Annotated in this window: 51 protein-coding genes and 6 tRNA genes (2 of these 57 only partly in view); 27 read left to right on the forward strand and 30 right to left on the reverse strand. The window is 46.9% G+C overall.

Annotated elements, in window-relative coordinates; genetic code table 11:
- On the forward strand, positions 1 to 374 hold the 3' portion of the coding sequence (locus MHI01_RS11530) for a glutathione peroxidase (protein WP_036610823.1). It extends 106 nt beyond the left edge of the window; 374 of the gene's 480 nt are visible here — the last part of the coding sequence; the start codon falls outside the window, past its left edge; it ends in the stop codon at positions 372 to 374.
- 150 nt (positions 375 to 524) lie between these two features.
- Here MHI01_RS11530 and MHI01_RS11535 read toward each other — a convergent pair.
- Positions 525 to 607: transfer RNA gene (locus MHI01_RS11535), tRNA-Leu, on the reverse strand.
- 427 nt (positions 608 to 1034) lie between these two features.
- Here MHI01_RS11535 and MHI01_RS11540 point away from each other — a divergent pair.
- The 3 genes from MHI01_RS11540 (at position 1035) to MHI01_RS11550 (ending at position 2869) form a co-directional block, all read left to right on the forward strand.
- Positions 1035 to 1736 (forward strand): urease accessory protein UreF, encoded by a 702-nt coding sequence (locus MHI01_RS11540; protein WP_162158974.1) that lies wholly within the window; start codon positions 1035 to 1037, stop codon positions 1734 to 1736.
- Between the two features lie 266 nt (positions 1737 to 2002).
- Positions 2003 to 2206: a hypothetical protein gene (locus MHI01_RS11545; protein ID WP_017690011.1), complete on the forward strand. Its 204-nt coding sequence runs from the start codon at positions 2003 to 2005 to the stop codon at positions 2204 to 2206.
- A 27-nt stretch (positions 2207 to 2233) separates the two neighbouring features.
- A complete protein-coding gene (locus MHI01_RS11550; RefSeq protein WP_253506406.1) occupies positions 2234 to 2869 on the forward strand; it encodes a hypothetical protein in 636 nt (211 codons plus the stop codon).
- A 30-nt stretch (positions 2870 to 2899) separates the two neighbouring features.
- Here MHI01_RS11550 and urtE read toward each other — a convergent pair whose 3' ends face one another.
- From urtE to urtA, 5 genes are all read right to left on the reverse strand, one after another.
- Positions 2900 to 3595, reverse strand: coding sequence for an urea ABC transporter ATP-binding subunit UrtE (urtE, locus tag MHI01_RS11555; RefSeq protein ID WP_340983173.1), 696 nt, complete (start codon positions 3593 to 3595; stop codon positions 2900 to 2902).
- A complete protein-coding gene (gene urtD, locus MHI01_RS11560) occupies positions 3573 to 4382 on the reverse strand; it encodes an urea ABC transporter ATP-binding protein UrtD (RefSeq protein WP_340983174.1) in 810 nt (269 codons plus the stop codon). Before urtD ends, urtE begins: the two co-directional genes overlap by 23 nt.
- Complete coding sequence (urtC, locus tag MHI01_RS11565; RefSeq protein ID WP_076319163.1) at positions 4345 to 5436, reverse strand: urea ABC transporter permease subunit UrtC; 1092 nt, start codon at positions 5434 to 5436, stop codon at positions 4345 to 4347. The genes urtD and urtC overlap by 38 nt, the downstream gene beginning before the upstream one ends.
- Positions 5437 to 5457: 21 nt before the next feature.
- Entirely contained in the window at positions 5458 to 6363 is a 906-nt protein-coding gene (gene urtB, locus MHI01_RS11570) for an urea ABC transporter permease subunit UrtB (protein WP_101314096.1), read from the reverse strand.
- Positions 6364 to 6546: 183 nt separating this feature from the next.
- Positions 6547 to 7797 (reverse strand): urea ABC transporter substrate-binding protein, encoded by a 1251-nt coding sequence (urtA, locus tag MHI01_RS11575; protein ID WP_101314097.1) that lies wholly within the window; start codon positions 7795 to 7797, stop codon positions 6547 to 6549.
- Between the two features lie 261 nt (positions 7798 to 8058).
- Here urtA and MHI01_RS11580 point away from each other — a divergent pair, with 261 nt between their 5' ends.
- The 6 genes from MHI01_RS11580 to MHI01_RS11605 are packed head-to-tail and all read left to right on the forward strand — an operon-like array spanning position 8059 to position 12842.
- Complete coding sequence (locus MHI01_RS11580; protein ID WP_036669066.1) at positions 8059 to 8361, forward strand: urease subunit gamma; 303 nt, start codon at positions 8059 to 8061, stop codon at positions 8359 to 8361.
- A 17-nt stretch (positions 8362 to 8378) separates the two neighbouring features.
- The gene (locus tag MHI01_RS11585; RefSeq protein ID WP_047842024.1) at positions 8379 to 8768 is read left to right on the forward strand and encodes an urease subunit beta; all 390 of its coding nucleotides are present in this window, start codon (positions 8379 to 8381) and stop codon (positions 8766 to 8768) included.
- Positions 8765 to 10483 carry an urease subunit alpha gene (gene ureC / locus MHI01_RS11590; protein ID WP_036610857.1) on the forward strand — a complete coding sequence of 573 codons (1719 nt, stop codon included), beginning with the start codon at positions 8765 to 8767 and terminating at the stop codon, positions 10481 to 10483. The genes MHI01_RS11585 and ureC overlap by 4 nt, the downstream gene beginning before the upstream one ends.
- A 36-nt stretch (positions 10484 to 10519) precedes the next feature.
- Positions 10520 to 11212 (forward strand): urease accessory protein UreF, encoded by a 693-nt coding sequence (locus MHI01_RS11595; protein WP_036669062.1) that lies wholly within the window; start codon positions 10520 to 10522, stop codon positions 11210 to 11212.
- Between the two features lie 33 nt (positions 11213 to 11245).
- Positions 11246 to 11965, forward strand: coding sequence for an urease accessory protein UreG (gene ureG / locus MHI01_RS11600; protein ID WP_017690021.1), 720 nt, complete (start codon positions 11246 to 11248; stop codon positions 11963 to 11965).
- A complete protein-coding gene (locus tag MHI01_RS11605) occupies positions 11883 to 12842 on the forward strand; it encodes an urease accessory protein UreD (RefSeq protein ID WP_340983175.1) in 960 nt (319 codons plus the stop codon). Before ureG ends, MHI01_RS11605 begins: the two co-directional genes overlap by 83 nt.
- Before the next feature lie 108 nt (positions 12843 to 12950).
- Here the strand turns inward: MHI01_RS11605 and MHI01_RS11610 are convergent, their stop codons facing one another.
- The 4 genes from MHI01_RS11610 to MHI01_RS11625 all read right to left on the reverse strand — a co-directional run bounded on the left by MHI01_RS11610 (position 12951) and on the right by MHI01_RS11625 (position 13899).
- Positions 12951 to 13376, reverse strand: coding sequence for a helix-turn-helix domain-containing protein (locus MHI01_RS11610; RefSeq protein ID WP_036610863.1), 426 nt, complete (start codon positions 13374 to 13376; stop codon positions 12951 to 12953).
- A 169-nt stretch (positions 13377 to 13545) separates the two neighbouring features.
- A tRNA-Leu gene (locus MHI01_RS11615) sits at positions 13546 to 13628 on the reverse strand.
- A gap of 17 nt (positions 13629 to 13645) precedes the next feature.
- A tRNA-Lys gene (locus MHI01_RS11620) sits at positions 13646 to 13721 on the reverse strand.
- A 106-nt stretch (positions 13722 to 13827) separates the two neighbouring features.
- Positions 13828 to 13899: transfer RNA gene (locus MHI01_RS11625), tRNA-Glu, on the reverse strand.
- 306 nt (positions 13900 to 14205) lie between these two features.
- On the opposite strand from MHI01_RS11625, the gene MHI01_RS11630 reads away from it, so the two are divergent.
- On the forward strand, positions 14206 to 14982 hold the full coding sequence (locus MHI01_RS11630) for a DeoR/GlpR family DNA-binding transcription regulator (RefSeq protein ID WP_017690024.1): 777 nt from the start codon (positions 14206 to 14208) through the stop codon (positions 14980 to 14982).
- 4 nt (positions 14983 to 14986) lie between these two features.
- Positions 14987 to 15883 carry a Cof-type HAD-IIB family hydrolase gene (locus tag MHI01_RS11635; RefSeq protein ID WP_036610865.1) on the forward strand — a complete coding sequence of 299 codons (897 nt, stop codon included), beginning with the start codon at positions 14987 to 14989 and terminating at the stop codon, positions 15881 to 15883.
- A gap of 64 nt (positions 15884 to 15947) precedes the next feature.
- On the opposite strand, the gene MHI01_RS11640 is transcribed toward MHI01_RS11635, so the two are convergent.
- Positions 15948 to 16619 carry an MgtC/SapB family protein gene (locus MHI01_RS11640; protein WP_017690026.1) on the reverse strand — a complete coding sequence of 224 codons (672 nt, stop codon included), beginning with the start codon at positions 16617 to 16619 and terminating at the stop codon, positions 15948 to 15950.
- 321 nt (positions 16620 to 16940) lie between these two features.
- Positions 16941 to 17600, reverse strand: coding sequence for a flavin reductase family protein (locus MHI01_RS11645; protein WP_282319060.1), 660 nt, complete (start codon positions 17598 to 17600; stop codon positions 16941 to 16943).
- Positions 17601 to 17707: 107 nt separating this feature from the next.
- On the opposite strand from MHI01_RS11645, the gene MHI01_RS11650 reads away from it, so the two are divergent.
- A complete protein-coding gene (locus MHI01_RS11650; RefSeq protein ID WP_282319061.1) occupies positions 17708 to 18406 on the forward strand; it encodes an ArsR/SmtB family transcription factor in 699 nt (232 codons plus the stop codon).
- 222 nt (positions 18407 to 18628) lie between these two features.
- Here MHI01_RS11650 and MHI01_RS11655 read toward each other — a convergent pair.
- From MHI01_RS11655 to MHI01_RS11675, 5 genes are all read right to left on the reverse strand, one after another.
- Positions 18629 to 18717, reverse strand: a tRNA-Ser gene (locus MHI01_RS11655).
- A 6-nt stretch (positions 18718 to 18723) separates the two neighbouring features.
- Positions 18724 to 18799 (reverse strand) — tRNA-Asn (locus MHI01_RS11660).
- 90 nt (positions 18800 to 18889) lie between these two features.
- Positions 18890 to 20506, reverse strand: a complete 1617-nt coding sequence (locus tag MHI01_RS11665) for a sensor histidine kinase (RefSeq protein WP_340983176.1) — start codon at positions 20504 to 20506, stop codon at positions 18890 to 18892.
- Positions 20484 to 21191: a response regulator transcription factor gene (locus tag MHI01_RS11670; protein WP_127551303.1), complete on the reverse strand. Its 708-nt coding sequence runs from the start codon at positions 21189 to 21191 to the stop codon at positions 20484 to 20486. Before MHI01_RS11670 ends, MHI01_RS11665 begins: the two co-directional genes overlap by 23 nt.
- A 137-nt stretch (positions 21192 to 21328) precedes the next feature.
- Entirely contained in the window at positions 21329 to 21790 is a 462-nt protein-coding gene (locus MHI01_RS11675) for a SprT family protein (RefSeq protein WP_017690031.1), read from the reverse strand.
- A gap of 119 nt (positions 21791 to 21909) precedes the next feature.
- On the opposite strand from MHI01_RS11675, the gene MHI01_RS11680 reads away from it, so the two are divergent.
- Together MHI01_RS11680 and cmpA are read left to right on the forward strand one after the other, a co-directional pair.
- Complete coding sequence (locus tag MHI01_RS11680) at positions 21910 to 22266, forward strand: hypothetical protein (RefSeq protein ID WP_047842018.1); 357 nt, start codon at positions 21910 to 21912, stop codon at positions 22264 to 22266.
- Between the two features lie 182 nt (positions 22267 to 22448).
- On the forward strand, positions 22449 to 22592 hold the full coding sequence (gene cmpA, locus MHI01_RS11685) for a cortex morphogenetic protein CmpA (RefSeq protein WP_017690033.1): 144 nt from the start codon (positions 22449 to 22451) through the stop codon (positions 22590 to 22592).
- Positions 22593 to 22772: 180 nt separating this feature from the next.
- Here the strand turns inward: cmpA and MHI01_RS11690 are convergent, their stop codons facing one another.
- The 6 genes from MHI01_RS11690 to MHI01_RS11715 form a co-directional block, all read right to left on the reverse strand.
- Positions 22773 to 24995: a Tex family protein gene (locus MHI01_RS11690; RefSeq protein ID WP_036611182.1), complete on the reverse strand. Its 2223-nt coding sequence runs from the start codon at positions 24993 to 24995 to the stop codon at positions 22773 to 22775.
- A gap of 278 nt (positions 24996 to 25273) precedes the next feature.
- On the reverse strand, positions 25274 to 27463 hold the full coding sequence (locus tag MHI01_RS11695) for an alpha-galactosidase (protein ID WP_282319067.1): 2190 nt from the start codon (positions 27461 to 27463) through the stop codon (positions 25274 to 25276).
- 234 nt (positions 27464 to 27697) lie between these two features.
- A complete protein-coding gene (locus MHI01_RS11700; RefSeq protein ID WP_024630714.1) occupies positions 27698 to 28048 on the reverse strand; it encodes a type II toxin-antitoxin system PemK/MazF family toxin in 351 nt (116 codons plus the stop codon).
- Positions 28049 to 28051: 3 nt separating this feature from the next.
- The gene (locus MHI01_RS11705) at positions 28052 to 28333 is read right to left on the reverse strand and encodes a CopG family ribbon-helix-helix protein (RefSeq protein ID WP_017690037.1); all 282 of its coding nucleotides are present in this window, start codon (positions 28331 to 28333) and stop codon (positions 28052 to 28054) included.
- 260 nt (positions 28334 to 28593) lie between these two features.
- Positions 28594 to 29781 carry an alanine racemase gene (alr, locus tag MHI01_RS11710; protein ID WP_127551307.1) on the reverse strand — a complete coding sequence of 396 codons (1188 nt, stop codon included), beginning with the start codon at positions 29779 to 29781 and terminating at the stop codon, positions 28594 to 28596.
- A 394-nt stretch (positions 29782 to 30175) separates the two neighbouring features.
- Positions 30176 to 31372: an outer membrane lipoprotein-sorting protein gene (locus MHI01_RS11715; RefSeq protein WP_076319104.1), complete on the reverse strand. Its 1197-nt coding sequence runs from the start codon at positions 31370 to 31372 to the stop codon at positions 30176 to 30178.
- Positions 31373 to 31620: 248 nt separating this feature from the next.
- On the opposite strand from MHI01_RS11715, the gene MHI01_RS11720 reads away from it, so the two are divergent.
- Positions 31621 to 33114, forward strand: coding sequence for a serine hydrolase (locus tag MHI01_RS11720; protein ID WP_127551309.1), 1494 nt, complete (start codon positions 31621 to 31623; stop codon positions 33112 to 33114).
- 243 nt (positions 33115 to 33357) lie between these two features.
- Here MHI01_RS11720 and MHI01_RS11725 read toward each other — a convergent pair whose 3' ends face one another.
- Positions 33358 to 35241: an ABC transporter substrate-binding protein gene (locus tag MHI01_RS11725; protein WP_340983177.1), complete on the reverse strand. Its 1884-nt coding sequence runs from the start codon at positions 35239 to 35241 to the stop codon at positions 33358 to 33360.
- Positions 35242 to 35364: 123 nt separating this feature from the next.
- Between MHI01_RS11725 and MHI01_RS11730 the strand changes: the two genes are divergently transcribed.
- The 4 genes from MHI01_RS11730 to MHI01_RS11745 all read left to right on the forward strand — a co-directional run bounded on the left by MHI01_RS11730 (position 35365) and on the right by MHI01_RS11745 (position 40029).
- Positions 35365 to 36615, forward strand: a complete 1251-nt coding sequence (locus tag MHI01_RS11730; protein ID WP_340983178.1) for an MDR family MFS transporter — start codon at positions 35365 to 35367, stop codon at positions 36613 to 36615.
- A 174-nt stretch (positions 36616 to 36789) separates the two neighbouring features.
- Positions 36790 to 36999, forward strand: a complete 210-nt coding sequence (locus tag MHI01_RS11735; RefSeq protein ID WP_017690042.1) for a helix-turn-helix transcriptional regulator — start codon at positions 36790 to 36792, stop codon at positions 36997 to 36999.
- A 1-nt stretch (position 37000) separates the two neighbouring features.
- Positions 37001 to 37771, forward strand: a complete 771-nt coding sequence (locus MHI01_RS11740; RefSeq protein WP_076251515.1) for a DUF3169 family protein — start codon at positions 37001 to 37003, stop codon at positions 37769 to 37771.
- Between the two features lie 50 nt (positions 37772 to 37821).
- Positions 37822 to 40029 (forward strand): serine hydrolase, encoded by a 2208-nt coding sequence (locus tag MHI01_RS11745; protein ID WP_340983179.1) that lies wholly within the window; start codon positions 37822 to 37824, stop codon positions 40027 to 40029.
- Positions 40030 to 40182: 153 nt separating this feature from the next.
- Here the strand turns inward: MHI01_RS11745 and MHI01_RS11750 are convergent, their stop codons facing one another.
- Positions 40183 to 41232 (reverse strand): hypothetical protein, encoded by a 1050-nt coding sequence (locus MHI01_RS11750; protein WP_340983180.1) that lies wholly within the window; start codon positions 41230 to 41232, stop codon positions 40183 to 40185.
- Complete coding sequence (locus MHI01_RS11755) at positions 41232 to 43067, reverse strand: HSP90 family protein (protein ID WP_340983181.1); 1836 nt, start codon at positions 43065 to 43067, stop codon at positions 41232 to 41234. The genes MHI01_RS11750 and MHI01_RS11755 overlap by 1 nt, the downstream gene beginning before the upstream one ends.
- A gap of 445 nt (positions 43068 to 43512) precedes the next feature.
- Here MHI01_RS11755 and MHI01_RS11760 point away from each other — a divergent pair, with 445 nt between their 5' ends.
- The 3 genes from MHI01_RS11760 to MHI01_RS11770 all read left to right on the forward strand — a co-directional run bounded on the left by MHI01_RS11760 (position 43513) and on the right by MHI01_RS11770 (position 46175).
- A complete protein-coding gene (locus MHI01_RS11760) occupies positions 43513 to 44418 on the forward strand; it encodes an ABC transporter ATP-binding protein (protein WP_076319097.1) in 906 nt (301 codons plus the stop codon).
- Entirely contained in the window at positions 44411 to 45244 is an 834-nt protein-coding gene (locus MHI01_RS11765) for an ABC transporter permease subunit (protein WP_047842007.1), read from the forward strand. The genes MHI01_RS11760 and MHI01_RS11765 overlap by 8 nt, the downstream gene beginning before the upstream one ends.
- Positions 45245 to 45380: 136 nt before the next feature.
- A complete protein-coding gene (locus MHI01_RS11770) occupies positions 45381 to 46175 on the forward strand; it encodes a MurR/RpiR family transcriptional regulator (RefSeq protein ID WP_253506362.1) in 795 nt (264 codons plus the stop codon).
- Between the two features lie 3 nt (positions 46176 to 46178).
- Here MHI01_RS11770 and MHI01_RS11775 read toward each other — a convergent pair whose 3' ends face one another.
- A complete protein-coding gene (locus MHI01_RS11775; protein ID WP_340984850.1) occupies positions 46179 to 47165 on the reverse strand; it encodes a Gfo/Idh/MocA family protein in 987 nt (328 codons plus the stop codon).
- A 280-nt stretch (positions 47166 to 47445) separates the two neighbouring features.
- Here MHI01_RS11775 and MHI01_RS11780 point away from each other — a divergent pair, with 280 nt between their 5' ends.
- Both MHI01_RS11780 and MHI01_RS11785 read left to right on the forward strand, forming a co-directional pair.
- On the forward strand, positions 47446 to 48732 hold the full coding sequence (locus MHI01_RS11780; protein ID WP_340983182.1) for a DUF5050 domain-containing protein: 1287 nt from the start codon (positions 47446 to 47448) through the stop codon (positions 48730 to 48732).
- A gap of 187 nt (positions 48733 to 48919) precedes the next feature.
- A complete protein-coding gene (locus MHI01_RS11785) occupies positions 48920 to 50551 on the forward strand; it encodes a helix-turn-helix domain-containing protein (protein ID WP_340983183.1) in 1632 nt (543 codons plus the stop codon).
- Positions 50552 to 50679: 128 nt separating this feature from the next.
- Here MHI01_RS11785 and MHI01_RS11790 read toward each other — a convergent pair whose 3' ends face one another.
- Positions 50680 to 51255 (reverse strand): GbsR/MarR family transcriptional regulator, encoded by a 576-nt coding sequence (locus MHI01_RS11790; RefSeq protein WP_282319080.1) that lies wholly within the window; start codon positions 51253 to 51255, stop codon positions 50680 to 50682.
- 501 nt (positions 51256 to 51756) lie between these two features.
- On the opposite strand from MHI01_RS11790, the gene MHI01_RS11795 reads away from it, so the two are divergent.
- Entirely contained in the window at positions 51757 to 52986 is a 1230-nt protein-coding gene (locus tag MHI01_RS11795; RefSeq protein WP_074093962.1) for a quaternary amine ABC transporter ATP-binding protein, read from the forward strand.
- Positions 52952 to 55540: a glycine betaine ABC transporter substrate-binding protein gene (locus tag MHI01_RS11800; protein WP_340983184.1), complete on the forward strand. Its 2589-nt coding sequence runs from the start codon at positions 52952 to 52954 to the stop codon at positions 55538 to 55540. The genes MHI01_RS11795 and MHI01_RS11800 overlap by 35 nt, the downstream gene beginning before the upstream one ends.
- A 253-nt stretch (positions 55541 to 55793) precedes the next feature.
- Here MHI01_RS11800 and MHI01_RS11805 read toward each other — a convergent pair whose 3' ends face one another.
- Together MHI01_RS11805 and MHI01_RS11810 are read right to left on the reverse strand one after the other, a co-directional pair.
- On the reverse strand, positions 55794 to 56006 hold the full coding sequence (locus MHI01_RS11805; RefSeq protein ID WP_047842001.1) for an immunity 17 family protein: 213 nt from the start codon (positions 56004 to 56006) through the stop codon (positions 55794 to 55796).
- Positions 56007 to 56595: 589 nt separating this feature from the next.
- Positions 56596 to 57671, reverse strand: the 3' portion of a protein-coding gene (locus MHI01_RS11810) for an ABC transporter substrate-binding protein (protein WP_340983185.1). It continues 283 nt past the right edge of the window; 1076 of the gene's 1359 nt are visible here — the last part of the coding sequence; the start codon falls outside the window, past its right edge; its stop codon occupies positions 56596 to 56598.

Consider the following 57671-nt stretch of genomic DNA (forward strand, 5'->3'; position numbering starts at 1 on the left):
GCCTTACCCCTCAATTCAAAGGTCTGCAAGAATTGCAAGACAAGTTTCAAGATGCTCCATTTGAAGTGCTTGGTTTCCCAAGTAACCAGTTTGCACAGGAAAAAGGATCTTCCGACGATATTGCCGAGTTCTGTCAGATGAATTATGGCGTGAGTTTCCCCATGTTTGAGAAAATTGATGTGAACGGCTCAAGCGCTCACCCTCTTTTCCAACACCTTAGCACAGAGGCTCCTGGCCTGCTCGGCTCCAAAGCAATCAAATGGAATTTCACCAAATTCCTCGTGGATCAGAACGGACAGGTCATTAAACGTTATGCTCCCAAAACAACACCGGACAAGATTGAAGAAGATATCAAGAACTTACTTCAAAAATAATACACAGGCCACCCGTAGCCGGAAGGTAGAGCAGCATTGCCCCGGTAATGGGTGGCCTTTTTTCCTCAACTTTGATGTCATACTGTTCGAAAAAGACAAAAAAAAGAAGCTTCCCATTAATGGAAAGCTTCTTTTTAATCGTTCATATGATGCGGTCGAGAGGACTCGAACCTCCACGGGCATACGCCCACTACCCCCTCAAGATAGCGTGTCTGCCATTCCACCACGACCGCATGTCGTAAATAATCGGCAACAGAATTGATTATACCGGGTTCAGAACTAAAAGTAAAGTATTTTTTAATACTTCTTTTTCAGCTAGGCATTTTCATCAAAAATCGCATAATCTCGTCATCTTTACCCATGAACTGCATATGATTAGATTTGATCCCCTCTTTTTCGGTAAGAGCCGATCTTTTTGATTCATTTATATATAGTCCTCCATGAACTTCACCACATAAATAACACAATAAGTTATATAAAATAACACAAATATTAAATTCCAGATTTAATCCATTAATTTTCACGGATACTATTGACAAAAAGCGGACATTTATGGGATGATAACTATCATATAATTCGGATTTTTAAACATAAAGCAAACAAAAAGGAATATAAATGTCACTTTAAGTGACATTTAACGAACACAGGAGGCGAATGATTGTGAACCGTGGGAATAAGCTGCTCGATTATGTCAAACTGCTTGATTCCTCTATTCAGGTTGGAGGGTTCACCCATTCCTTCGGCATGGATATCCATATCAGGGAGGGTACCATTCGTAATGCTGAAGATCTCGAATCATTCATGCGTTGTCAGTTGCATCCGAGCATCGTTCGTCTTGAAGGTATGGCCATCAAAGGTATCTATACTGCAGCAGATCACAAGGATACATGGCGGATAGCTCTTATCGACAAGCTTGTCCATGTTCAGCGAACCCCTGGAGATCTCAGAGAACAAGCTGCCGCCATGGGTAAACGATTGATCAGACTTGCACGAGCTCTGCACCCCTGGATTGAATTCAGCCAGCTCGAACAGATCTTTGCCAAATACGATTCGGTTGGCTGCCTCTCTACTGTTCATGCCTGGATTAACCACCACCTCGACATCCCGGTCGAAGAGGCGGTCCTTGGTTACCTGCATTCAGCCATGAATGCCTGCATAACCGAAGCCTCCAAAGTCATTCCCCTGAACAACGATACAACCAAGGATCTGATGGTCCGCCTGGCCACAGATCTGGAGAATGAATGGAAGACCGTCAGCGCCTCGGCTGCGGATGGACTGGCACAGCCAACCTCGATGTCCATGAAATCGTTTTTCCCCAGTTTCCATATGCTCGGAGCTGGACTTCATGCCTACAGGGCCTAATCCTCTTCCTCCTCATGCCTGCTCCCCTTCATTCAAAAAAACTAAAAAACACGCGGCAACCTCCTTGCCGACGTGTTTTTTGTCATTTTATTTGTTTTATTTACGTATTTACGCCATTTATAATCACAAAATACACTTTTTTCCGTCTTTTTTAATTGTTAGATGACGAATTTACGTATATAATAAAACATACAGCTCGCATTTCTATATATTCTACATGAAGAAAGAGCGGCTGAATACTACATTCTAACCAGGGGTGAACCCTTTTGAACAAGAAAAAACCAGTTACTCCGTTCGGATGGGCCATCAAACGACGGCTAACCGAACTTCAAGTGGACCAGAAGACCTTTTGTGAACAGCATGGCATCCCACCCTATCGTTTATCCAATCTCATTCACGGCACACGCAAAGCAACCCGATTCAGGCACCTGGTCGCTGATATTTTGGATATTCCAGATGAACTGAGATAAGATTTCTGCCAAAGGAGGGTCTCATCCATGAGACATGTTACATCCGATCTGGAGAGGCTGTCGTTCCAGTCCATACGTCACCAGCTCATCATCGTTGATGACAATTGGATTATCCAAAGTTGTAACCGTGCCTGGCAACAGGGACTTGGTCAATGCTCACCAAACCCGGATATACACAGTAGTCATAGACATTACCTGCATCTGACGGAAGCCTGGGCAAAACGAGGCAAGAACGCTAACATGGCACTTGTCGCACAGAATTTGAAAGAACGCGGAATACCCTTTAATCGAAATCATACATATGACATCTGCGTGTATACTGTATACAACGAAAAGAGGTGGTTTCGTGTAGAACTCACCCCTCTATCTTATGCAAATTCAATTCTGGATACCGATCTCGCTTTAATTGCACACATGGATATTACCGAACAAAGAAAGACAGAACACCAATTAAAAAAGGCATTGTCTGAAGTGCGCACATTGCGCGGACTGCTGCCTATTTGCGCCGTCTGCAAACAAATCAAGGACGAAGAGGAACACTGGAACTCCGTTGAGAGTTATCTGGAGAAGCATACCCACGCCGAATTCACCCATGACATCTGTCCGGAATGCATCCGGCGGTTATATCCGAAATACTCGAATATCCTGGACAAGCGTTCCTGAAACCTTTCTCCACTCGCCGACTAACTACAACTATACGGAGAGATGATGTTCAAACTGCGACATATCCAGCTCTTGCGGTGTCCCATGCAGGGTTATGGTTCCTTTGTCCATGATATAGATGTAATCTGCGGCACTTCGTACAAAATCGATACTCTGCTCTACCAGTAGAACCGAGAGGTTCCCCTTTGCCTTGAGGTGCAAAATTACCTGCCGAATGTCCTCCACGATAGAAGGCTGGATTCCTTCTGTCGGCTCATCCAGTAGCAACAACCCAGGACGCGAAGCCAATGCCCGGGCGAATGCCAACTGCTGCTGCTGTCCACCACTCAGATCCCCGCCCTGCCGTCCATACATCGTAGCAAGCACTGGGAACATCGCCAGTACATCCTCCGGGAACGTTTTTACTCCCGGTGCACTTGTCTCCAGACCGAGCAATAAGTTTTCTTTCACCGTAAGCTGCGGGAAAATCTCCCGCCCCTGCGGTACATAACCAATCCCTGCCCGTGCCCGCTTGGCTGAGTCCAAGGTGGATAACTCCTGATTTTGCCACTGAATACTGCCCTTGCGTGATTTGAGCAGCCCCATTAATGTTTTCATCAACGTTGTTTTCCCCACACCGTTACGACCCATCAGACACACCACCTGTCCAGGCTGTACATCCAGGTTCACACCACGAAGCACATTGCTTTCCCCGTAGCCAGATTCAATTCGTTGCAGCGACAGCATGGTCATCCCTCCTTTTGCCCAAATACACTTCCGCCACTTTCGGGTCTGCCTGTACCTCCGCCATCGTACCTTCCTTCAGCAGTTTCCCTTCATGCATCACCGTTACCTTGGCTGCGAACTCTCGCACAAACTCCATATCATGCTCCACCACCACAACCGAGCGCTCACGCGCAATCTCTTGCAGAAGTCGCCCGGTCTTGTGTGTTTCTTCATCCGTCATGCCTGCGGCTGGTTCGTCCAGCAACAACACACGTGGCTCCTGCAGAAGCAACATGCCAATCTCTAGCCACTGCTTCTCCCCATGTGATAACGCTCCTGCACGAGCATCAACGCGGTCTTGCAGACCAATCTGGAGGGTAACATGCTCCATGGCAGCACTCATTTTCCCATATCGACGAATACCGATGGCTTGCAAAGGGGAACGGCGAGTCTCCCCCGCCAGCGTCAGATTCTCCTGTACCGTCAGACCTGCAAAGATCGATGGCGCCTGGAATTTGCGTCCCACACCTTTGCGAACAATCTGGTGCTCCTTCAGTCGTGTTAATTCCGTGCCATCCGCCATCTTCACCGAGCCGGACATGGGTTTTGTTTTGCCACATATCACATCCAGCATCGTTGTTTTCCCAGCACCATTGGGTCCGATTAAAAAATGCAGGTCATGTTCATGCAGCTTCAGATTCATGCCTTTGACAGCAACGAACCCACCAAAGGCCACCGTAATATCCTCGGCTACCAACACCGCTGATTCCTCAGTAGACTTTAGGTTTTTCCCGAGTGACTTGGACATGCGCACTCTCTCCTCTCCGCTTCAGCAAGCGAACGACATGACGATACACACCTACAATACCGTTTGGCATGAACAAAACCACCGTTACAAAGAGCCCACCAATGACAAACAGCCACCCTTCGGGATAAGCCTCACTAATGCCTGTTTTGGCTGCATTCAGCACCACTGCTCCGATGACCGCTCCAATAAGCGTACCGCGACCACCCAATGCAACCCACAGGACCATCTCAATGGAGGGTACAATCCCCATCATCGATGGCGAGATAATACCCACCTGAAGTACAAACAACATGCCCGCGATGCCTGCAAGCGCACCGGAAAAAGCAAAAGCCAGCGTTTTATATCCTGCCGGATCATATCCGAGGAATCGCACCCGATTCTCTCCATCACGCGCAGCTTCGAGCACTTGACCGAACCGACTGTTCACCATTCGACGACAGAGCACATACGCGATCACCAGAACAGCAAGCGTTATATAGTAGAGAGCAATCGTCGTTCCAGCGGAATGAAGTGTAAAACCAAAGATCGAATTATATCCGGTGATGCCATTTGTCCCACCCGTCCATTCCTGTTTACCAACAAAGAGTGTTACCATAATAAGAACCAAAGCTTGAGTCAGGATGGTAAAATAAACACCGGTGATCCGGTTGCGGAACGTAAACCACCCCAGAGCAAAGGCAAGCAATGCTGGAAGGGCTATCCCCAATAACAGCGCCACCGGGAAAGAGCGAAATGGTTCCCAGAACCACGGCAGACCACTGAGACCACTCCATCCCATGAAGTCAGGAAGCGTTGCTCCACTAGCCTGAAGCTTCAGATACATCGCCATCGCGTACCCACCCAGACCAAAGAACACCCCATGCCCAAGACTTAGCACACCCCCATATCCCCAGATCAGATCGAGACCGATGGCCAGGATTGCCAGCGCCAAAAACTTGGCTAACAGACTCAGACGAAACTCCGTGGAGATTAGTGGAGCAAGACACATCATGATCAGTACAACCGCCCAGATGATTCTCATTTTCAGACTGCCAGTCTTGAGTAATGCCGACATGAACTAACCCCCTTTTTCACGTTAATCGAGACTCCGTGTGCGCATCGCGACCAATCCGCGTGGTTTCCATTGCAGGAAAGCAACGATACATACAAACACAAGCACCTTGCCAATGGAGGCCGAGGTATAGGTTTCGAACAGCGTGTTGAACATACCAATCCCCAATGCACCACACACGGTTCCAACCAATTTCCCAACGCCACCCAGAACAACGACCATGAACGCATCCACAATATAATACGTACCAAGCGAAGGACCAATCGGACCAATGAGCGTTAATGCACAGCCAGCAATTCCGGCAATGCCCGAACCAATCGCAAAGGTCATGCCATCCACCCGCCGGGTCGAAATCCCAAGACACCCCGCCATGCTCCGATTTTGCATTACAGCCCTCATTCGTCTTCCGGAAGATGTTCGATAGATATAGAGATACATACACAGCAGCACAACCGCAACCAGTGCGATAATGAAGATTCGTTTATACGGAAATACAATACCATCCGAGATCGCCAATCCCCCATTGAGCCAAGCCGGACTGGATACTCCCACGTTTGGCGCTCCGAATATCGTACGGGCCAGTTGTTGCAGCATCATGCCTACACCCCATGTCGCAAGCAGACTATCAAGCGGCCTGCCATACAGATGCCTGATCAGAACCACTTCAAGCAACCAGCCAATTAGAGCCGCTACAATGAACGCAATCGGCAGAGCCACAACAAAATAGGCACCAAACCACGTTGCTGGAGCATAGGACATGAACAGATTTTGTGTTACATATGTTGCATATGCACCGATCATGATCAGTTCACCGTGAGCCATATTGATGACATTCATCAGCCCAAACGTTACTGCAAGCCCCAATGCAATCAACAACAGAATTGAACTGATACTCAGACCATTGAACATCTGCAGGATAAACATATCCATCGCTATCCCCTCCTCCATACCGTGACTCTCGATATTTCACATAAATTCAATTATGGGCAGTAACATTTTTTAACATCACAGTAACGCTTTACCGCGATACGGTAAGAGGATGTGTTGTCACACCCTCGTTTATGTTTCGGCTGCTTTGAAGCAAGTTGCCTGTTTTATTGCGAGGTTTCTATGTTATTTAGCGCTGAGGGTTGCTCCCCATTCATACGTTTTCAGATAAGGGTCCGGCTTGACAGGCTCACCAGAATTCCACAATTCCTTGAACTGCCCATCCTCCTGCACCTCACCGATCCGTACGGTTTTGTAGATATGCTGATTCTCTCCATCCACGGTTACCTTACCTTCCGGGGCATCAAACTCCAGACCCTTGGCAGCTGCCTTCACCTTCTCCACGTCGGTTGATCCTGCTTTTTCCACCGCCGCCTTCCAGAGATAAACCGCCACATATCCCGCTTCAATCGGATCAGCTGTCACTCGATCAGCACCGTATTTTTCTTTATACTTGGCAACAAATGTTGCATTCTCAGGTGTATCCGTTGTCTGATAATAATTCCACGAAGCCAGATGCCCCTTCAATACGTCTGCGCCAATACCACGGATTTCTTCCTCCGCCACACTTACCGAGAGGGTCGTCATCTGATCCGAGGAGATTCCGGCATCCTTCAATTGTTTGAAAAAGGCCACATTGCTATCTCCGTTCAGCGTATTGTATACAATATCCGGCTTCGCAGCCTTGATTTTGCTAATGATGGTACTGTAATCGGTATGACCCAGCGGTGTGTATTCTTCACCCACTACTTCGCCGCCTTCTGCTGCGAGTTGTGCCTTAATGACCTGATTGGCCGTTTTTGGGAATACATAATCTGAACCGAGCAGATAAAACGTCTTGCCCCTGTTCTCCAGTAACCAGGTTACGGATGGAACGATCTGTTGATTGGTTGTTGCTCCTGTATAAAAAATATTTGGCGATGATTCCAATCCTTCATATTGTACCGGGTAAAACAACAGACCTTTGTTCTGTTCAAACACCGGGAGCATAGCCTTCCGACTCGCAGAGGTCCATCCGCCAAATACAGCAGCGACCTTATCCTGTTGCAGTAACTTCCCAGCCTTCTCCGCAAAAGTAGGCCAATCCGAAGCGCCATCCTCAATTACAGGCTCAATCTGTTTACCCAAAACTCCGCCCGCGGCGTTAATCTCTTCAATGGCAAGCATCTCCGCATCTTTAACAGATACCTCACTGATCGCCATCGTTCCGCTGAGAGAGTGAAGAATACCAACTTTAATCGGTTCACCGGATGCAGCCGACTCTCCTGTACCACCTGAACCCGAAGCTTCAGGCGGCGCAGTGCCCTCCACACATCCTGTCATCACAATGACCGCACCCAGCAAAATACTCCATAACTTGACCGACCTCTTCTTCAATAGCCTACACTCCCTTTTTTTAGTCTATTGACGAACATTAAGGTCATTTGCGTCCAAAATGTTCGTTGATCCAAATTATGGAGGGTTACTCTCTTCATGTCAATATAGCTTACATAATTTTATTTCATGCCTACCTGTTTCATGCATACTGCTAATAAGCCTTGAAGCTTATTGACAAAGAAATCACCCTGTGTGAGTATATTTAACATACAATATGATCCATGAACATATCAGACATTATAAGCGAAAGGTCGGATTGCCTTGCACTGGACTGAGCAGGAAAAAGAAAAACTCCTGATTACCGTGGCCGCTAACCTCTCCCGTGAACGAAGAGCACGCGGACTCAAGTTAAATGTTCCCGAAGCCATCGCCTTGTTGACCTCCGAACTGATGGAACGAGCACGGGATGGAATGAGTGTTGCCGAATTAATGAGATACGGAGGCACCATCCTGACACGTGAAGACTGTATGGATGGTGTTCCCGATATGATTCCTGAAGTACAGGTAGAAGCCACATTTCCTGACGGTACAAAACTGGTTACTGTACATGAACCTATACGCTGAGAAAGGCAGGAGAAAACATGATTCCTGGTGAATACCGTTTGAAGCCAGATGACGACATCATCTGTCATCCGGATCGTTTAACCCTACGACTCCTTGTCCTTAACCGCGGCGACCGCCCCGTCCAGGTCGGCTCTCACGTTCACTTCTATGAAGTTAATGCAGCACTGGACTTTGATCGCACCTCAGCTTTTGGACATCGCCTGCACATTCCGGCAGGCACCGCAGTTCGCTTCGAACCCGGTGAAGAGAAACCGGTTGAACTCACGACCTTTGGCGGCAAACGCCAAATTCACGGGTTCAACGGACTAACCGAAGGCTCTGCGGATCAAGCTCCTGATCCACTGAAACTGGAGGCATTCCTGAAGACGTTCTCTCCTCCCATACAAGATGGAGGTGAACCTTCATGAAACGAATGAGCCGCGAACAATACGCTTCGATGTTCGGACCGACAACCGGTGATGCCGTAAGACTTGCTGATACCGAACTATGGGCAGAGATTGAACATGATTATGCCGTATACGGAGATGAGAGCAAGTTCGGAGGTGGCAAGGTTATCCGCGACGGAATGGGCCAGTCCACCACCGCTCTGCGAAGCGACGGCACTCCTGATACTGTTATCACCAACGCTATCATTATCGATCATTGGGGCATTGTAAAAGCGGATATCGGCATTCGGGATGGTCACATCTGCGCCATTGGCAAATCCGGTAACCCGGATACAATGGATGGTGTTCATCCCGCACTGGTCATCGGTGCTTCCACCGAAATCATCGCCGGTGAAGGCATGATTGTAACCGCTGGCGGCATTGATACCCATATTCATTTCATCTGCCCACAGCAGATTCAGACTGCGTTATCCTCCGGGGTCACGACCATGATCGGCGGGGGAACAGGACCAGCAACAGGAACCAAAGCCACCACCTGCACACCAGGAGCCTGGCACATCCACCGGATGCTGGAGTCCGCAGAAGCTTTTCCCATGAACATCGGTTACCTTGGCAAAGGCAACAGTTCCAGTACCGCACCTTTAATTGAACAGATTGAAGCTGGGGTAATCGGCCTGAAGCTGCATGAGGATTGGGGCACTACCCCGAGCGCTATCGACGCTTGTCTGACTGCCGCCGGGGAACATGATGTTCAAGTGGCTATCCATACCGATACATTGAACGAAACCGGATTTCTCGAAAACACCCTGGCTGCAATCAACGGCCGGACGATCCACACGTACCATACGGAAGGCGCTGGTGGCGGACACGCACCGGATATTATCCGGGCCGCTGGGGAGTCCTACGTTATCCCCTCATCAACCAACCCAACACGACCATACACACGCAACACCGTAGAAGAGCACCTTGATATGTTGATGGTGTGTCACCATCTGGACCCTTCCATCCCGGAAGATGTAGCTTTTGCCGATTCACGGATTCGTCCAGAGACAATCGCAGCCGAAGACATTTTACATGATCTTGGCGTGTTCAGCATCATCAGTTCCGATTCTCAAGCCATGGGCCGAGTGGGCGAAGTCATTATCCGCACCTGGCAGACAGCCGACAAAATGAAAAAACAGCGCGGCAAACTTGAGCTCAACCCGAATTCTCCCTCCGATAACGATCGGATCAAGCGATATGTCGCCAAGTACACTATCAATCCAGCTATCGCTCACGGAATCGGTCATCTCGTCGGTTCGGTGGAAGTTGGCAAGCTGGCAGATCTAATCATATGGAAACCGGCTTACTTCGGTGTTAAACCCGAGATTGTCATTAAGGGTGGCATGATCACATTTGCCCAGATGGGTGATCCCAATGCGTCCATCCCAACACCTCAGCCGGTATTTGGCAGACCGATGTTCGGAGCCTATGGTAGCGCCATTGCCAGCGGATCGATCACCTTTGTCTCCCAAGCCGCAGCAGAAGCAGGGATCAAAGAGTCATTGGGCCTGAAAAAGCGGGTTGAACCCGTTAAAGGCTGTCGCTCAGTCAGCAAAAAAGACATGATTCATAACGACGTCACCCCTGTCATTGAAGTCGATCCCGAAACCTACGAGGTACGCGCCGACGGCGAGCTTCTCACCTGCGAACCCGCAGACGAGCTGCCTATGGCACAGCGGTACTTTATGTTCTGATAGGAATACGGATTAGCTGATAAGGGGGCACTCATGATGAACAGTGGCACGAAGCTACTCCGTTATGTTCAGCTGCTGGATTCGGCCCTGCCCATCGGTGGTTTCTCCCATTCCTTCGGTCTGGAAGCTTACACGCATGATGGCACCGTGCAAAATACCGCGCAGCTTGAACAGTTTATTCGCAGCCAGCTTCATTCCAGTCTTGTACGACTAGATGGTCTTGCCATCAAAGGCGTCTATCAAGCGATAAAACAGCAAGATGCCGCTCTACTTGCCCTGTATGACAAACGCGTGCACGCCCAGCGCTCTCCACGGGAACTCAGGGAGAGCGGCCACAAGATGGGAAAGAGACTGCTCAAGCTGGCCCGTTCACTCTATCCATGGATGGACTTTTCCCTGATTGATGAGGCCATACGGGAATACGGTGCGTATTGTGGCATCACGACCATTCACGGTTATATCAACTATCAATTGGAGATTGAATTGGATGAAGCCGTTACCGGGCATCTGTATACCTCGGTGAACGCTTATGTGAACAGCGCACTTCGCCTGTTGCCCATCGGACAAACCGAAGCGCAGATGTTGATTCAGAAACTGCTTGATAATATCGAAGCGGAATGGGCTCTCATTCGAGACAATGACCCCGAAGATATGCACAGCTTCGGAATCGCCCAGGAAATCTACGCCATGCGGCATGAGACCTTACCCGCGCGGCTGTTTATGTCTTAACTACAACTTTTATCTAACATAGGAGGAATTGTTATGTGTGGAGGAGCTAATCATACGCATCATCCGGAGTGGGAACGTAAGGCATTTGATCGGAGTCGTCCGATGCGAATTGGAATTGGTGGACCGGTAGGTTCAGGTAAAACAGCCCTTGTGGAGAAGCTATCCAAGGCACTGCGTACACGTTATAGTCTTGCTGTCATCACCAATGACATTTATACCAAGGAAGATGCCGAGATTTTGCTGCGTCAGAACGCACTGGCACCAGAGCGTATTATTGGCGTCGAGACAGGCGGATGCCCGCACACGGCTATTCGTGAGGATGCCTCCATGAATTTCGAAGCGGTTGACGAGTTGATCGAACGCTTCCCGGATCTGCAACTGATCTTCATCGAGAGCGGCGGCGACAATCTCTCCGCTGCATTCAGTCCGGAACTGGCTGATGTGTTCATCTACATTATCGACGTTGCTCAAGGAGAGAAACTCCCCCGCAAAGGCGGTCCCGGCATAACGCGTTCAGATCTGCTGTTAATCAACAAAACCGACCTCGCCCCTTACGTTGGTGCAAGCCTGGAAGTTATGAAAAATGATACCGAACGGGTACGCGAAGGCCGACCTTATGTCATGTCTAATCTAATGAGCGGTGAAGGTGTATCCGAGATTGTCCACTGGCTTGAACATCAATACATGGATGACGATGCTTCCGCTGCACATCTGCATTCACACAGCCATGAACATGGCACTCACTCGCATTAATTCATCTTCTGTCCCCACGGGAACAGAGATAACTAGGAATGAAAGTGCAGGTGCACCCGTCACACGCCGCAGCGAGCTTCGGGCCACCTTTGCCTTTCAAGGCGACCGGACTGTCATGACTGATCGTTATTACAGCGCACCACTCCGGTTTAGCCGATCCTTTCAACCTCCCGGAGGCGGAACCGAATTATGTGTGTACACGTCAGACGTCTCGCCCGGAGTCCTTAACGGGGATCATTATTATTCCGAGTGGGAATTAGGTGAAGGCACCCATGTCATGCTGAGTAGCACATCTGCTACCAGACTCCATCCTACACCTTCCATTCCCTCATCCGTTAATCATCACTTTCGGTTGGGAAAAGGGGCCACGCTGGAATACTTCCCTGAATGCGTCATCCCTTTCAAGGGAAGTTCTTCTTCGCTCACTGTAACCTTTGAGCTGGAAGAACAGGCAATCCTGGCCTATGCAGATATCTGGTCTGCAGGACGGATTCATCGGGGAGAAGCGTTCCAATTCGAGCGTTACCGCAGCTTGACGGAGATATGGCAAGGTGAACAACTGGCTGTCTGGGATCGATTCGGACTCGAACCGGATACCGATGATCCCAAACACTCAGCGTCTCTCCTTCACTACACACATACCGCTACGTTATGGATGATTGCCCCAGGTCTTGGTACTGCGGAGTTGGAGCAAGTCAGATCTGCGCTGCCACCAGATGGGCGAATGCTCGCAGGTGCAAGTTTGCTGGCAACCGGAGGCATCGGCGTTCGACTCCTTGGCATGGCAGCTTGGGAACTTCAGGAGCAGTGTCTTCAGATCTGGAACACACTCCGCCCACATCTGCTGGGCAAAGAAACTCTTGTCTTTCGTAAATAAGGGCATCAAGCATAGTTAACACCAAAAAACCTCTGAACTGTCTCCGAGTGTGTTCGGATTAGTCCAGAGGTTTTTGTACATTCAGTCTATGGATGCTGTTCATATCACTTACGCTTCGTTTTCCTCAGAATCGTTCTCTGATTTGTTCTCAGGTTTATAGCGATAGTCGCCAGCATCCTTACTTTCCTTGGATTTACGGTAACGGGTGAACTCAATATATTCGCTGATAAAAGACTGTTCCACAGTCGATAATTCACTTTCTTGGCAATTCAATTGCCGCAAAACGTCAAAAAAATAATCCTCCCGTTTTTCCCGAACCATCGCTTCCTTCGATGGACGTCCAATCATGAGCCAGTCAAGGCTCACATCAAAAAACGAAGCAATCTCAATTAATTTATTCGTACTCGGAATAGACTTGCCACGTTTCCAATCACCCAGATTGCCTGTGCTAATCTTCAGCTGTTGGCAGAAAGCCTTCTTGGTCATTCCTCGTTCGGCAATCAGGTGTTCAATTCGCTCATAGATCGACTGCATACAAGAACCGCCTTCCAACCGTAATAATCAACTCATCTGCTTGAATTATACCACATTATTCCTGAATGCTCAGCCTTTATATGCCTGGAATAGGATGAGATATATCGTATAACACAAAGATAGACTCCCATGAATGATCATAGAAGTCTATCTTATGTTGTTGCTGTGATGCGGTCGAGAGGACTCGAACCTCCACGGGTATACACCCACTACCCCCTCAAGATAGCGTGTCTGCCATTCCACCACGACCGCATATTCAATTGTAAAAATGGTGAGCCATGAAGGGCTCGAACCTTCGACACCCTGATTAAAAGTCAGGTGCTCTACCAACTGAGCTAATGGCTCTTGCTGTAAACTTCACCGGATGTGCCATGCTTCATTTTTGTCTATAAGAGCAATGACTTTGAGGATTACTCATCGAAAATGTAGATCTCATGAGGTGGTGAAGATATGACCCGTAGGGGATTCGAACCCCTGTTACCTCCGTGAAAGGGAGGTGTCTTAACCCCTTGACCAACGGGCCTTAATAACAAGTTGTCTTTCTTGGCGACAAGAATGAGTATACCACAGGACAATTTGAACTTGCAATACTTTTTTTAAAATTTATTTTTCAAGCCTTTTTGCCCATTGCATACTCTTCTTCAGAGCCCCGTTATTAGCCACCTCCCGTTCATGCCAATGTCATCCCCGTGCAGGAACAATGTAAACCATCTATCAAAACACTTATAAAAACTTACGTTCACTTATAATATTGCAAATCACATTAAGAATACTTATAATTAAAGTATCAGTATAAGTACGGTCATCCATATACTCGGAGGTGACATGTTTGTTTCAAGAAGAACGAATGCAGCTCATTGTTGAACATCTACGCAAACACAATCGCATCTCAGCCGATGATATTGTCGCCTTGTTTGATGTATCACGGGATACTGCACGCAGGGATCTGATTAAGCTTGAGGAACAGGATGCCATTATCCGAACACGTGGCGGCGCGATTCTCCCCCCTCCTCCGCAAGAATTCAGATCCTACAAAGACCGTTTACTCGATGTATCTGAGGAAAAGAGGGCCATCGGCAAACTCGCTGCGGCCATTGTAAGGCAAGGCGAGATCATTATTCTGGACTCTTCCACGACTGTGCAGGCCTGTGCCGAGAACTTAAACGGCAAATCCTGTACCGTCATTACCAATTCGATTCATTCCGCTGATCTTCTCTCCAATCACACTGCTGTCCAGATTCGTTTGCTCGGAGGCAAAGTAGATAAGGAACAACGTTATGTCTACGGTACCTCTGTTATCGAGACCCTCTCCCACTATTATGTAGATAAAGCCTTTATCGGAATTGGCGGTATCACCATGGATGGCTTCAGTGCTTCCGAAGAGGAAGGGAAAATTAAACACCAAATGATGAAAGCTGCCAAGAAAGTTGTTGTTCTTGCAGATCAATCCAAGTTTGATAGACGTTATGGTTATCGTTTTGCCGACTGGTCGTTGGTGGATGTATTGATTACGGATCAATGGCCAACCAAAGAATGGCTTGTTTTTCTAGCCGAACAACAGGTTGAGATTCTCATTCCTGAACCAACAGATGATAAGGAGTTGTAAATATATGAAATTATTTGCCACAGATTTAGATGGAACTTTGTTGAACATAGATAGCCAGATTAGCCCGGAGAATGCCGCAGCCATCCAAAAGGCCCAGCAATCCGGTATGAAAGTTACCATCGCAACAGGACGTGTCTATTCCGATGTTGTGACCATCAGCCGCGAAGGTGGAATCAAAACCCCGATTATCGGCTCCAACGGAGCGACAATTCATGATGCTGACGGTGAACGTTTATTCCATCTTCCGCTCGAGCGTGACACAGCAGCTTCCGTCATGCAGTGGCTGGAAGATCATGATGTCTATTATGAGGCTTCAACGCAACAAGGCATCTATGCCCCGCGAAGCAGTCATGAGACCTTGCTCGCCGAGATGGAACGTGTTCTTGGTTCGAACCCTGGTGAGGACATTGCACGCATGATTCGCTCCATCAAGAAACACTATGACAAAAAAGACTACCACCGCGTAAACAGCCATCTCGAAATTCCGGCAGAAGCCTACATCTATAATATTATGGCCTTCTCCATGAATCCGGACAAAGTAAAGACAGGACGAGAATACTTCGCTTCCCGATCCGATGTCGCAATGGTTGTATCCTTTGAGCATAACTTCGAAATGCAGCACCCGGACGTATCCAAAGGTAATGCCCTCACCAAACTGGCGGCTCACTTGAACATATCCATGGAGGATACAGTAGCTATTGGCGATAACTTCAACGATGTCTCCATGTTAAAAATGGCTGGACTCGGCATCGCCATGGGTAATGGCGAACCCGAAATCCAGGCATTAGCCAAAGCCATAACGCTGACCAATGTGGAACACGGTGTTGCCCATGCCATCGAATGCCTGCTCGAGGGTAAACCGGTATCCCGCCCAGAAACGATTGTCGGAGAAGGTCAGTAATTGGACCCATACTGAATTAAGTACTGAACCTGCATGATCACCTGTTGATCCATGCAGGTTCTCTTCATTTTAACTCCGCAGATCGAACGTGAGGCACGTCCTGTAACAAAATAATCAGTTGCTCGCCCCGGTATGAACCCGGTAGTTGCAACGTGAACTCAAGCACAGTCTCTTCCACGGAGTCTGTGCTTGTTTGCTGTTCAGTCTTAAATCCGATGACCGAGATCTTCTCCTGTCCCAGCAGTGCCAAAACAGTCTTCAGGGCCTCTCCCTCATTTTGCAGATGGATGGTTAACGTCTCTGTTCGAGCGGATACCAGCCAGCGTGTAGGTCTATGCAGTAACATCTGTGCCACGACAATAAGCAGTGTCACGCCCGCCCCCGTCCAATACAGACCTGAACCCACAGCAAGTCCCATGCCTGCCGTAGCCCATATGCCAGCCGCTGTGGTCAATCCCCTGACCGTGTGACGCTGTGTGAAGATCATCCCTGCTCCAATGAACCCTACACCACTAACAACTTGTGCAGCGATCCTTGAAGGGTCAAGGGACAGATTGTCCCAGCCAGCCTGATCCTGGAATCCGTATTTCGATACAATCATCATCAGGGCAGCACCAACGGCGACCACAAAATGAGTACGGATTCCCGCTTCTTTCATTCGATTCTTGCGCTCATATCCGATTAGCACACCACATATTCCAGCTATGAGTACACGCATCAAATATTCCACTTCCATGCACATCACCTCTTTCATTATGTATATGCTTACATGAGTCTATCTTTACTATTACCCAATCTTTACATGACTATATAAGTTGAACTAAAGATTATTTACACTGGCACTACGATGACAGAACAACCTTCCAATCGCTGTTATCCCCAGATTTTTTCGATTCCCTTTTCTCAAGGGAAAATCCGGTGATAGCGTATGCTTCCGATGTAGCTTTCTTGCAGAAAGCTTTTAGGCGAACGCTTCGCTTTTTCAGGTTTTTTCTGTCCTCTCCGTTATCGTGTAAATGATTAATTCATCTTATATAATAAAAAGCCTCCACTCAGGTCAATTCTCTGCCCGGAAATTTTCCCCTTGTCTCTTGCCCAATCCGAAATAATGTCTGAAATTATATATCAGCGGATGCCATTCCTCCGGATTAATCTTGTTCGGTCCAGATATTAGTCTGGTGTGTGCGTGCACCTTCAACGCTTTCACTTCAACAATCGCCATGAACGGTGTATGTTCGGGAATACGTATGTGTTGTACAGCCGCTTCAATCTGGAGCGGACATTCAACTATTTTATCTGGAGCCACCTGAACCGAGCATTCAGATGTCAGTCCAGCTACAGTGAATTTATCATGACAATATTCATAGCCCATCTTCCTTTTCTCCTCAGGAACCGGGGTGACTCCCGTATAACGACCCAATGCCTCAACCTGTTTCCACATGGTCGCATCCGGCAGATTAATTACACACTCCGGGTGTCGACTCAGATTTTCATAGGATTTGCCGTGTGTCCCTAGACCGAGAACCAGACAATCCCCCAGTGCCCAAGACGAGGATAATGGTGACAGGTTGGTTGATCCATCCTCATTTAATGTGCTTAGCAGCACTACAGGCGTACCATAATATAAAATACTGGGATTAATCGTCTCATGTTGAATCACTTCTGGACTCGCGGACAACTGCTCTGTAGCGAAGTCCTGTTTCGTTATCTTTTTCATCCTGTACCTCTCCTGTTCCCATTCCAATGCTTTATAAGCTCAATCTGACCCATATGGGACGATACAACTCGATTGTAATACAGTAATAGTTCAGGTATGATCGAAGTATGAATGTATATCCGAATATTACTGTTATTGCGTCGTTAATCGCTGATCCAAGCCGCGCTATTTTTCTGTCATCCTTACTTGATGGCCGTGCGTTGCCTGCAGGAGAGCTTGCTCATATGGCAAGTGTCACTCCCCAGACGGCAAGCAGCCATCTAGCTAAACTCGTAGAGGGAGGATTACTCGAAGTTGAACAACAAGGACGCCACCGATACTACCGTCTTGCAAACAAAGAAATTGCTAATCTGATTGAAAGCATGGCCAGTATTGCTCCGCCTGTACAGATCCGCTCTCTCAAACAATCCGATCAGCTTCAACAACTGAGTCATGCACGGACCTGTTATGGTCATCTGGCTGGGAAATTGGGAATCTCGCTCTGTGAAGCCTTAGTACAAAAGGGGTATCTTTCAGACCCCGAAGAGGCACACAGCAAGGATTATCAAGTTACAGAGAAAGGAATACAGTGGTTCACTACGTTTGGAATTGAACTTCAGATGAAGCCGGGATCACGCCGTGCCATCGCTCGCAAATGTCTGGATTGGAGCGAACGCCGTCATCATCTCTCAGGTATGCTTGGGGAACAACTCAGACATCGGTTAGCGGAACTGGACTGGATTCGTCAAAAAACAGGAAGTCGCTCTGTCGAAGTAACGGAAGCAGGCAAGAAAGGTTTATACGAGGTGTTGAGCATCACACTTTAAGCAGAAGCATATACAAGGGATAACCAAAGATCAGTAAACGCAAAAAATCCCCTTCACACTGACCGTTAACCGGTCTAATGTGAAGAGGATTTTTTGTGCAATCAGAACGGAGAAAGAGGAGTACTCTCACTTCGTTCGAGACTGCGAAGTATTGCTAACGAAGCTTATGCTCCGACGAACCTTTAGGGTTCTCATCCCTTTGCAGAGAAGTTTAATTCAGAACGGAGAGAGAGGGATTCGAACCCTCGCACCGCTTACGCAGTCTAACCCCTTAGCAGAGGGTCCCCTTATAGCCACTTGGGTATCTCTCCAAGAAATGGCTCCCCGAACAGGGCTCGAACCTGTGACAACTCGATTAACAGTCGAGTGCTCTACCAACTGAGCTATCAGGGAAAATTAACTTGAATAAGATTAATCTATCATGATTAATAATCCAAGTCAACAGACCTGTCAAGATTTCCTAATTGTATTGCTTTCTTCCTCTCAGAAGGAAGAGGTCATCGCTAGTTGGGTAGTATTTTGGATCATGTCCCTGTCTGCTCGTGGAAGGCAAACACTTACTTTGAATACGTCTCCGTCCACTTGTATTCCCATAGAACCTTCATGCAATTCAACAATGCTTCTAGCGATGGACAAGCCTAGACCTGAACCCTCCGTTGAACGGGAACGGTCCCCACGCTTAAAACGTTCAAAAATCTCATCCGATGAGAATTCCATCTCGTATGCGGATACATTTTTGATCGTAAACTCCAATTGATTTCCTTGTTCGATCAGTTCAATATAGACTCTGGATTGGGGCAGACCATATTTCAAAACGTTTCCCAACATATTCTCCATAACACGCCACATCCGGCTGCCGTCCACCATTGCGTATACAGGCTCAGTCTCCTCTCGAATCCTTATCTGTAACTCTGCCTGCTCGAACGAATCACTATATTCTGCTACAGCCTGTCGAATTAACTCCCCCATGTCTATCTGTTTTAAATGAAGTTCCACATCTCCGCTCGCCATTTCCGCTGCTTCAAATAAGTCCTCCACCAACAAACACAGACGCTGCGTTTTCCGCTCCAGAACTTGAATGTATCCAGCCTTCTCCTCCTCTGTGCCCTCATCGCGCTTAAGCAGATCGATATAACTAACCAAAGAGGTTACAGGTGTTTTCAGATCATGAGAAACGTTAGCGATCAACTCGGATTTCATACGCTGGCTCGTAACCTGTTCTTTCATTGCATTCTGGAGCCCTTGTCTCATTCCGCTCATCTGTGTCACCAATGGTTGCATTATGCCTGTTACATGCTCTGGGAACTGCACATTGAACCGGCCTTCTCCCATTTCCTTAGCCGCTTGCGTAAGTTGCTGCGCCACATGAATCAGTTGAAACATACTATATACCAAGAAAACACTAATCAGAACTGTCAAAAACACAAATGGAATGACCATTGAAGACTTAATGGACGCGAGAGAAATAACCGCTAATTGCATAAGACATTGCACCATACATAATAAGATTAAACGCTGAATTCTTTTTTTGTCAGTCGGCTCGCCTTGCTCCAAAATCTTTTTCACCAAACTGTACCATTTCCATACCCATATCTCGTTTCGTATTGGCCTATGGCTGGACATATTCCCGATATACCGGACAGCCCCCCTTACATGCACACCAACAAACCACACTCCGAGACCAGCGATGAACATGCCTATAAAATAAACAAAAATATCATTTATCCATCGACGAGTGAAAAAGTAAGGAGTTATCCCATAATCTGAAGTCACCCCGTTTAGTACTTTTAACAGTAGAAAGGACCCTATACATAAGGTAATAAAATGTGCATCCAAGGAAAGTTTTTCACTCCACCAGATTGTCATCTTCCGATATTTGCTATTCTCAGGCAAAGGTATACGATTTGCAGTCACAAGTAACGCCGTACCAATGACTAAGAGCAGGATCAAAGGTATAACACCAGATACATTCCAATCTTTATAAATGAATCGAATCTCATACCTCAATGAAGCAAGCTTCATAAACACCAGTGTAAAACAAATCATCGCTGCTATCCGAACTCCGTAAGCCAGCATATTATTCTTCCAGTTTGTAACCAATACCCCACACCACCTTTATATATTTGGGCTCTCTGGGATTAAATTCAATCTTCTCACGGATTCTGCGGATGTGAACAGCGACTGTATTTTCCGGTTGAAAGGCAGGCTCTTTCCATACACGTTCATAGATTTCATCAATAGCAAAGATCCGGCCCTTATTCTCCATAAAAAGCCTAAGTATGTGAAATTCGGTTGGCGTCAGCCTAACATCTTCTCCTTCCAAGGTCATTGTTTTCTTCTGTTTGTTATATACCAGGCCACGAACCTGAATCTCCTGTTCTGCATCTTCGGAACTTTGATGTATTTGCGCACCCAGGCCGGTGAAGCGTCGTAACTGGGACTTTACCCTTGCCATAAGTTCCAATGGATTAAATGGCTTGGCTATGTAATCATCCGCACCGATGTTCAAACCTACGATTTTATCATAATCCTCTGTTCTGGCAGACAACATTATAATTGGCACATTAGAGGTTTCACGAATTTCCAGTGTCGTCTGCAGTCCATCCAATCCAGGCATCATAATATCCATAATAATGAGCTGAACAGAATGAGCCTGGAGCTTTTGCAATGCCTCTTCCCCATTCGACGCCTTGTAGACCCCGATTCCTTCACTACGCAAAAAAATTTCGATCGCATTGCTGATATCGGGATCATCATCAACAACCAATACACTGTGGGCCTTCAAAGGGTCACTCCTCCTTTTCATTTAAACTGAATTATGTGGACTGATGAACAGTTTACATCAGATAAATGACAGGAAATCCAACAAAAGATTTACAAATTTCTTAAGATCCATCCGCTCTATACTCCAAAACAAAATTACTATATGTCGTGAAGCCCCAGTTTTCCCGCGCAACGACCACAACGATAACGCTTAGGATCTATTTTCCGCTTGCGCAAATATTCCGTACCACAGCTCTTGCACACCAGCTTATAACGATATGGCAGCGGCTTTCTGCCTTTGCCGTCAGGAAGTGATTGGCAGTAACGCGAACCGCCTACCTTCTGCAATAAAGCCTTGAATTCCGGGTCACGATGCTGATAGCCGCGCCCACGAATATGCAGATGATAGTGACACAGCTCATGCTTGATGATTTTCTCAACCTCATCTCGCCCATAGGCTTCGAGTTGATGCGGATTGATCTCAATCCGGTGACTTTTAAGCATATAACGCCCACCCGTCGTGGTCAGGCGACTGTTAAACAACGCTTCATGGGTGAACGGCACTCCGAAATGATCCAGTGATACCTGTTCAATCCATTGTTGCAATTCCTCATTTTCCATCGATATCCTCTCCTTGCACCCCCTCGGAGCATTTGTTTTTCCGGTATAATACTTGAATTTTAACCGTTTCGTAGGCTACACTGTCAAGTAGAATGTATGAGGGGAGATTATTACTCGTTATGCCTACAATGCGCTATGTCATCCTGCAGCAGGAACAACACTTGCAGTTCGTGGAAATGCCCGCAGATTACGCCTATCAACTCAGTGCGCTCAACCTGCGCCTGCACAAGGAAATTGATAAACTCACTGCAGCAGATGTCCCTGTCCTGCCTTGGGCGATCGCCGAATGTGACAGCCTCGATCTCCTAAACGAAAATCTTACTATCATCGGTGGCCTTGATTATATCAATGCGCTTGAAGAATCTTTTGCAGTATTACGTGAAAGCCATTATCCCTTGATTTCTCTGCTTACCGAAATCCGAGCTCTTCAGGCCCAATTGGAACAATGGTATGAAGAAGAGATGGAAGCTCTCTAATTCACCACAGTTATCATTTTATAATGATGAGAACAAAAAGCACATCTCCCTGAATTGGGATTTGTGCTTTTTTTTGAGTGAACAAGATTGATTTGCCGGAGGCCTCCACTTATCCCGCACAGTCCAGGCTATTGCCACATATGCTAACGTACAGATGAATTATGCAAGAGGAGGAGATACCCTTGCCTCAATGGCTTTGCAATCAACTGATGCGTGCATTTCACAAAAAGGACAGCCGGCAAATCAAGTTGCTGAACGAATGCTGGTTCTTTTATCGTAACAAACCAGCAAATGGCACACCACGCAGCGCGGAGAACGAACTTTAAGAGGTAGTTCATAAAAGTCTGCATCGGATTACGAAGGATGGCCTTTTGAACACGCACTTTAAGAAAATGCACATATTGCCCACCGTACTTACTAGAGGAATTAGAACGGATAACGGGACTATTACTGTCGACAACAAACAGCCTTCCTGGTTAGGGAAGGCTGTTCTCCAATCCTACTATTTAAGAAGACTGTTGCGCAGAAGCAGGCTTCTTCATCGTCAGGCCGACACGGCCTTTTTTGGTATCCACACTCATAACCCAGACCGTTACATTATCCCCGACAGACACAACGTCCATCGGATGTTTAACATACCCATTGCTGAGCTGTGAAATATGGACAAGCCCATCACTCTTGATCCCAATATCAACAAAGGCACCAAAATCAATAACGTTCCGAACCGTACCTTGCAGCTCCATGCCTTCCACCAGATCCTCAATTTTCAATACATCTGTACGGAAGATTGGCAACGGCATTTCTTCACGCGGGTCACGCCCCGGACGCTGCAAGCTGTCCAGAATGTCACGCAATGTAGGCACACCTACGTCCAGTTTCACAGCCAATTGTTCTGGCTGTTGCTCTGACAGTAATACCGACAGTTCCTTGCTGCCCAGCTTGTCCAGTGCAACCTGAAGCTCCTTGAACAGCTGATCCACTACCTTGTAAGACTCAGGGTGAATAGGTGTACGGTCCAGCGGGTTCTCTCCCTCACCAATACGCATAAATCCTACGCACTGCTCATAGGTTTTGGCACCCAGACGTGGCACCTTCTGAAGCTGACGGCGGTTCGTAAACCGGCCATTTTCTTCACGGTACTTCACAATGTTTTTGGCAATCGTAGCGTTAACTCCGGCAACATATGACAGCAACGAAGGTGATGCTGTATTCACATCCACACCCACATGGTTAACTGCGGATTCCACGACAGCCTTCAGGCTTTCTTCGAGAATCTTCTGGGATACGTCATGCTGATATTGACCCACGCCAATGGCTTTTGGATCAATCTTAACCAACTCCGCCAGCGGGTCTTGTACCCGGCGAGCAATGGAAGCTGCACTGCGCTCCGCAACATCCAGATCAGGGAATTCTTCCTGGGCCAGCTTGGATGCAGAATATACACTCGCGCCTGCTTCGTTAACAATCAGATACACAAGACTTTCATCACCGTTCTCCTGAATGATCTCGGCAACAAATTGCTCCGTCTCACGTGATCCGGTACCATTACCAATGACGATCAGTCCGATATCATATTGCTTGATCATCCGATGGAATACTTCCGCAGCTTCACGTTTCTTGTTGTGTGGTGGCGTTGGGTAGGTCACAGCCACTTCCAGCAGTTTGCCCGTATCATCTACTACAGCCAGTTTACAACCGGTACGATAGGCAGGATCGACACCAAGCACACGTTTGCCGTGAATCGGCGGTTGAAGCAACAGGTTACGCAGATTGGCCGAGAATACCGATATGGCCTGATTTTCACCTTTTTCCGTAAGTTCTCCACGAACTTCACGCTCGATGGAAGGCGCAATCAGCCGCTTGTATGCATCTTCAATCACATCACGCAGGATATCCTGCACGGCAGAAGCACCACGAATGATCTGTCCTTCCATATGGCGATGGGCCGGTTCTGCCTGTACGTCCAGGCCGACTTTCAGAATACTCTCACGTTCACCGCGATTAATCGCGAGAATACGGTGTGGAGGCATCTTTTTGGCTAATTCGCGGTAATCATAATAATTCTCGTATACGGACTCTTCTTGAGCATCCTTCGCTTCTGAAGTCAGCATCCCGTGATCCAAGGTGTACCGACGAATCCAGGCACGAATGGCAGCATCGTCTGCGATATTCTCCGCGAGAATGTCTTTGGCTCCCTGAAGCGCCGACTCCGCATCTTCTACACCCAATTCAGCATTGATATATTTCGCAGCTTCCTGAAGTACATCTCCTTGTTTCGGTTGACCCCAGATCCATACAGCAAGGGGCTCAAGACCTTTTTCTTTTGCCACACTGGCACGCGTTTTCCGCTTCTGACGGTAAGGTCGATACAAGTCTTCCACTTCCTGCAGCTTCACAGCTTGCGTAATGGATTGCTTCAGTTCTCCGGTCAGTTTGCCCTGTTCCTCTATAATACGGATGACTTCCAATTTGCGATCCTCAAGATTGCGCAGATAAACAATGCGTTCTTCAATCGATCGCAGCTGGTTCTCATCCAGCTCTCCAGTCATTTCTTTACGGTAGCGGGCGATAAATGGAATCGTATTGCCTTCGTCCAGAAGCTCCGACGTTGTGCGGACCTGCTTCAAGGACAGTGACAGTTCCTTGGCTACCTGTTTGATGATTCGTTCATGGCGTTCTGCCTTTATTGTTTCTTCATTGGGTTCCAGAACCGTTTCCTGTTCAGACAAAATAAATCCCTCTTTCCTTCCTGAATCGTTCGTTACAATCATTTCAGGGCAGCTTTGCTGCTGTAATTACAGTATAGTTGAACCATTTGTTTCTTCCACTCTACCCTATATTATCACAGAATCACGTCCAGATTTCCATCAATCCGCAAGCATACAAGTTCTGACAGAATGATGTCATCCTCCAGCCTTCCCCATTACATCAAAAAAAGACCGAAAAACGTCATCACGACGCTCCCCGATCCTTCCTTTTTTTTAAAAACTTTAAATAAAATAGCAATCTAGACGCGCTCGAACCGGAACATTTCGCTCAGATAGTCTCCTGATGTGCTGCCTACCGAAATACCGCCATACATGAGGGCATCGCCGGTAAAGGTCTCCGAGCCGCCTTTCAGACGGTAATCCGCATTAGGGTCCAATCCTTTCAGCTTCAGGCGCTGAAGTGGCGCATTGGGCTCAGAGAGCACACGGAAGTAGAATACAACAGCTTCGCTTCCGTCCGGTGCAATAAACATCCACGCCGTCTCATTGCCTTCAAACGGACTGAGCAAACGGCGGAATGTTCCATATTGAACCGTTCCACGAATCTCCTTGTACAGCTCAACCTGGGCTTTCACGATGTCGTTCTCTTCCTCCGTGAATTTTGTCAGGTCCAGCTCGTACCCAAAGTTGCCCGACATCGCAACATGTCCCCGAATCTCAAGCGAAGTGATCCGGTTGACCTGATGATTCGGTACCGCTGAGATATGCGATCCCATCGAACTTACCGGGTATACAAGACTCGTACCGTATTGAATCCGCAGGCGGGATATAGCATCCGTGTTATCACTTGTCCACGTCTGTGGCATGTAATACAGCATACCTGGATCGAAGCGGCCACCACCACCTGAACAGCTTTCGAAGAGAATGTTCGGGAACGCCGAAGTGATTCGTTCCATAACGTCATACAGTCCGAGCATGTAACGATGTGCGGTCTCACGCTGTCTATCTGCCGGAAGCAACGCAGAACCCACTTCCGTCATATTGCGGTTCATGTCCCATTTCACATAAGTGATTGGTGCAGAACCAAGTACGTCTGTTAACATCCGCACAATCTCATCACGTACATCCTGACGAGAGAAGTCGAGTACCAGTTGTTGACGTCCTTCTGTCCGGCGACGATCTGGCACATGCAGACACCAGTCCGGGTGCGCTCGGTACAGCTCACTGTCTGGTGAGATCATCTCAGGCTCAAACCATAATCCGAACTGCATGTCCAGACCTGTTACGCGGTTAGCCAGATCATCCAGTCCCTGTGGCAATTTGTTCTTATCTACAATCCAGTCGCCCAGCGAGGAGTTGTCACTGTCCCGATGTCCAAACCAGCCATCATCCAAGACAAACAGCTCAATACCCAGCTTCTGTCCAGCACGAGCGATCTGTTCAATCTTGTCTGCATTGAATCCAAAGTAGGTTGCTTCCCAGTTATTGACCAGAACCGGACGTTCCGCATTGCGGAACTTACCACGCGCAAGACGCTCCCGATACAATTCGTGGTAGGACTGTGACATGCCGTCCAAACCTGCAGCCGAGTACACCATAACCGTCTCAGGTGTCTGGAACGTTTCTTGCGGCTCCAGCTTCCAGCTGAACTCAAACGGATTGATTCCGAGTGACACACGGGTGGTGTGGAACTGATCCACTTCAGCCTGCGCAGTGAAGCTGCCACTATAGACGAGACTGAATCCGTAAACTTCACCATGGTCTTCATCCGTGCCTGGTGTCATCAGCGCAATAAAAGGATTCTGCTGGTGACTGCTTGAACCGCGACGGCTCTCAATCCCTTGCAGGCCTGACGCAAGCGGTCTGCGAACGATATCACGTTCCCGTGTCCATGCACCTGACAACTGCAACATTTCATAATCTGCATGCGGAAAATCAACAGATGAACTGAGCGCACGCACCACATTCACTGAGGTAGCGCTCTCATTAACGATACGCATCGAGCGTGTAATTGCATTAAATGCCGTAAAGGCTGTATAAGAAAGCTCGATTTTGATGCCTGCAACGCGGTCTTCCAACTCAATAACCAGCGTCTCTGCTTCTTCATGGGATTCAACATACGTTGCTGGCAAACCAGTAAGCGCTGTCTTTCCTTTGACCAATCGATGGCCTGTATACGTAAACTCCGAAACCGTCGAACCATTCTCAAGTTCCAGTTGGATAGCCGGATTACGGAAATCACTCGTGCCATACACGGGTAGTTCCACTGCCAATGTATCAAATGAAATTGTACGGTCCTCTGGTACCGGGTTCGGGCTGAAAGATGCTCGTTCTGTCCGTACATGCAACCAGCTCAGATCGGTGTCGCGTAATTTTTTGCCATAATACAAATGCACCAAATATCCTGAAGGCAGTACCTGAAATACGTAACTGGCCTCACGGGTCTGTAAATGAAATTGAAGTTTCTCCTGATTGATGTAAATGCTCATATGTCTCCTCCTCCTCTATATATAGGTCTTTCGGTAAACGGTTTCTCAGGTTTCATTATAGCGAAAAGATCGCCAATGTTCTACGCTTTCATCAAGCTTTAATCAAAAGAGCGCATAACAGCCCGAAGGATGTCATACGCTCTTTTGGTTACATTCTGAATTCAGTGTGTTCCCTTACGGGAACATCCATTGCCAACGGACGGCAGTGCAACGTACAAGACGCTGGTTGCTGCCTTAAAAATCGATTAAACCAAGGCTGATCTGTAAGGCTTCGTTGACCAATTTCATGGTCTCCTCGTCCAGATGGGTAATCTTGTCAGTCAGCCTCTGTTTATCAATCGTCCGTATTTGTTCGAGCAAAATAACCGAGTCCCGGTCAAAGCCGTGTGCCGCCGCATCAATTTCAACATGCGTTGGCAGCTTTGCCTTCTGGATTTGGGCGGTGATAGCCGCCACAATACAAGTTGGACTGAACCGGTTGCCGATATCATTCTGGATCACCAGAACCGGCCTGACTCCACCTTGCTCGGAACCGACAACGGGAGAAAGATCCGCAAAAAAAACGTCACCACGTTTTACGATCAATGTCTACACCCCGCTAACTAAGCGGTCCAGAGTGCTGTCCGCATCTTCCTCCGCATGAAAGGCTTCGGATGCCATGGTCAGATTAATTTTTGCCATCTCCATGTACCCTCGCTGCATCGTTTCACGGATGTAACGTTTCTTACGCTCCGTTAAATACAGCTTCATAGCCTGCCTAATCAATTCGCTGCGGTTGGAATTCTCCAGCGCTACGATGCCATCCACTTCCTGCAAAAGATAATCAGGTAAACTGATCATGATCCGCTTGGTGTTCTGCAAGTTGGCCACCTTTCTTCCACCCCCACAAACCTTTCGCCATTGTGAACCAGTATTACGTTTTTCCAGAACTTTTATACAAAGGAATATATATGCCCCGAGTATATCAAGTATGCTGTACTCCATTATAAACACGGGGAACAATATTCGTACAGACCAAACATCTCAATTCAGGAATTAAATCCTTACCGTCATACATAATTCGAGATGCTCCGACAGTTTTCCTTCTGTTCTGAAAAAAAGTTTATTGGGAATGACGTCCAGTTTACCTGTCAGGATGTCAAAAGTGGATTGATTCTGGCGACTACTGCTCCCCCGCGGGTATATACCCGCGGAATGCGGTGCGCCATCATGCAGATCACTTCATAAGCAATCGTACCGAGCTGAGATGCCACCTCGTCTGCGGTTATTACGCCACCAGACTGATGACCGATGAGGACAACCTCTTCGCCGACTTGAATTTCTTCCGCCTCTTCCGCGAAAGATTGTAACGACACCATACACTGATCCATGCAGATTGTACCGACGACAGGGACGCGGCGTCCGCGTACAAGCACTTCTGCTTTACCTGTCAGCATTCTGGAGAATCCGTCTGCATATCCGATCGGCAGGGTCGCTATTCGTTCGTAACCTTGCGTAAAATAACGGGTTCCGTAACTGATCCCCCAATGGGGTGGCAGTGTTTTGACCAGAACCGCTTTTGTCTTCAGCGTCAATACCGGGGACAGCTTCACCACCTGATGATTCACCTCAGCCGAAGGATACAGTCCGTACAGGCTTATTCCCACACGTACCATGTCATAGGACAATTCCGGTGTATCAATGGCAGCGGCGCTGTTCGCCGTATGTATAATCGGGATGGAACATCCCTGATCCCTGAGCGCATGAACTACGCTTTGGAACCGTCTATACTGCTCCAGTGTATAGGTTTTGTCTTCTTCATCTGCTCTGGCAAAATGGGTAAACATACCTTCCAGCATCACCTGATTGAGCGAAGCTACTTCCTGAATGAAAGCCAATGCCTCATCGCCAGGCAACAGACCTAATCGGCCCATGCCGCTGTCGATTTTAATATGAACCTTCAGTTGGTTAGCGAATGTGCTCGCATCCAGATGTCGAATGGCGTCAAGCACTTCCCTGCTGAACAGTGTGACGGTCACATCATGTTGCCATGCAACAGCGATCCCTTCAGGCGGCGTATATCCCAGTACCAGGATTGGAATCGTAATCCCATGTTGTCGCAGTTCTAGAGCTTCGTCAAGAAAAGCCACACTTAAGTAATCCACACCCACTCGTTCCAGTTCCCTAGCCGTCTCCACCGCTCCATGTCCATAGGCATTGGCCTTCACACAGGCGAGGAATTTCATGCCCTGAGGCAATGCCTCGCGGAAAGCTTCTACGTTAGTACACAAATGATCCAAATTGATCTCCGCTTGGGTCGGCCGATATTGTCCTTGCACGTTAAGTCACCTTCTCTAATCATCTTAATCCGGCTCACGTCAGACTCCATCGTAATGCTCCAGCATGTGACTGTCAAATGAACCGAAGTTTCGCATCCAAAAACAGCTGTAAGGTGCGCCTTTTGAAGAACAAATGCGAACACAGAAGAAGACCGATAAGCGAGATTAGCAGGGCAAAATCCCACTTTTCACCCAAGCAAAATCTGCTTATATCGATTATTTACCCGGTTCCCTCTGCGTAGAAGCGCATTTTGCTTTATTGAGTGTATCGGGTAAGAAAAACAGCGCTAAATGAATACCTTTCTTACATCAAAGCAAAGCACCGGAGAACAGGTCTCCGATGCTTCTTAGCATTCCTTATGTTTATGCTACTATTCGTTCATTTGTTCAAAAATCATTTGCCTGACTCTTCCTGCATCGATGTTGCAATGCGTACCATTTCGTTCTGAGGCAGGTCGGCACTGGTGATCCGATATTCTATGCCATCTGTCATCCATGTCAGAGTCTTCAATGCATCTCCGCTGATCATCCCCAGTGTGAATCCAAGATCTACTACACTGGATGGAGCAAGTGATACAGCTCGATCCTGTGGTCTGGCTTCGAATATCGTGTAATTATACGTTCCTTCATAACGAAGCATAACCGAATAGTCTCCCGCTTCTTCCAGAATCTGATCGTCCTTGAGCTGCACGCCTTCCGGCGCATAGGTCGGCTGAATCACGCCGAAGCTGTCTGCCCCTTCCGGTTCTGCAAGTGTCGGCTCTTCGCCTTCCTGACCTGTTGCAGCACCTTCTGTGCCTTGCTGCTCTGTGTCACCACCTACACCCGACTGTCCATCAGTAACGGCTCCATCAGGTTCAGGCGCAGTCTGAGGATTGGCAGGTTCTTTACCGCCCTCACCTGTTTGCTCCGCAGGAGTTACACCAGAATCCGTTCCTGTTTGGCCGCCCTCTTTTGTAGCTGCTGTCATGTTACGTTGCATGTCAAAGGCGTCTTTCTCAAATGCAGCACCAAATTTGAAGGAATCAAACTTCACATCCACGACCACATTGGCATTGGAGTCGGATACCTCAACCTGTTTCGGTGCGTAATCACTTTTGTTCAGCCAGATCTTCTGTCTGACGAGTGCATGTGTATTATAATTGGCAGCTACATCAAAAACATAGCTCTCCTTCTCATCCGCAAACTGACGGGTTGTATCCCCCGTAATGCTCCGAATCAATGTTTCATAGAGATATACCTGTCCTTGATTATCTGGCCAATTGCTCTGAAAACGGAAGCTTTTGTTCTGGCTCGGTGTCAAAACAAACACGCCTTCATCGTTACGCAGTACAATCTGCGTTACATCCTTTTTTGCATTCGTTAACGCAATACGATAATAGGAAGGCTTCTGATGCCATACCTCGACCTTGTACTGCTGCGGCGTATCTCCGGTATGCAGCGTCATCACGCCTGCCCCCTGGTAACTTTCCATCTCTCCTACGACTTCGTTCAGATCTTTGACCACAGCTGCCGCATCCTTCTTCCCGCAGGCGGCAAGTAAGGCCGATAAGACCAATACCATGGCAAGCATCCATGATATTCGGCGCATGACATCATCCCCTTTAGCACATGTTTTCACTTCAGGATTGTGCTTGCAGCAGAACCCCTACTTGATTAGTACATGTTATGAGGGACTTGTTCGATATATGCGGACTAGTTTGACAAGCAATCGGTGAAGTCCGTTAATACGGCATTGCTACGCAAAATCAGTCTCAGGGAGGATGTTAACTTTATCCAGAAAAGGCATAGTGAATTGTAGGAGATTATTCTTTTTATTGAATATTAGGAGGAAAAGGTATGACGACAACAAAGCTTCGCACATCACTGGAAGGACTGGATGAATTCATCGACGAGCAGCTTCAATTATGGAATGGTGTCGGCACAGCGGTGGCGGTGGTCCATAAGGATGAAGTCGTCTGGCAAAAAGGCTACGGTTATCGTGACCTGGAGTCCAAACTTGAAGTTACCCCTAATACGTTGTTTGCCATCGGTTCAAGTACCAAAGCCTTTACCGCAGCAACTGCTGCTCTGCTTGTGGATCAGGGGATACTGGACTGGGATACCCCTGTGAAGTCGTATATGAAAGACTTCCAGATGTTTGATCCGGTCGCAACAGAACGTATAACTATTCGCGACATGCTGTGTCATCGTTCGGGTCTTCCAAGGCATGAGTTGGTATGGTACAACTCCCCGCGTACAAGAGAAGAACTTGTTCGAACATTACAGTATCTGGAGCCAAATCAGGATTTCCGAAACAAATGGCAGTATCAGAACCTGATGTACATGACGGCAGGTTATCTGGTTGGACAGCTCAATGAAACTTCGTGGGAGCAGATGGTTCAGAAGACTCTATTTAATCCGCTGGGTATGAACTCAAGTCTGTTCTCTGTTGAAAAAATGCAACTTCAGCCTGACTATGCTTACCCTTATATGGAGAAGGATGGTCAGAATACGAGAATACCTTTTCGAGCCATTGATGCCATAGGACCTGCTGGTTCCATTAACAGCAATCTAATCGATATGATTGCATGGCTTCAATTCCAGTTGCATCAAGGTCAATGGGAAGGAACGTCATTGATATCTAAGGAACAGATGAAGATTATGCATAGTCCTCAGATGCCCAGTGATTCGCCGTTTATAAGCCAAGAACTGCCTATGAGTACATATGGTCTGGGTTGGATGATTGAGCCTTATCGTGGACATGCCATGATTCATCATGGTGGGGCTATTGATGGCTTTGCATCACAAGTTGCCTTTTTGCCAGAGGAACAGATTGGAATCGTGGTTCTGAGTAATACCAACGGAAGTATAATTCCCTATACGGTTGCTTTTCGTATCATGGACCGACTGCTTGGATTAGAACCCGTCAATTGGAGTTTCAAATTGAGAAAATTAATGGGGAAAGAATCAACAGAAACGGAGGCTGATCCGGAGAATCCTCTGGAAGTGCCTATTCAAGCAGACACTGCCGTTGAGGAAAATATTGAAGAACCTCACATCATACCTTGTGATCGCCCTTACACCGCTTATGCGGGTATTTACACGCATCCTGGTTATGGCGAGATGTCGATTCAAGAGACAACGGACGGGTTGCAAGCAACCTTTAACGCCATTGAAATGCCCATGGAATACACCGGGAAAGATACGTTTTCCGTCGAATTTGTGTTATTCGGTCTGAAGATCACGTATACATTTACCCTCAATGAATCTTCAGAAGTTGCTCAATCCATCTCCATTCCTTTGTTGCTTGAACCGGGTACAAAGCCTATTGAATTCATCAGGGTTTCGTAAATGATCTGAAACTATATAAATTGAACTAATGAATATATTTACACTGGTCACTCCGATGACAGAACAACCTTCTGATCGCTGTTATCCCCAGATTTTTTTGATTTCTTTTCATAAAGTGAAAATCCGGGGATAAAGGCGAACGCTCTGCTTCCTCAGGTTATTTCTGTCCTCTCCATTTTGTATAAATGTTTAGTTCAATTTATATAGAAAACGCCTGATTCATTTCCGTTGTGGCAGCTAATCCTACCACAACGGAATATACACCGGATAACTCGTATTCTCTTCAGCGGCCCCAGGGCTTCTCTTCACCCACAATCTGCGCAGATCAGGCAGACCATACCCCGCAAGACGATAATCTCTCAGTGAATCATGATGGGCGTGTTCTTCCTTGAAGCTGTATGTGGGCAGAAGCAATGCCTCCTGAATCAGTCGATCTTCTAGCCGAATCAATCTATTCAACCGCTCCGCAGCTTCCTGGATCATGACCACTCGTCCACATTCCTGTTCCAGTTCATGTCTCCAGTAATCATTCATCGCAATCAGGAATAACGTATTCTGGAAGGTGTACATCGTCACGAGACTCAGCACGACATGATCATTGAATACTTCTCCCGTATAGATCAGATCACAATCCCCAAACCCATCTTGATAGACTGCGTGGACCGGATCTCCCGGCATAATGTTGATATGCAGGCCAATCTGTTTACATCTCTCTGCAAACCAGACCATATCTGCCTCCATCTTCTCGCCTTCTTCCACCCACAGACTTAAACTCTGCCCTTGATAAGAGCTATGACGCAATAATGCTGAGGCCCGCGCCAGTGAGGTCTCCACGGAAAGGTCAGGTACAGGTGTGACCGAACATTCTATTTGTTCCGATTGCTGTTTCCATGGCTCCCCTTGATCTGAACCCACCTTTAAAGGTTGCTGTACTCGTCCTCGAATCAGACTATAAGCAGCCTGCGTGTTCGTGCTTCCGAGCGCTTGCGACAACTCCTGCGCATTCAATAGCTGTTGAACAGCCCGGCGAAAATTCACATCATGCTGCGGCCCTTCCTTTTGCATATTAAACGTCATATACATGCCACCCTGCATCTCATGCTGCACGGCACGAGGCTCCGCATCCGGAAATATATTATGCTTGATGACGGACTCCACCCTCCCAGAATGGGGAAGTTGCCATATTTCAACGCGGTCAATATAGGCTCGGCCTTGGAAGTAGGAAGGGAATACTTCCAACACAAGCAGCTTGGAATCATGACGCGTCAACCGATAAGGTCCTGTTCCAATCAGATGGAGCGGATTCATCTCCACATCTCTCGGCAAGATCGATGCAGACATACTACTCATCAGATCCGGGAACATGAAGTTAGGCTTGTTTAACACAAAACGTACAGTCAATTCGTCCAACGTCTCTATGCGCTCAATAGATCCAAACAGAGGCCTGCACGGGTTACTATTGTCAGAGATAATGCGATCAAAGGTAAACTTCACGTCCTCTGAATCCAATATTCTGCCATGATGAAATGGTATACCTTTGTGAAGATAAAAAGTCCATTCGCTCCCCTCTGAATGACTCTCCCATGCCACAGCCAGACTCGGTTCACAGACCTGGTGTTCAGCATTATAACGAACCAAACGATCAAAAACCTCTGCAACAATAAAAACTTCTCCCCACATGGCCGTCTGCGTGGGATCCAATGTCTTAAAAGGGATATTCCGTGGAATCCGCAATGTATCCACTCGTCCTCTGTCCCCTCCATTCGAACGCAGACCAAATTGATGCTGCATTTGCTGCATAAGATGTTCTCTCATCGTAATTGGTAAGGTGGCGGCCAGTTCATAGGCGTCCTCCATCCTGTTCCCATCCAGGAGATGGTCAAATCGTTCACGCGCCACTTCAAGCAACGGGACACAAAATACCAGCATCGATTTTTTGCCTCTTCCGCGCTGCGGGTTCCACCTGACCCATCCGTTCTCCTTGAATTTGTTCATAATGAGGTTCATATTGCGCATGGTACAACATAAAAGATCGGCAAGTTCACCTACCGTTGTAAGTACTTCTTGTTCATCATGTACATGTGGAAAGTTTAATCGCAGTTGAATGTAATGTTCTGATACGTCCATAGTTACCCTACCTTCTGCTAAAATACGAAATCCATCCGGATGCTTCTACAGTTTTTCTTCAGGTTTTCCTCCATTATACTCAGTAACATCAACATGACCAGTGGGAAGGAAGAACAACGATTTATGAAATACGCCGATCTGCACCCGAACATCAGGATACGTATCATTACTGATTTTTTCACCGATCTGACCCAAAAGTCCATCATTCCATTCATGGCGATCTATCTGAGTATTCAGATTGGCGCAGGTTTGGCGGGGTTATTGCTGACGGTCAATATTGTGGCTTCCATGATTGTGGGATTGTGGGCAGGATATTGGTCTGACCGAATTGGACGAAAAAAATTAATGGTGATCGCACAAAGTCTCCAAGTCATGGCTCTACTCGGCTTGGCCATCGCCAATTCGCCGTGGATGGATTCGATCATCGTCACTTGCCTCATGTTTCTGCTCAGCAGTCTCAGTTCAGGGATCACCGTGCCGATTGCTAATGCCATGATTGTCGACGTGAGCAGTGAACATGAACGTCATTATGTATATGGGTTGCAATATTGGACAACAAATGTTGCTGTAACTTTTGGTGCACTGATGGGCGGGCTGTTTTTCGAATCATTTCGTTTCCTATTGTTCAGTCTGGTATGCCTTGAAAGCCTAGCTACCCTGTTTATTTTGATCTTACTGATTCGTGAAACAATGGATAAACGTGAATCAGGTTATGGCGATGCTCCCATCCAGAGGAACATATTGAAAACCTACTGGGCGGTCTTTCAGGACAAACGTTTCATGATATTTTTCACGGCTACTGTACTTGCAGTCTCCCTGGAATTTCAATTGGATAAATACATCGCTGTTCGTCTAAAAAATGAATTCACCGCCCAACTGCTCGGCTCAGATATCTCAGGTCTGCATATGTTCAGCCTGATCATGGTCATCAACACCGTAATGGTTGCCTTGGTTGCCATTCCATTCACCAGATGGATAGGTCGCTTCCAGTCCCGATCTATTATGACTGTTGGTATGCTCCTCTACACCGCAGGTTTCACCGTACTTGCTTTCAGCAACTGGGCCTGGTTACTCATCTCATCCGCTATATTGCTAACAATTGGAGAGTTGATGTATGCCCCTGTTCGTCAGGTCATGCTCGCGGGTATGATTCCAGATTCGGACCGTGCTGCCTATATGGCTGCTGACGGGTTGAGTTACAACGCTGCTGCCCTTCTCGGCAGTCTCGGGTTAACCATTGGAGCCTTTCTGCCCTCCTATGCGATGGCTGGTCTGTATATCCTGATGGGGCTTGGAGCGCTCATCTTTTTCCGAATGTTACTTCGGAAGGCAGAGGAACAGAATCAACATCTGCCGTGTGCAGATGCATCTTGATTTCACTTTTCTGGCAACTTTTCGGACAACAAAATAATCATCCTAGGGAGCCCAACTGGCTCTCTTTTTCATGTCCATGATCAACGTTCAAAAGTAAATTATCTTTAACATTTTGTATATTATAGTTTACATTTAGTCAAATATCATGTACATTAGGTTCATGGAGGTGAGCAAGTGGAAGAATTACACAATCACGTTCGGGAGTTACGAGCCAGAGACCGGCTATCCCAAGCAGAACTGGCCAAACTCATTGGTGCATCCCGTCAAACCATTGCCCTGATTGAGCGTGGAGATTACTCTCCGTCGGTCGTTCTGGCACTAAAAATAGCACATGTATTTCGTGAACCTGTCGAAAAAATCTTTGAACTGAAAGGTGGAGATTAAAATGAAAAATTCATCATCCTCGTCCATTAAAAAGCGGTTGCGTCTTCCCTTGTATGCAGCCGGTGGCGCTGTAGTTGGTTTTCTCGGCGCTAGCGGAGTGAGTAAACTCCCTTCTGACTTGAACTGGACGCTGTCCGTGTATTATGACTATGATCTTTTATTCGCAATCCTGGCGGCTCTTGTGGTAGTTATGACGGTGTGGAACATCTTCAGTCTCTCCCGCACGCCATCTGTCCCTCCCATGGAAGATGATGCTTATGGAGATTCCGATTCACTCATCTCACCCGCAGAGCGCTCCCTCGGAAAAGCGATGATCCTCAGCGGATTCAGCGTTATTCTTACGTTTACCTGGGCAGCACTTGCCTTGTCCTTGTATGCATCCAACCGAACCATGCCGAATTCTCCAGAACTGTTCAACCTCTTGAATTTTGTTGCTTCGTGTATCTCTATTATCATCGTCGTGGTCGTGCAAACTCTGACTGTGAAGCGATACAACCGTTATTATCCTGAACGCACTCTGGATCTGAACTCGCGCAATATGAAGAAAGATCATTTTGAGAAGCTGGATGAAGGCGAGAAATGGATTGTCTATCGCGCAGCCTATCGTTCTTTTCAGATGATGAATGTACTTCTTGGTGTTGGAATGGTCTCTATGGTTCTATATTCGATGCTCTTTACCTTTGCTCCATTCCCGATTGTAATGCTCTCTGTGATCTGGATTGCCAACATCGGAATCTATTATCGTGAAACCTATCGTGCGAGTAATCAGTAATACATGGTTAGGTAACTATTTTGTAAATATTTTCATAAAGGAGTGTTTGCATGCATTTATCCAAACGAAAGACCCGTTTCAGGTTCACCTCCCTAACAGGAGCTTTTATGGCAGTGGTTCTGTCTCTCAGTCTGTGGGTACCCGCAGTTCAGGCGGAGACCGCAACTCCAGTAGCTGCTGAACAAGGAAAGACGAAAGCGCTGACAACCGAATCAGCTACAGCATTTCTGGATTCATTCTTCGATTCACCTGAGGCAAAAGCCCATTATGTGGGAGCCTCCGTTGTTGTTGTGAAGGATGGCAAAGTTCTGGCGGAAAAAGGATATGGCTTCTCCGATGTGGAGAGTAAAACAGCGATCGATCCCAAAAATACCGCTTTCCGTGTAGCCTCTGTCTCCAAAACGTTCACGTCAGCAGCTGTAATGCAGCTGGTAGAGCAAGGCAAGGTTGATCTGCAAGCTGACTTTCAGACCTATGTGAAAGGGCTCGAATTTGATAATCCTTTTGACAAACCTGTAACTGTGGAGAACCTGCTCACACACACGACCGGATTCGAGATCCGTGATCCGCAACAGGAAGACATCCATACTGATTTTGATAAGTACATAGCGATGGAGGATTACGCACAGCAACACATGCCTCCTGTCGTTCGCGAGCCTGGTAGCGCCTATATGTACGATAATTTCTCGTTTTTGCTGCTTGGTATGATTGTTGAAAATGTAAGCGGCGAACCCTTTGAATCCTACATGCAACAACATATCTTCAAACCGCTAGGAATGGATAACAGCAGTTTCATGCTGGACAAAAAGTTCCAAAAGCAGCTGGCCACAGGCTATGATGCGGCACACAATCCGCTTGATCTGTACACTATCTCTCCAACACCAATGCCTCAAGGTGGCATGTTGTCTACCGCTGAGGACATCGGGAAGTTCATGATTGCGTTCCTGAATGATGGCGTGAAGGACAACAAGCGAATTTTCAAGGAATCCACAGTGAAAAGCATGGAACAGTACCGTTCTTCCATTCATCCACTGTTACCAAACACCACGTATGGATTCGAAGCTGCATTCCAGCTTCCCGGAGCAGGAAGTAGTCCAAGTATTATTACAAAAGGAGGCGACCTGACCGGATTCAGCTCTTATCTCTTCCTTATTCCCGAGAAAAATACAGGCGTTTTCCTGACGTATAATCAAAATGGAGCACTTCGTAATCTGTTCTACCCTGCATTCATTCAGAGCTTCTTCCCACAATATGCAGAGCCTGTACAGTTCAAGGAATACACGCCGCAATCCGCAGCCGAGCTGCAACGCTTCACCGGATTGTACGCCGATCTTCGACTTAGCACGATTGTAAGTTCCCTGAAAGGTGGCGGGGATAAGCCAGGACAACTGAGCATTAACGATGTATTCCTAGGTCAACGCAACCTGATTCAGGTGGAAGATAATCTCTTCAAAGATGAATTGACTGGTCAATTCACAGCATTCAAAGAATATGCAGATGGCACCACATACATGAAAGAACCTTACCTCAACCCTATGGGTTATGAGAAAAAAGGTCAAAAGCCTATGGGCTTCCGGGATGTTCGTGAGAACAGTCCTTATGCTGAAGCCATCTATGCCATACAATCTCTTGGATATTATGAGAATGATGGCAACAAGTCTTTCCAACCAAAAACAGGTGTGACACGAGCTGAATTTATTGAGAACACCCTTAAACTGAGTGGATTGAAGCCCAGCAAAACTACGCCTCCTGCTGGCACCGACTGGGCAGATCATGCAGCAGCCGGATATATTCAACTCGGATATGAGTTGGGTATGATTACTGGCACGGACGAACAGCAATTTAAGCCGGATCAAGTGATTATCCGACAGGAAGCAATGGTCATGATGTGGAGAATTATGCAACTACAATATCCTAGCGAACTGTTCAATGATGTGAAACTTGCGGGGCACACAGATGCATGGGCTGTACCAGCCATTCAGATGATGGCGAAGCTTGGTATCCATGGCCCCGAGGTGAAGGTAATGGAGGATGGTTCTGTTGATTTCCTTTCCCGCAAACCTCTGATTCGTCAGGAAGAGGCTGCGATCATGTATGCGCTGCTTACCCAACCAACAGATCAAATCGTCGCTGAACTGATGGCTGCTCAGCAGCCACAAGCAGAACCTGCTGAAGGAGCTGAGCCTGCAGATGAGACATCTGAAACTGCGCCGGTTCCTGTACCAGCGCCGGTCCCTTCTGTGACTTCAGCACAATAAAAATAAAACATCTTCATACCGATTAGATTGATCATGCTTATGATGCAAGAAAAAAACAGGCTTGTTCAGAAGGATACGATCCTTCTTGAACAAGCCTGTTTCGTTACTTTTCATAACTTATTATAGCGATCTGTTACTGAGTTATATCCTTCTCTATTCGATCAACGAAGATACATGGTGGTTCCCGTTGCGCTGATCAAACTTAGCTGCAGCGGTCTGAGCATGCTCCGCAAAGTAATCGGCCAGCTTGAGCAGGTCGCCCGGATCGCCTTCATACGGGAAGGACGCTGGCAGACGCAATCGGTATTCTGGAGATTCTTCCACCCAGCGGCGAAGCAACGATGCTGCTCTGGCATAAAACAACATTTTGGCGTAAAGATCTTCATGATCAGCAGCGAACACCAGTGTTTCCTCCAGCACATCAATGCCTTTTGCCGGATTTGTACGTGTGAGATAATCCATCTGCTCCGCAAAACTCTGCACAAAATCGTTCTGGCCTTTAATCAGGCGATATCCCTTGATCTGATGTTTATCTGCTTCCGCAGTCCGTCCCAACCGATATAGCGGCATCAAAATTTCAGACAAAGTCAGATGCGGAATCTCTGCACAGCTCATACGCCCTTTAAGGATAGGCTGTGCCGCCTCCAACACCTTCTCATCGTCTCCTTTTAACAAGAAATATCGCATAATCTCATCCTGCTCACAGGCTTCGCAGTCACTCATAAAGTCACGATCCATCGTTCTGAATCGATCATAACTACGTCCCGCTTCCTCCAGCTCCCCAAAATCCATAAAGATCCGGAACCGATAATACCAGTAGGAGCGTTCGCTGTAACCGTAGGACTTGAAGCGCCGTCCGAAATCCTCCAACAGCTCTAGGATCTTCTCGCGTGATATTTCCGGGAAGTCGGGCATCTTGCCCAATATCCATTTGTACGACCACATTAACGTTTCTTCATCATATTCTTCGGGCTGTTGGTCGAACTTGCCCAGCTGCCAGGAAAAAGCAATCAGTGCTTTCATCGGATAACCACAGAATGTTGCTGTCTCCACAATCTCCGATCTTGCTTCATATGCCTCTTCCTCCATGCCGTTCACATCGGCAACTCTTGCCGCTTCCTCCAGCATACCAAGCTTCGCCGGACCATTGGGCAAACCATAGGCTTCGTCCATCAGTTCTTCAAAATCCATCTCTGTCTTCATCAGGCTTCCCCCTTACGATCTGTATTTGCACGTAAACCCCAATCAATAAAACGAACAATGCCCTGATTTAACACTTCAAGCTCCTGCTTGCTCATGGCATAATGCCCCATCATCAGTGCATTGACGTATAACATTTCGATGGCAATCGGTGTCATCTGGTCATCCGGTGATGTCAGTACCCGCTGAATGATCGGATTACTCACGTTCAAATACAAGGTTGAGTACCCTGCTGAACTCATGTTAGAAGATAATGAACCCAGAACAGACGAGAACAATTCCGTGCTCTCCTCGCTTGCTTTTTCAAGCGCACGAAGTGTTGAGGATTCCTGAGACAGCGTGAACAACACCGGCAGATCCGATGGCTTAAAACCTTTCACCTCAGCCCGACAGCGGAAGCGCTGCAGAGCAGAATCGGCCAGTCGCAAGGCATCATAATATTGATTGCGTTCAGCGGGTGGCACATCGGTGAAACTCATCGAGACCTGATCCGGCTGTAACCGCTCCGTGTGTACGTTGTGCACGGTCATTGGCAGTGTCGCCATCAACTCGCTGTCATAGATGTAACCACCATTAATCACCAGCATCGATTGTGCGGATGCCACATGATGAATCTGACGGTACTCATCAACAGAGGACGTGAAATACAACGTCTCTCCTTCATCGATCAGCTCACCAAGTTCACGGTGACCCCTCGTGCTCTCAAATGGCAGCCAGCGATGAATCATCGCGTAGAATGCTTGATCCTGCACAGCTAGTGCCTTCATGGACAGAGCATGCAAGCGAATCAGCTTCTGAAGCCGTTCCGTCTGGCTCTCAGCCATATCGGCCAGTCCCTTGCGAAGTGCGTCTCCGAGTTCGGAGCGAACTTCCTCCAATTTTTCATTTTCATAGAAATGTTCCCGTGATGCCGTCGGTTGAAGCTCATCTGTCCAGATCAGACATTTCACGAAGAAAGCCCACTCTGGCAAAATGTTCTCAGCCTTCTCCGAAATCAGCATTCGCTTCAGGTAAACCCGGTGAGAACGCTTGGCATTCAGATTAACTGCGTGTGGCAGTACAAAAGCAATACCTCCGGTACGGCCTGAAGCTGTCGTCAACGGAATGAAGTCCTGGAACTGCTCGCCAAGCAGACGTTCACCAAATGCCAATACCTCCGCTCTGCGTGAACGTGCGAGTGCAGGGTCCATCAGCCAGATCGGTGTCTCGCTATTCACCACATGTTGCGCGCCGTCATGATACAGCGTGACCGGATACGGCAATAATGCTCCGTAATAGAACAGAGCTTCTTTCACATAATCCGGTTCAAAGTAGTGCGCCGCGTCCGGTGTGCAACGCAGATATACTTTGGTCCCCGGGGACAGCTGTGTGTCCAACTGTCGAATCGTATAGGTGCCATCCGGCTTGCCCCGCCACTCCATCGAAGGGCCGCCCTTCGCGGATTGCGTCAGCATGACGATTTCATGACTCACCATGAAACAGGATAACAACCCAATCCCGAAACGTCCGATAAAGGACGTCTCTCCATCCAGCAGCGCTTGCTGCCCCCTCTTCGAGGATTGTCCAATCATGGCCAGGAATTCATGGATGTCAGCTTCAGTCAAGCCGATGCCGTTGTCCTCCACCATCATGGTCAATTGCTCACCTGTTCCCGTCAGTTCAACACGCACTTCACCCTGATACCCTGGCTCCGACTCCGTTCGTGCGGTAATCGCATCCGTCGCATTCTGCATCAGTTCTCGCAAGAACACTTTAGGACTGCTATATAGATGGTTGGATAAAATCTGGATCATCCCGCTCAGGTTCACTTGAAAACGATATTCATTGGATGCTGTCATGACTCACTCACCTTCCTCTACGTCCAAACACAATATGTACCCATACGATGTATTCATATGGATGTGTTAGACGAATTCATTATGTAATCGTTAGAAACAGACGTTCCCCGTGACAGGCACGCCAAAACATCACGTCAAGCCGGCCCTGAATAACCAAGACCGGCGTTATATGCATATTTCAGGCATTCATGAGACGTAAGGCCTTATCTTCCATTACCACGTTATGAATAGCAATGAAACGGATGTTCTACCCTAAAATAAGGATACATGTTACAAGGCAGAGTGAAAACAAACCTGAGACCCGATTTCAGACAGACTTCAGGGTAAATGTGCATCTTACATTCGGGACTATTGAAGGAGGTATAGATCTTTTTTGTCGTCCATTTGAACGATATCAGCCTACCACACGTATAATCTCCAAACTCAGATCGGACGGTGAATATACATGATCGAAGTACGCAACATATCCAAGCAATTCAAAGTGCATCAAGCACTGCATGATGTCAGTTTTACAGTTAAACAAGGCAGTGTCACCGGGTTGATTGGGCCCAACGGTTCGGGCAAAACCACACTGATCCGTATCATGAATGGGGTCTTGGGCGCTTCCGGTGGACAGGTAACCATTAACGGATTGGACGCCGCTTGTGAGGCAGAGAAAGTACTTGCCATGTGTGGCACTCTTACCGAGCAAAGTGGATTATATGAAAATATGAGCGGGCGTGACAATCTGACTTTCTTCGCAGATGTTTTTGGCCTGAAGCATGCCAAGAAACGAATCGACGAGCTTGTAAATCTCTTCGAGTTGCAGGATTATCAGCATCGAAAAGTCGGCACCTATAGCACAGGCATGAAGAAACGCTTGGGCCTTGCACGAGTACTCTTGCACCGTCCTTCCATCCTGTTTCTGGATGAGCCCACCAATGGCCTGGATCCGGATGGAATTCAGATGGTGCTACGCATTATCCGTCAGTTAAATAAGGAAGAAAAGATGACAATCCTGGTCTCATCCCATGTGCTGTCCCAACTGTCAGCCGTCTGTGATCATTATATTTTCATGGAAAAGGGGCGCATCGTGGAGGAAGGCACGGAACAGGAGATTGTTAGCCGGTACCTGTCCACTCCGAAGCTCGAAGTAGAAGCCGACATGCCAGAAGGATGGCACACGGCAACCGACTTTACACCTGAAATAATCTCCGCACATCAAGCAGTATTTCAGCTTACATCGCGTGAAGATATTCCATTACTGCTAAGACAATTAACGCAGCATGGTCAAGTCTATCAGGCCCGCATCACGGGCAGTGATCTGGAAAGTATCTATTTTGCCATAAGGGAGGCACACCACCATGAATAACCGCCAAGCCATACGTGCACTGGTACGTAAAGATATCCGGTCCGTCACAGCCAGCATACAGCTCTGGTTGCCCATGTTGATTGTTCCACTGATTATTGGAATCATCATGCCCTCCGCCCTTCTGTGGGCGGCCTCCAGAATGGAACTTCGTTCTCTGGGCAACATCAGCTTTCTACTCGAATCATTGGATGCGTTAACCCATGGTGGACAGATTCCTCAGCTTGCTTCCATGCCTACAGATAATCATCGTATTGTCTATTACTTGGCCATGTATATGTTCGCTCCCTTGTTTCTCATCATTCCGGTAATGGCCTCCAGTATTCTGACGGCCAATAGTTTCGCTGGTGAGAAGGAACGTAAGACGCTGGAAGGATTGTTGTTCACACCGATAAGTATGGACACTCTTTTTAAAGGTAAAGTGCTAGCTGCCCTGATCCCTTCCATTCTATTATCCTGGGTTACTTTCCTGATCTACGGAATCATTGCCAATATTCTGATGTACCCCATGTTTGGAACGTTGATGTTTCCCAATCTGAACTGGATAATACTTGTCGTGTGGGTTGTTCCCGCTTGCAGTCTTATGGTCATTTTATTAAACGTCCTGATCTCGGCCAAGGTCCGTGGGTTCCAGGAAGCCTATCAACTCGGCGGATTAATTGTCCTTCCCCTCATCGCCTTAGTCGCTGGTCAAGCCAGTGGCATGCTGCTGATTGGTCCTTGGATGTTAGTCATGATTGGAGCAGTGCTCCTGCTCATAAGTGTGGTTCTTCTTCGTCTGGTCACGTCGTGGAATAGTCGTCAGCAACTGGCGGAAAGTCAGATCTGAATGATGTGGAGTGTAGCGACGAAAATCAACAAACTACACTGTCGCTCCGCTATACAGATTGAGAAATAAATAAGTGCAGGTTATGATGTGGAGATATATGCTATGGGATGATTTTAGAGAGGAATGGAACAACTGTATGGAATCCAAACTACTTCAAAAATTAAAATATGCTTCACAATTAACGGCACAGGAGAAACATATTGTGGACTATATCCTGAGCAACCCCGAAGTTGTATTTGATTCTACAGCCCATGAACTAGCTCAGCAGACCTATACAAGCTCTTCCACCATTGTTCGCCTATGCAAAAAGCTGGGTACCAAGGGGTACCCAGACTTTCAGCTCAAGCTTGCTCTTGAATATCAACAGATACCTTCCGCGTTGCAGACGCAGGATCATGCAATTGCAGAACAAGGCAACGTGCTGGCTGCCATCGACTCCGTTCCTTACCTGTATCAGCAGGCGCTAGATGATACGCGCCGGATGTTAAATGCTCCTGTTTTGCTACGAATCGCGAACTGGGTCAAAGAATCCGGACGTATCGATATCTATGGCAGTGATATGAATTATTATCTGGCTCAGCAGGCTTGTGCCAAGTGGAATGAACTCGGCATATCTGCGATTGCTCATAATAGTCCCAACATGCATTACTTGAACACGATGAATCCCAACAGCCTGACGTTGTCTTTTGTTATCTCGCACACAGGTGAGAATCAATCCATGATTGAAGCCGCTAAAGTGCTCAGCAACAAACAGATGAAAGTCATCGCGGTCACGGGCAACAACCATTCAACCCTGTCCAGACATTGTGATGAAACGCTGCTGGCTTACGGATACAATGAACAGTTAAGACTGTCCAAAATGTCTTCGATGGTCTCGGTACTCTACATTTTCGACATGTTGTACATGGGGAGCATTAGCGATACGTATTAACGATTAACACTGGTCTGCTGTAAATACAATCCCGGCATCCTTACGTGCACTCATAAGTACACTCATTACAGACTGGCTGTGTTCGAGCAGTTCGTAACACCGTTTGTGATCACCACTTGCATGGATGTCCCTGAACGCTTCCCACTCATAGTACAGCCAATTGGATTTGGTCTGCGCATTATATGCCTCTGCAGACTCATTCCCGATCTGAAGCTTGATCTCCCGGCAACCGTTTGCTCCTCCCACAACCTGAAGATAACCTTTCTCCCCCTGAATGAGCACAAAGTTCATGCTGTTTGTGTCTTTGGCACCTACACATTCCGCAATAAACTCCGGATACTTAAGAACCACTACTCCTGACGTATCAATGCCGTTTGCATGCTTGTTCGCGGTATACGATACGGTATTCGGACTGCCAAACAGATTCATGACCAGATGCAGATTATAAATATTGATATCCATTAGCGCGCCACCAGAGAAATGTGGATTGAATACGTTCGGCGTTTCCCCTACAAGCAGATCATTGTATTTGCGCGAGTATTGACTGTAGTTACACTGGATGAGTTTGATCGGACCAAGCTTTGGTAGTTGCTCCTGTATGACTTTAATATTGGGCAGATGAATGTTGGAGATGGCTTCAAACAGCAACAGATTCTTTTCTTTTGCAAGTGCAATCAGCGTTTCTGCTTCCTGAAGCGTGGATGTGAACGGTTTTTCACAGACGACATGTTTGCCATGTTGAAGTGCCTGATAGGCCTGTTCATAGTGCATGCTGTTTGGTGAAGCAATATATACGAGATCTACATTTGTATCTGAAAATAGGGATTCCAGGTCCGTATAGATGGTATCGACCCCATACTTACCCGCAAGCTCCTGTGCTGTCTCTCTCTTCCGAGAGTACATCGCTGTACACGTAACATCTTCCAGCTCATTGATCGCAGATAAAATGGCATCTACAATGGACCCTGTACCAATCGTTGCTATATTCATCATATCGTTTCGCTCCTGTCGTTGGTTGTTTGTCAGTTGGCTCTCTTCGCTGCTCTGGTTGAGTGTTATGTTATCACGATCAAGTCAGGCGGAGAATGCTTTGGGACGGGATTGGCAGCATCATGCGCAATTCGATTTCAGGTTTGAATAACTATGAAATTCAATTTCATTCTCTTCTTTTTTTCATGTTTGAGAGAGCTAACATATCTTCCATAGTTTACCGATATAACATAAGGAATTAACGACATACATATAGAAGAACGAAGGGGACGATGAACGAATGAAAACAGGGTATACATACGTACAACGCACCATCTGTACATTGCTGTTATTTACACTCATTGCAGCAGTGACATTGGGAGGTGGAACCGCAGCCGAGGCAGCTTCACTTAGCCAATCCACAGTGTATTATGAGTCCGACGGAGTTTTGTACAAAGTATCGGCGGATGGCAACAATACAACAGAAGTATTAATTGATTTCCAAGGGGTGGACTTGCTCGCGGCAGGCTCTTATCTCTACTACACGCAGACTGCTTCTTCCACAACCTTGCTTCGGGTTCCGAATGACGGGTCCAGCGATGCGGCAGAGACATTTGCTACAGATGTACTCAGCTATTACACGGATAACGGATTCATCTATTATCTGGATGCTACAGGTACCATTTATCGCGCGAATGGCAATAGTGACGCTTCAGCTGTCACCAAGATTGCTGACAAAGCAGATACTGATTTTCCATTCCTCTTGGTAACCAAAGGGCGTACCTACTATAATGCGTTGGTTAATGGAAACACGTGGATCGTGTCCAAAACGTCCAACGGTGCTGGAGCTGTGCAGCGGATTGCCGCAGGCGCAGTGGAAGGACGTTATTTTACAAATCAAGCCAAAAACGAACTGCAACTGATGGTAAATACAGACCCCTACGAGGAGTTTTACTCCACCAATGCTGTTGTCATGTATAAGGTGAATTACAACACTGGTAAAGCGACCGCTGTTAATCCCAAAGCCAAACTGGATGTGAATGCTGTATATTCCGGTGGTTGGGGAAACAATCTTTACGTGTATAACAAAGGAATCGTTCTCGACAGCAATAAGGATTACAATTACGCCAAAGGCAAAGCGTTTGCGTTAACAACTTCAGACAAAACACTTCAGCTTCACAACAAGAGCGTCCGGGAAGTAAGTGCACTCGGTACAGACAAGGTTATCCTTATTGATGCAGACAAAAAGGCTTATGCCAAAACGGTCTCGGGCAACAAAGTGGCCAAGTCTGCCAATCTGAACCTGAACAATGTAACGTATGTTGCGAATCAATTGACCAATGGTACATCTACGGCAGCATACATCTCAGGCAACAACGGACTCTATTCGGTTAATACAGCCCTCAAGGTAACGAAACTTACCGGGGACGAATGGGATGCATTCCATATCAGAGATGATGTTGCGGGCCTCTTCTACATCAATGCCAAAGATCAATATCGCTTGTATCACGTGCAAACGGGTGGAACAGGGAAAAAAGTTATGAGTGACGTTTTCCTCGACAATATTCTATTGGTGACACCGTACTAACATATCATGTTGATTCAGGCGTATAGCCCATTCAACGGGCATGTCCATAACAAAAAGGATTACCATGCAGCCATAACGGCTCTTGGTAGTCCTTTTTTGGTTGTCGAAAACTATTTTTCAAAAACATCTTCCATATGAGAATGATAATTGTTATCATTAAGAAAAATAAGACAAAAGGATGGTCCGTATGACTGAACAGTTTCCCTTCATTGCTGAAACCTCATCTCTACCGCTCCTCTCCTCCATGTGCCGTGTGCGTCGTGGGGAGAATTTCCGTGTGCAAGGCAAGACGGTGTCACGGCCCATGCTCTGTCTTATTTTGCAAGGAGACGGTGTTCTGGTCCTGAATGATACAGTCTATACGGCGCAAGCGGGCAGCTTGTTTGTACTGAAGCCAGGAACAACCATCGAGGCCGCTGCACGCTCGAACGTTACCGAATGTATATTGCTAAGCATGGATACGGTTTGTTTGCAGCAAGTGCGCGGTGAATGGAAAATGACCTCATCACCCGCCTTCCCGCTGGATTGGGAGACAGGCAGGTTGCTGGTTCGTCATGAGCAGCAGGCTGTATTACGTTTGGAACAACTGTATGAAACCTATCGCGGTCTTCAACCGGATCACTTTATCAGCATACATAGCCAGCTGCATGAGCTGTTGCAATTTCTCTCAGAGAACAGGCTAGAAGCCAATCATGAGAAAGTGGACCCTGCCTTGGAACGTAGCATTATGCATATGCGACGTTACATGAGTGAAGGAATCAGCATGGATCAGCTTGCCAAGATTGCTGGACTCACCCCCAGCTCTTATTCACGCAGTTTCAAGAAGGCAAAAGGCATGTCACCGACCGATTACCTGAATCGTTTACGTATAAACGAAGCAAAAAAACAGCTGACAGAGGAACCCTGTATCCTCAAAGACGTCGCGGTATCTGTCGGGTATGGTAATGAGTATTATTTTAGCCGCAAATTCAAACAAACCTTGGGGATTGCTCCCAGCGTATATATGAAAAGAGATCAACTTCGCGTAGCTACGGCATCCATTATGGGATTCCATGAGAACTTGGCCTCGCTTGGACTGCGCCCGGTAGCTGTGCTGGAAGGTGAAGGTGTGTTTGACCGAGAATCGGATGAATATGAACAAGAACGCCGATTAACCAGACAATTCGATCAACTTCGGCAGGCGAAGCCAGACTTGATCATCGGTGATTATTACCACAAGCCCTATTACGATCGCCTGAAAAGTATTGCACCCACCATCATCTTGGAGTCTACTGAGGACTGGAAAGAGAACCATATTCGCATAGCCGAACTGGTCGGACGTGAGAAACAAGCGTTGCTGAATTTCAAAGAACTTGAGTTTCGCAAGCTTGAAGCAAGCCTGAACCTGCAACCCTATTTCGGACAAAAACGGTTGGCTCTGATGGAGGTTACGAATCAGTCCATTCGCTTAAAAGGGACTGGCGAGCATCCATTAAATCACTTGTTGTATGCTGAATTGGGACTTCAGCCTGCTCAGCTTGTATCTCCCCAAAGTTCCAGAAATGAGTATGTAGCGGATAGTATTCCCGTGCTGGACACGGATTACCTGTTAATTCATCGTGCTTCGCTTCAACCTGCCAGTGAAAAGGTGTTCCGACGCATGAAACAAACGGCATCATGGAATCGATCTCCTGCTGTATTGTATGGTAACGTTCACGATATTTCGAACTGGCAACGGTTATGCTGGACCCCGGGTGGCCGGTTGCAGATTCTGAACGAACTGGAACAGATTACTCAGCAGTCTGTAGTCTTTCCTCAGGCAGGTCTGATCGGACATTAGATGTGAACATAGGTCGATACGATGGGCAAGATTATCTTTTTCATCGTGTTCCTTCATTAATAATTCAGTAAGATATTGCACAGGCCAAAGGGCCCTCTCCTATAACGGAAAGGGCCCTTTGCATGTAATTATGAATGTTCCTTAATCTCTTCCTTCGGAACAAGCTTGTATATCTCTTCATTTTCCATGGTATCAATCAACCGATCCAACCATTTGTAATATGCTTCCGCTTGCAAAACTTTGTGTTTGTCTTCCATCAGGATGTGGATAAGTTCAGCATCCGCCTCTTCATCCAGAACTTCGACTAGTCGATTCAGTTCTTCAATTGATTTGCGTAGAATCTGAAGGTTACTCTCCACGGCTTTTCTCCATTTAATCGCAAAATAATCCGTAAACGTCTGATGCCAGTCATATTCCACTTCATATAGGTCTTTTCTGGAGCCCTTGCTCCACACTTTATTTACCATTTTCAAATCCAGCAGTGTTCGTACACCTGTACTCATACTCGTTTTGCTCATTTCCATTTCCCGTCCCATATCGTCAAGGGTCATTGGTTTGTCTGCAAAAAATAGCAATCCATATAAGTGTCCCGTCGACAGCGTAACGCCGTAAAGATCCATATTACGTCCAATGGCTTCAATGACGCGCTTACGAATCTTCAGCACGGTTGCCTGCTGTTCCTCTTGTAAATGGTCCAAGCCCATGCTTGCAACCTCCATTCTGAACATTCCACAGTCTTTGGCGAAATCATTGCAACACTTTAAAAGTCCTGCTTACATGGGAAAGCACTCAGCCGGACATCATATATGCCAGAGGGCTTTCATTCACCCAATGTATGAAAATGGGAACTTTACCAGGCTACAATTGCCTATGACTATCTTTTAACCAAAAAATTCAGCTTCAATTCAGCTCATTTTCTATTGTAGGAAAAGCAATGTCAAATGTAAAGCTACCTTATTAGCCAGAATAAGGAGAATGACGGAGCATATGGGAGGAAAACTTTGTACAGTTTTTACTGTACAAACATTATGTACTGTTTATTCGGTTGATATACTGGTTAAGTATTGTTAGACTTAAAAACGTTACCCAGAAAGACGGGAAGCGAAGCAACAATTACCGGATTTCGTGGCTGGGCGCATAAGTGTATGGGCTTATGGATGCTGAAAGCCGTTCGAAGTGCACAACACATCAGAAGGGGTGAAAACATGACCATACTTGAAGTGAAAAACGTAAGTAAATTGTTTGGACCCCAAACCGAGCAAGGTCTGCAATTACTGGAGCAAGGTTGGGGTAAAGAAAAGTTGGCCAAAGAAAAACAGATAACGGTTGGTGTCAACCGGGTCAACATGGACATTAAGGAAGGCGAGATTTTCGTTATTATGGGACTGTCCGGGAGTGGTAAATCCACACTGGTTCGGATGTTCAATCGTCTGATTGAACCAACATCCGGAGAAATTCTGGTCCATGGTAAGGATCTACGCAAGATGAACAAAGAACAATTGCGCGAAGTGCGCCGGAAAACGATTAGCATGGTCTTCCAGAAGTTTGCGTTGTTCCCGCACCGTACCGTTCTTGATAATGTGGAGTATGGATTGGAAATACAAAAAGTAGATAAGGAAGTACGCCGGGAGAAGGCAAAAACCTCACTTGAGCTGGTTGGCCTTAAGGGCTGGGAAGACAAAATGCCAGATGAACTCAGTGGCGGGATGCAGCAACGTGTCGGCTTGGCGCGTGCACTTGCCAATGACCCGGAAGTACTACTGATGGATGAAGCCTTCAGTGCACTTGATCCATTGATTCGCCGTGATATGCAAGATGAGTTGATCGAGCTTCAGGATAAAATGAAAAAGACCATTATTTTCATTACCCATGACTTGGACGAAGCGCTGCGCATCGGCGATCGTATTGCCCTCATGAAAGACGGCGCAGTTGTGCAGATCGGTACACCGGAAGAAATCATGATTCAACCGGCCAACTCATATGTGGCCCGCTTCGTCGAAGACGTGGATCTGTCCAAGGTCCTTACAGCATCTCACGTAATGCGTCGCCCTGAAACAATTACGCTTGATCGTGGTCCTCGTGTTGCCCTCGAATTAATGCGCGAACGTGGTATTTCCAACCTGTTTGTCATTGACCGTTCGATCAAACTGCTTGGTGTAATTACAGCTGAAGATGCAACCCGTGCTATGCGCGAAAACAAATTATTGAATGACATTCTGATCACGGACGGGCCGACAGTGTCGCCTGAGACTCTGATTCATGAATTGTTCGAGATTGTAAGTTCTGCCCATGTGCCGCTCGCTGTTGTTGGTGAGAATGGCCGTCTGCAAGGTGTTATCGTCCGCGGTGCCCTGCTGGGTGCACTTAGCGGTGAAGTTGCAGTAAAGGAGGAACTTGCGAATGATTCCCAAAATACCACTAGCATCGTGGATTGAATCCATCGTTGACTGGATGAGCTCCTCGCTCTCCGGATTGTTTAATGTAATCTCTATTGTTATTCAGGCAGTAGTTGGATTCTTCTCCGGGCTGTTCATGCTGCCCCATCCACTCCTGTTCATTGCCATATTGGGTGTTCTTGCGTTCCTTGTAGGACGACTCCCACTGACACTATTTACAGTTATCGGGTTCTTGCTCGTAGATAACTTGGGATACTGGTCCCAATCGATGGACACACTCGGTCTGGTTATCACTTCAGGATTGGTTTCGATCCTGCTTGGTGTACCTGTCGGAATCTGGCTTGCATACAGTAAAACTGCGGCGCGTATTATTACACCGCTGCTTGACTTCATGCAGACGATGCCTGCATTTGTCTACTTGCTGCCTGCGGTCACATTCTTTAGTCTAGGTGTCGTTCCAGGTGTTATCGCGTCCGTTATATTTGCGATTCCGCCAACGATTCGTCTGACTCACCTGGGGATCAGACAGGTATCTAGTGAATTGGTTGAAGCAGCTGATGCATTCGGCTCAACTTCCATGCAAAAGTTGTTCAAAGTACAGCTTCCACTCGCTTTGCCTACCGTGATGTCCGGTATTAACCAGACCATCATGCTATCACTATCCATGGTTGTTATTGCATCCATGATTGGTGCACAAGGTATTGGTGCGGAAGTCTATCGTGCTGTAACACAGCTTCAAATCGGTAAAGGTTTCGAAGCCGGTCTGGCCGTTGTTGTACTCGCGATTGTTCTGGACCGTTTTACACAAAATGTATTTATGCCAGGTCGCAAAAAAACCTCACGCATTACAGCCAAGCAAAAAGCATGGATCACTGCTGCAGCAACATTCCTTGTGCTTGTAGCTGGTTTCTCACAATACTTCGTTGGTGGCACAACTTCGGCTGGTGGCAACAATTCAGCAGCCAATGCTGTAGGTCAAGAAGTAAACTATCAGATTATCGGTATCGATCCAGGGGCTGGTATCATGAAGTCTGCTGCAAAAGCGATCGAAGACTATAAATTAACTGACTGGACTCTGATTGAAGGCTCTGGTGCAGCCATGACAGCCACGCTGGACAAAGCGATCAAAAATGAAGATCCAATCATTATTACAGGTTGGACTCCGCACTGGATGTTCAACAAATATGATCTGAAATATCTGGAAGATCCAGAAAAATCTTTCGGTGATGCTGAAGAAATTCACACCATCGCCCGTAAAGGTCTGAAAGAAGATCACCCTGTTGCGTTTGAATTCCTGTCCCGTTTCCAATGGACATCGGATGAAATGGGTGAAATGATGACTGCTATCCAAGATGGCACATCTGCAGAAGAAGCAGCTAAAGCTTATGCTGAGAAACATGCCGATCAGATTGCTGAGTGGACCAAAGGTCTGACTCCAGTGAACGGTGATGCATTCAAACTCAGCTATGTGGCTTGGGATTCCGAAATCGCAAGTACGAACTTGCTAAAATATGTGATGGAAAACAAATTGGGTTATAAAGTTAACGCTCTGCAAGTCGAAGCCGGACCAATGTGGACGGGTGTTGCCTCAGGCGACGTAGATGCCTCTCCAGCAGCTTGGCTGCCATTGACACACGCAGACTACTGGGAACGTTACAAAGACCAGGTGGACGATCTGGGGGCTAATATGACAGGTGTACGTACAGGCCTCGTGGTTCCTAAGTACATGACTGAAGTAAACTCGATTGCAGATCTGGAGACAGGTGCCGCTTCTTCCACTCCATCGGCAAGTGCTAATGTGGGCGAAGAGGTTAATCACCAAATCGTTGGTATTGACCCGGGTGCAGGTCTGATGAAGGCCACAGCAAACGCCATTAAACATTATGAATTGTCTAACTGGAATCTGATTGAAGGCTCCGGAGCAGCAATGACTGCATCGTTGGACAAAGCTTATAAAAATGAAGAACCCATCATCGTTACGGGTTGGACTCCACACTGGATGTTCAATCAGTATGATCTGAAGTATTTGGATGATCCCGACTTAATTTTCGGCGATGCAGAGGAAGTTCACACGGTTGGACGTAAGGGAATCAAGGAAGATCATCCCGTTGCCTATGAGTTCTTCTCTCGTTTTAATTGGACTGCAGATCAAATGAGTGAAATCATGGTAGACATTCAAAAGGGCGTTTCGCCTGAAGAAGCTGCCAAGACTTATGCGGAAAAACATCCGGACCAAATTGAAGAATGGACCAAGGGGTTAACCCCGGTTAAAGGTGACAATTTACGTCTCGGTTATGTTGCATGGGACTCTGAAATTGCGAGTACCAACCTGATGAAGTATGTGCTTGAGACGGATCTGGGTTACACAGTCAAAGCACTGCAAGTCGAAGCTGGCCCCATGTGGGCAGGCTTGGCAGCAGGTGATATCGATGCTTCTCCAGCCGTATGGCTCCCGCTCACACATGGGGACTACTGGAAGACATATGGAGACAAGATTGAAGATATCGCTGTCAGCATGACAGGAGTTAAACAAGGTCTGGTTGTTCCAACGTACATGGAGATCAACTCTGTTGAAGACTTAAAAGATAATTAAACCAGATTGAGATGGATAAACCTGAATTTGGTAAAAGACCACCGAAATTTTTCGGTGGTCTTTTTGTTATGGCTATGTTTTTTTCAGGCATGCTATTTGATTTGATATTCTATCCTGGTCTTACTGCATACTGCTGTTTTAAGCATTCAAACGCTTTTTCCATTTGACTCTTCTCACATATCCTCTTACTTTGCCTTCGCTCATGAACATCGTATGTAGATGATACTTAGTGAGTTCGTTAATTTCCCAATAACTATCCGATCAGTAACAGTAATACACCAATGACAATCATGACGACACCTAGAATACCATATACCACCCTTGCACCCTGCCGTCCAATAGTCTTTACAAAAATTCCTGCTCTAAAGCTCTTCATAAACCAATCCCAATTGTTGATACCACCGAGCAAACTAAAAATTCCTGCCGCTATGGCAAATAGTGCGATTAAAACGGGTTGATCTTGCATTTCGTCAACACTCCTTCAATATAATCCTGTCTACTATACCTTCACTTGGTGAAAATTAACAGGCATTAATTAGAAAAAAAAATCAGCTTGCAGATGGGAGTCTGCAAGCTCTTTTAGGGAGTTAAACATATTATATTCATTTGCCCATAGAGAACTAATTTCTACAATACCTGCTGATTTTCGCGAAATCTTTCTAAGCTATATCTTGTCTGGAGAATGAGTACATTCTGCAATTATTCGTAGGTTTTGCCGATTGTTAGCGCGTAGGAGGTTTTTTTACATAAATCGTCATCTCGACTTTAGGCCTATCCGTGGTATATAAAATCGAACTACTGACACATGTTAATTAAATATCTTTTATTTTGACATACAATCCCTCATTCTTTTAAGCCATACTTTTGTTACTTGGCCTATGATCAGACATAACCTGTTAATGTTCATCATGTTATCAATGTTGCAATCATTTGTTCAATCAGGTTGTACATTAAGAAAAATCCGTCTTAGGTCTCAGAGGATATCATAAAATTACAACAATGCGACGATCATTGATGAACGCCGCATCTGGTTGTAATGTGAGATTAGCCTACAATTATTTCTTCACCGTACTATTATATTGCGCAATCTTGTCTGTAATTTGTTTAGCTGCTACATCCAATGCTTCCTGTGGTGTACCTTGTCCATTCAGGACCGTTTCAATCGCTCCTTCGACAAGTTGTCTGGCTTCCGGGAATACACCCATTAATGCCCCGGATGTTGCTGTCGAATCGGCGGAAGCGTGCAATTGATCGACTGCTGTCTGGAATTGCGGGTACTTCGCCATATTATCCTTTAATACTTGCTCATTGTAGGCTGCTGTCGTAATAGGGAAGTATCCTGTCGCAACACTCCAGTTCGCTTGTACCTCTGGTGTAGCCAAGTACTTGATGAATTCCCATGCCGCTTGTTGTTGTGCTTCGGATTTGTTGTTCATGATGTACAAGCTCGCTCCACCCACTACAACGCCGCCTTCTTTGGCATCCACTGGACGAGGCAGGAAACCTGTTCCCAGTTCAAACTTGCCACCTGAACCTTCTACGATTTTACGCAGGCCAGCCGTGGAATCAAGAGTCATACCGATTTGCTGAGCGGTAAATGCTGCTGTTGTATCGTCTGTGCTACGTCCCAGATTGGAGAGGGTCTTCTCATCAATCATCTTTTTCCACCACGTTAAAGTCTTCACTCCAGCTTCGGAGTTCAGCAGAGACTCTGTAGCTGCTTCATTTCTTCCGTTTCCATTGTTTACATAATCTGCATTCTGGTTTGCAAAGAACTGTTCCATAAACCAGCCGTAGATCGCCATGGATGCACCTGGCTTACCGTCTTTCGCCAGTGCTTTTGCTACTTGCTCAAACTCTTCATACGTCTTCGGCGGGTTCTCCGGGTCCAGACCTGCTGCTTTGAACATATCCTTGTTGTAATACAGGATCGGGTTGGATGTGTTAAACGGCATGGCGTTCAATTTGCCATCGATGGTGTAGTATCGGATGATGTTTGGCTCCAGTTGGGACAGGTCGAACTGATCCTTGTCGATGAACTGTTGTACTGGCGTAATCATGCCCGAATCGATCATGAACTTGCTACCAATCTCATAGACTTGGATAATGTCTGGACCGCTGTCTGAGCCCA

Source organism: Paenibacillus sp. FSL M7-0656 (assembly GCF_038003225.1).
GTDB lineage: Bacteria > Bacillota > Bacilli > Paenibacillales > Paenibacillaceae > Paenibacillus > Paenibacillus amylolyticus.

Bases quoted from the DNA above. Each gene is read 5' to 3' on its own strand.
- MHI01_RS11550 (WP_253506406.1), top strand. From the start codon at position 2,234: ATGAGACATGTTACATCCGATCTGGAGAGGCTGTCGTTCCAGTCCATA.
- urtE (WP_340983173.1), bottom strand. From the start codon at position 3,595: ATGCTGTCGCTGCAACGAATTGAATCTGGCTACGGGGAAAGCAATGTG.
- urtD (WP_340983174.1), bottom strand. From the start codon at position 4,382: ATGTCCAAGTCACTCGGGAAAAACCTAAAGTCTACTGAGGAATCAGCG.
- urtC (WP_076319163.1), bottom strand. From the start codon at position 5,436: ATGTCGGCATTACTCAAGACTGGCAGTCTGAAAATGAGAATCATCTGG.
- urtB (WP_101314096.1), bottom strand. From the start codon at position 6,363: ATGGATATGTTTATCCTGCAGATGTTCAATGGTCTGAGTATCAGTTCA.
- MHI01_RS11585 (WP_047842024.1), top strand. From the start codon at position 8,379: ATGATTCCTGGTGAATACCGTTTGAAGCCAGATGACGACATCATCTGT.
- ureC (WP_036610857.1), top strand. From the start codon at position 8,765: ATGAAACGAATGAGCCGCGAACAATACGCTTCGATGTTCGGACCGACA.
- MHI01_RS11595 (WP_036669062.1), top strand. From the start codon at position 10,520: ATGAACAGTGGCACGAAGCTACTCCGTTATGTTCAGCTGCTGGATTCG.
- ureG (WP_017690021.1), top strand. From the start codon at position 11,246: ATGTGTGGAGGAGCTAATCATACGCATCATCCGGAGTGGGAACGTAAG.
- MHI01_RS11610 (WP_036610863.1), bottom strand. From the start codon at position 13,376: ATGCAGTCGATCTATGAGCGAATTGAACACCTGATTGCCGAACGAGGA.
- MHI01_RS11635 (WP_036610865.1), top strand. From the start codon at position 14,987: ATGAAATTATTTGCCACAGATTTAGATGGAACTTTGTTGAACATAGAT.
- MHI01_RS11640 (WP_017690026.1), bottom strand. From the start codon at position 16,619: ATGGAAGTGGAATATTTGATGCGTGTACTCATAGCTGGAATATGTGGT.
- MHI01_RS11645 (WP_282319060.1), bottom strand. From the start codon at position 17,600: ATGAAAAAGATAACGAAACAGGACTTCGCTACAGAGCAGTTGTCCGCG.
- MHI01_RS11650 (WP_282319061.1), top strand. From the start codon at position 17,708: ATGAATGTATATCCGAATATTACTGTTATTGCGTCGTTAATCGCTGAT.
- MHI01_RS11675 (WP_017690031.1), bottom strand. From the start codon at position 21,790: ATGGAAAATGAGGAATTGCAACAATGGATTGAACAGGTATCACTGGAT.
- MHI01_RS11680 (WP_047842018.1), top strand. From the start codon at position 21,910: ATGCCTACAATGCGCTATGTCATCCTGCAGCAGGAACAACACTTGCAG.
- MHI01_RS11695 (WP_282319067.1), bottom strand. From the start codon at position 27,463: ATGAGCATTTACATCAATCAGGAGAAACTTCAATTTCATTTACAGACC.
- MHI01_RS11715 (WP_076319104.1), bottom strand. From the start codon at position 31,372: ATGCGCCGAATATCATGGATGCTTGCCATGGTATTGGTCTTATCGGCC.
- MHI01_RS11720 (WP_127551309.1), top strand. From the start codon at position 31,621: ATGACGACAACAAAGCTTCGCACATCACTGGAAGGACTGGATGAATTC.
- MHI01_RS11725 (WP_340983177.1), bottom strand. From the start codon at position 35,241: ATGGACGTATCAGAACATTACATTCAACTGCGATTAAACTTTCCACAT.
- MHI01_RS11730 (WP_340983178.1), top strand. From the start codon at position 35,365: ATGAAATACGCCGATCTGCACCCGAACATCAGGATACGTATCATTACT.
- MHI01_RS11740 (WP_076251515.1), top strand. From the start codon at position 37,001: ATGAAAAATTCATCATCCTCGTCCATTAAAAAGCGGTTGCGTCTTCCC.
- MHI01_RS11745 (WP_340983179.1), top strand. From the start codon at position 37,822: ATGCATTTATCCAAACGAAAGACCCGTTTCAGGTTCACCTCCCTAACA.
- MHI01_RS11750 (WP_340983180.1), bottom strand. From the start codon at position 41,232: ATGAAGACAGAGATGGATTTTGAAGAACTGATGGACGAAGCCTATGGT.
- MHI01_RS11755 (WP_340983181.1), bottom strand. From the start codon at position 43,067: ATGACAGCATCCAATGAATATCGTTTTCAAGTGAACCTGAGCGGGATG.
- MHI01_RS11760 (WP_076319097.1), top strand. From the start codon at position 43,513: ATGATCGAAGTACGCAACATATCCAAGCAATTCAAAGTGCATCAAGCA.
- MHI01_RS11765 (WP_047842007.1), top strand. From the start codon at position 44,411: ATGAATAACCGCCAAGCCATACGTGCACTGGTACGTAAAGATATCCGG.
- MHI01_RS11770 (WP_253506362.1), top strand. From the start codon at position 45,381: ATGGAATCCAAACTACTTCAAAAATTAAAATATGCTTCACAATTAACG.
- MHI01_RS11775 (WP_340984850.1), bottom strand. From the start codon at position 47,165: ATGAATATAGCAACGATTGGTACAGGGTCCATTGTAGATGCCATTTTA.
- MHI01_RS11780 (WP_340983182.1), top strand. From the start codon at position 47,446: ATGAAAACAGGGTATACATACGTACAACGCACCATCTGTACATTGCTG.
- MHI01_RS11785 (WP_340983183.1), top strand. From the start codon at position 48,920: ATGACTGAACAGTTTCCCTTCATTGCTGAAACCTCATCTCTACCGCTC.
- MHI01_RS11790 (WP_282319080.1), bottom strand. From the start codon at position 51,255: ATGGGCTTGGACCATTTACAAGAGGAACAGCAGGCAACCGTGCTGAAG.
- MHI01_RS11795 (WP_074093962.1), top strand. From the start codon at position 51,757: ATGACCATACTTGAAGTGAAAAACGTAAGTAAATTGTTTGGACCCCAA.
- MHI01_RS11800 (WP_340983184.1), top strand. From the start codon at position 52,952: ATGATTCCCAAAATACCACTAGCATCGTGGATTGAATCCATCGTTGAC.
- MHI01_RS11805 (WP_047842001.1), bottom strand. From the start codon at position 56,006: ATGCAAGATCAACCCGTTTTAATCGCACTATTTGCCATAGCGGCAGGA.